The organism is Microbacterium testaceum StLB037 (assembly GCF_900104345.1).
GTDB classification, from domain to species: Bacteria; Actinomycetota; Actinomycetes; order Actinomycetales; family Microbacteriaceae; genus Microbacterium; species Microbacterium testaceum_A.
This window is the reverse complement of the sequence record NZ_FNJN01000004.1, coordinates 802-58,472: the sequence shown is the minus strand read 5'-3', so window position 1 is coordinate 58,472 and position 57,671 is coordinate 802. Positions and strand designations below refer to the sequence as shown.

Here is a 57,671-nt window from a genome sequence, read left to right as displayed (position 1 = left end):
GACCGGGTGTCGTTCCACAGCAGAGCGTCGCGGATGACGGCACCCTCGGCGTCGAGCACGACCATGCCGTGCTGCTGACCCGCGATCGACACCGCAGCGACATCGTCGAGACCGCCGGCCTGGGCAATGGCATCCTGCAGCGCCTTCCACCAGGCCTCGGGGGCGACCGACGTACCGGCGGGGTGCGACGCTCGCCCCCCTCGCACGACCTTCCCGGTCTCGGCGTCGACGACGACGACCTTGCACGACTGCGTCGACGAGTCGACTCCCATGACGAGCGCCATGCTCACTCCTCTTGTCCTCGCCGCAACAGTGCGGCATCCCGTTCAGTGTCCACGACACGCCGTCTCGCACGAGCGCGATGCGGCACGTCCTGGACACTCGACGGAAAGAGGGCCCGGATGCCGTGGCATCCGGACCCCATCCGACTCAGCGCGCGCCGAGCAGGTGCTCGGTGGCGAGCTGCTGCAGGCGGACGAAGCCGAAGCCCTTGCCGCCGAGGTACGCGTCGGTGTCGAAGTCCTCGTAGGCCGAGCGGTCGGCGAGGAAGTCGTCGTAGGTCTCGCCCTCGTTCAGCGTCGGCTGGGCGAGCTCGGCGACCTTGGCGGCCTCGAGAGCTGCCTGCACCTCGGGGTCGGCGCGGAAGGCCGCGGCGCGCTCCTTGAGCAGCAGGTAGGTGTTCATGTTGGCCGACACGGAGTCCCAGACACCGGTCTCGTCCTCGGTGCGCGAGGGCTTGTAGTCGAAGTGACGGGGGCCGCCGTACGCGGGCACGCCGCCGGGGCCGCCGTTCTCGAGCAGGTCCACGAGGGCGAACGCGTTGTGCAGGTCGCCGTGGCCGAACACGAGGTCCTGGTCGTACTTGATGCCGCGCTGACCGTTGAGGTCGATGTGGAAGAGCTTGCCGTGGTACAGCGCCTGGGCGATGCCGGCGGCGAAGTTCAGTCCCGCCATCTGCTCGTGGCCGACCTCGGGGTTCAGGCCCACGAGTTCGGGGCGCTCGAGCGAGTCGATGAACGCGATCGCGTGTCCGAGGGTCGGCAGCAGGATGTCACCGCGGGGCTCGTTGGGCTTGGGCTCGATGGCGAAACGGATGTCGTAGCCCTTGTCGGTGACGTAGTCGCCGAGCAGGTTGACGGCCTCGCGGTAGCGCTCGAGCGCCTGGCGGATGTCCTTCGCGGAATCGTACTCGGCGCCCTCGCGGCCGCCCCACATGACGAAGGTCTTCGCGCCGAGCTCGGCGGCGAGGTCGAGGTTGCGCAGCACCTTGCGCAGCGCGAAACGACGCACCTGGCGGTCGTTCGAGGTGAATCCGCCGTCCTTGAAGACGGGGGCCGAGAAGAGGTTGGTGGTCACCATCGGCGTGACGATGCCGGTGTCGCTCATCGCGCCCTTGAGGCGGTCGATCTGCTTCTGACGCTCGGCGTCGGTGGAGCCGAACGCGAAGAGGTCGTCGTCGTGGAAGGTCAGGCCGTAGGCGCCGAGCTCGGCGAGCTTCTCGACGACGTGCACGACGTCGAGGGGCTCACGCGTGGGGCCGCCGAAGGGGTCGGTGCCGTTGTAGCCGACGGTCCAGAGACCGAACGAGAACTTGTCGTCGCGGGTGGGGGTGGGCATTCCTGCTCCTTCGCATGGACGCACGAGCGCGCGGTGGCGCGCAGCGGGTTTGTTGGTGCTCACAACATATATCCCGGATGCCGCGACGTCCAGCGTTCGCGTCAGATTCCCCGGGCGGCGTCGACCACCTCGAAGACCCGTGGGTCCCACGTCAGAGCGCGCTCCCACGGCAGGCCGAACGCGTCGGCGAAGAAGATGCTGTGGACGTGGTCGGGGAACGAGTGCCGATCGATGCGGGGAACGACCGCCGCCGGCACGTCGTCGGCGCGACCGCTGCGCAGCGACACGAGCCCGTCGTGCGGCCAGAGCTGTACCGGCTCGGTGGAGGCTGCGAAGAATCCCGCCCCGATCGCCGTGACCACGACGTCGTCGAGCACGCCCGCCTGCGCGTCGTTCCAGGTGCGGAGGAACCGCCGCGACACCTGCTCGGCCGCTCCCTGGGAGTTCGCCGCGGCGTAGGCCCGCGCCTGGTCGAGGATCGTCGTGGTGGCCGGGTCGCCGTGCGCGTCGGCATCCGTGATGTCGCCCGCGACGGCGTCGCCGAGCACCGCGCCGTCCCACGGTGTTCCGAGGGTGACGAGGCGATCCACCCGCGGGCCCGCTCCGGCCAGCTCGCGGATCGCCGCGCGAGAGAACAGGCCGCCCATGGAGTGCGCGACGAGATCGACATTCGAAACGGCGTACTCGGCGGCGAGCCACCGCAGGAAGGCGGCGAGCGCGACGCCGGCGTCGTCGACCGCGCCGACGGCGTTGATCGTCAGCTCGGCAGGCAGCACGACCGGGACCTCGCCGAAGCCCTGCCACCCGGCATCCGCCTCGACCGTCCCCGCGCCGATGCGGGCGGGAGCGGTGAAGACCTGCCGCCCGGCCGCACGGTAGTGCTCGCGGAGGGCGGTGAGGGTGTTGCCCGCCGCGAGCCCCGACCCGGCACCCCGGTCGGTGTCGGTGAACGGGGTGACGGCGGCGCCGCCGGAGACGAGAACGACGGCGTCGGCCACGGCAACTCCTCAGGGTCGGATGCGCTCAGATTAGGGCACGCCTCCGATACGCGGGGGACGCCCGCGCGCATGGCTCAGGAGGGATCAGGCCGGGAGCGCGTCCTCGATCGCGGCGACGACCTCGGGGGCGTCGGGCAGCGTCCGGGGGCTGAAGCGGGTCACCCGGCCGTCGGGGGCGACGACGAACTTCTCGAAGTTCCACGAGATGCGGCCGGTCTTGCCCTCGGCATCCGGAGTCGTCGTGAGCTCCTTGTACAGGGGGTGCGCGCTGCGCCCGTTGATCTTGACCTTCTCGGACATCGGGAAGGTCACGCCCCACGTCGCGGAGCAGTACTCGGCGATCTTGTCCTCGTCGCTGAGCTCCTGCAGGAACTGGTTGCTGGGGAAGCCGATCACCGTGAAGCCGCGGTCGGCGTACTTCTTGTGCAGCGCCTCGAGTGCCTCGTACTGCGGCGCGAGCCCGCACCGCGACGCGACGTTCACCACGAGGGCCGCCTTGCCGTCGGTCAGCTCGCCGAAGGTCGTCTGCTCGCCGCGGATGGTCGTGATGGGGATGCCGGAAAGGTCCATGTTCCGATCCTGGCACCGCGTTGTTGTGGTCGGGGTGGGAATCGGCCCCGCCCGTGGCACAGTGGTCGGATGGTCACCGCGGGAAGCCGGGGCGACGGCATGCGCCGCGCCAATCTGGCCCTCGTGCTGCGCACCGTGCACCGTGAAGGACCGCGCTCGCGCGCCGCGCTGACCGAGGCGACGGGCCTGAACCGCTCGACCATCGCCGACCTCGTGGGAGAACTGCAGCGCGCGGGACTCGTGGTCGAGCGGGCGTCGGACGCACAGGGGCGCGTCGGCCGCCCCTCCCCCATCGTCGAGCCCGACCCGCGGGTCGTCGCCGTCGCCGTGAACCCCGAGGTCGACGCCCTCGACATCGCAGCGGTCGCCCTCGACGGGTCGATCGTCGCGCGCGAGCGCCTCGAGCAGTCGGCGCTGCTCACCCCCGAGCGCACCGCAGAGCTCGTCGGCATCCGTCTCGATGTCTGGCGCCGCGGGCCGCTCGCCGACTCCCGCCTCACCGGCGTGGGCGTCGCCGTCCCCGGTCCGGTGCGCGCGTCCGACGGTCTCGTGCGCGAGGCTCCGCACCTCGGTTGGACCGACGCCGCCCTCGCCGGTCTGATGACGGATGCCACGGGGCTCACGACCCATGTCGCCAACGACGCGGCGCTGGGAGCCGTGGCCGAGCACCTGTTCGGTGCCGCGCGCGGCGTGCACGACGTCGTCTACCTCAACGGCGGCGCGAGCGGTATCGGCGGGGCGGTCATCGTCGGCGGGATACCGCTGGGCGGGGCAGGCGGCTACGCCGGGGAGTTCGGGCAGAACAGACCCGGCATCGCCGACCCCGACGATCGGCGCGCACCCGAGGGCGTGCTCGAAGACGAGGTCAGCCGATCGCTTCTGCTGCGCGCGCTCGACATCGACGCCGCCGACGACGCGGCCCTCGCGGCGGCGCTCACCCGCAGCACCGACCCGACGGTGCGGGCGGAGACCGATCGGCAACGCCGCATTCTCGCCACGGCCCTCGCCAACGCCGCGAACGTGATGAATCCCGCGGTGATCGTGCTCGGCGGGTTCCTCGCGATCCTCGGCGAGCTCGACCTGGCCGGTCTCGACGCCGCGGTGCGCGCGCAGACGATCCCCGCGTGCGCGGAGGGGCTGCGCCTGGCCGCCGCCGAGCTCGGCGAGAACCGCCTGCTCGTCGGCGCGGCCGAGGCCGTGTTCGAGGCCGCGCTCTTCCCCGCGCGCTGAGCGCGAAACTCTCCTCGAAACCTCGCGCCCGACCCCGATGTCGGCGGTCCGGGGCAGGATGGGTGAGCGACGACGCGAGGAGAACCATGATCGAGACACGTTCCGCCGGAGCCACCTGGTCGGGCAACCACCGGTACCGCGCCACCGAGGTGCTGCTGCCCACCGGGCCCGACGAACTGGCCGAGGTCGTGGCATCCGCGGATCATCTGCGCGTGCAGGCGACCCGCCACACCTTCAACGACGTCGCCGACAGCGAGGGCGCACTCGTCTCGCTCGAGAAGATGCCTACGCGCATCGACATCGCAGGCAGCAGGGTGCGCGTCGAAGGGCTCGTGACCTTCGCCCAGCTGGCGCCCGTGCTCGAGGCCGAGGGCCGAGCGCTGCACAACCTCGGTTCGCTCCCCCACATCTCGGTGGCGGGTGCGACGGCGACCGGCACGCACGGCTCGGGCGTGCGCAACGGCAATCTCTCGAGTGCCGTGACGGGCGTCGAGCTGATGGATGCCGACGGCCGCACGCACCGCATCGACGAGGACCACCCGTGGTTCGGCGCGGCGGCCCTCAGCATCGGCGCCCTGGGTGTGGTCACCGCGGTCGAGCTGCGCACCGAACCGACCTACGCCGTCACGCAGCAGGCGTACACCGGAGTCGCGTGGGACGACATCGTGGCGGATCCGATCGCGGTACTCGGTGGCTCGCGCAGCGTCAGCATCTTCACGACCTGGGGAGACCCCGCGCACGACCTGGTCTGGGCCAAGAGCGACACGGGCTCGCCGTCGTGGGTCGAAGAACTCGGCGGGATCGCCGTCGGCGACGACATCCATCTCGGCCGCATCCGCACCGTCGACAACACGACGCCGCGGGGCACCTCAGGGCCGTGGCACACGCGCCTTCCGCACTTCCGCGCCGACGCGCTGCCCAGCGACGGCGACGAGATCCAGTCGGAGTACTTCGTGCCCCTGGCCTCGGCGGCCGAGGCCCTTGCGGCCGTGCGCGAGATCGCCCCGGCCTTCGCGGAGCACCTGCTGGTGACCGAGTTGCGCACGGTCGCCGCCGATCGGCTGTGGCTGAGCCCCGCGTACGTGCGCGACGTGCTCGCCATCCACTTCACCTGGCGCAACGACACCGAGGGAGTGCTCTCAGCGCTGCCGCACATCGAGGCCGCTCTCGCGCCGTTCGATGCGCGACCGCACTGGGGCAAGGCGTTCACCGTGCCCGGTGAGCGGATCCTGGCGACCCTGCCGCGTGCCCACGACTTCGATGCGGTCGCGCGCGAGGCGGACCCGCGCGGTGTCTTCCGCAACGCGTTCCTGCACCGCGTTTTCGGGGGCTGATCAGCCCGATCCAGGTCCCTGAGCCTGTCGAAGGACCGGTACCAACGCACGCGTCACCACGAGACGGCGCCGCCCACCGCGACGCCGCCTCACGGCATCCGGGATCAGCGGCTGGAGTAGCCGCCGTCGATGGGGAGCGAGACGCCCGAGATCATGCCGGCGCCGTCGCCGAGGAGGAACACGATCGGCGCCGCGATGTCGTCTTCGGTGGCCCACTTGTGCAGCGGCATGGCCTCGAGGAAGGGACCCTCGATGTCGGGACGACCCCAGTACCAGGCCGACATCGGGGTCATGACGACCGTGGGGTTCACGCTGTTGACGCGGATGCCGTAGCCACCGAGCTCGAGGGCCGAGACCCGCGTGATGTTGTCGAGGGCAGCCTTCGACGATCCGTACGAGATGTGACCGGTGAGGGCGACGAGGCTCGCCTGGCTGGAGACGTTCACGATCGCGCCGCCCTTGCCGACGCGGATCATCTCGCGCGAGGCGTACTTGGTGACCAGCAGCGAGCCGCGCGCGTTGATGCGCATGACCTTGTCGAAGACGTCGATGTCGGTGTCCATCGGGGTCGCGATCTCGCCACCCCAGCCGCCGCAGTTGACGACGCCGTAGATGTCGCGGCCCTCGATGGCCGCGCGGATCTCGTCTTCGGATTCGAGGTCGAACACCACGGGCTCGGCGCCGGTCTCGGCGCTGATCGCGGCGACGCTGTCGGCGTCGCGACCCGCGGCGAGGACCGTCGCGCCGGCGGCCACGAGGTGGCGCACGGTCGCGCCTCCGATGCCGCCACCGGCTCCGGTGACGAGGATGGTGCGGTCGGTGAGTTCGGTCATGGGTGGGCTCTTTCGCGGGTCCGGGAGTCGAGGACGACGGCAGTGTCGTCACGGCCCATGATAACCACAGAATCACGCGGATGACTTCGGTGTCATGACGAATTGATCACGGGTGTTGACACCGGTGTCACGGTGGGCTTACCGTAACCGGAGTTCGACCGGTGGACACCCCCCGCCGGACCCGCTTCATCGACGCAGCACTCCGCCGTGGTGCGTCGCCCGGAAGGACCACACCGCTGTGACCCACACCTCGGAGAACGACGCGACGACCGCCACCGCGACCGTGCACCTCGACGACCTCGTCGCCCGTGCCCGGCAGCTCGCGGCGTCGGGCGAGCGGCGCATCCTGGGCGTGGCCGGCACCCCCGGCGCGGGCAAGTCGACCGTCAGCGACGCCCTGCTCGCCGCCCTCGGCGACGACGCGGTGCTCGTCGGCATGGACGGCTTCCACCTCGCCAATGAAGAGCTCGTGCGCCTCGGCCGGCGCGACCGCAAGGGCGCCCCCGACACCTTCGACGTCGAGGGCTACATCGCCCTGCTCGATCGCATCCGCGCCGGGCACGAGGTCTACGCCCCGCGCTTCGACCGCGGCCTCGAGGAGTCGATCGGCTCGGCGGTGCTCGTGCCCGCCCGTGTTCCACTCGTCATCACCGAGGGCAACTACCTGCTGCACGACGAGTTCGGGTGGGATGCCGTCGCCTCGCGCCTCGACGAGGTGTGGTTCCTCGACATCGACTCCCCCGCGCGCCGCGAGCGTCTCGTCGCGCGGCGCCTCTCCCACGACCACCCCTACGACGAAGCCGTCGCCTGGGTCCGCGAGGTCGACGAGCGCAATGCCCTCGTCGTCGAGCGCGGGCGCGACCGCGCCGACCTCGTCGTCACCGTCTCCGATGCCCCCGTCGGTCTCCACGAAGGAGCTTCCTCATGAGCACCACCACGGCTACGCCCGTGCTGCAGGCGCGCGGCCTGTCGCGCCAGTTCGGATCCGTCCGCGCCCTCAACAACGTGGACTTCGAGGTCTACCCGGGTGAGGTCACCGCCCTGATCGGCGACAACGGCGCCGGCAAGTCGACGCTCGTCAAAGCCCTGTCGGGCAACCTCGCGGTCGACGAGGGCGAGATCCTCTTCGACGGAAAGCCCATCGACATGTCGAACCCGCAGATCGCCTCCGGCCTCGGCATCGAGACCGTCTACCAGGACCTCGCTCTCGCCCCCCACCTCGACCCGGTGCAGAACATGTACCTGGGCCGCGAGATCCGCCGCCCCGGCCTCGCGGGAGCGCTCGGCTTCATGAAGACCAAGGACATGGCGAAGGCCTCCCGCGACGCATTCGACGAACTCGGCGCCACCGTCCGCTCGCTCACCTCGCCCGTCGGCGAGATGTCGGGCGGTCAGCGTCAGGCCATCGCGATCGCCCGCGCCGTGCACTGGGCCTCGCGAGTCGTGTTCCTGGACGAGCCGACCGCCGCCCTCGGTGTGCGTCAGACCAAGAACGTGCTCGAGACCATCCGGCGCGTGCGTGACAAGGGCATCGCCGTGGTCTTCATCTCGCACTCGATGCCGCACGTCATCGACGTCAGCGACCGCATCCAGGTCCTGCGCCTCGGAACCCGCGTCGCCAACATCACCGCCAAGGACACCTCCATGGAAGAGCTCGTCGGACTCATGACCGGCGCCGTCACGAAGGACGACCAGAAGTGAGCCTCAAGACTCCCCCGACCGAGACCGTCGCGATCGGCACGTTCGACGACAACAAGAAGACCAACCCGGTCGCCGCGGTCCTGCGCACGCAGGCGTTCCAGATCCTCCTGGTTCTGCTGGCGATCATCATCGTCTTCAGCATCATCGCGCCCGACTCGTTCGCCCAGTGGTCGAACTTCCGCCTCATCATCCAGAACGCCTCGATCCTCGCGGTGCTCGCCGTCGGCATGACCTACGTCATCATCACCGCCGGCATCGACCTGTCGGTCGGGTCCGTCCTCGTCTTCTCGGGGGTCGTGTCGGCCCTCGTCATGCGAGCGATGGGCGGCGAGGGGTGGGGCGTCGCCACGGTCGGCATCATCGTCGCGGTCCTGAGCGGCGTGTGCTGGGGGCTGTTCAACGGCTTCCTCATCGCAAAGGCGAAGATTCCGCCGCTCATCGTCACCCTCGGCTCGCTGGGCATGGCCCTCGGTCTCGCGCAGATCCTCACCGGCGGCGTCGACATCCGCGACGTCCCCACCGTGCTCACCGTCTCGATCGGGTACGGCAACGTGTTCGGATCCGTTCCGATCATCAGCGTCATCGCGCTCGTCGTGGTGCTGATCGGCGCTGTCGTCCTGCACTTCACGCGCTTCGGCCTCTACACGTTGGCCGTGGGCTCGAGCGAGATCGCCGCCCGCCGCGTCGGCGTCAAGGTCGACGCGCAGCTGATCAAGATCTACACGATCTCCGGCGCCCTGGCCGGGCTCGGCGGCATCCTGTCTCTCTCCCAGTTCTCCACGACCGCCATCGCCGGCCAGTCCCAGACCAACCTGAACGTCATCGCCGCTGTCGTGATCGGCGGCACCTCGCTCTTCGGCGGGGTCGGCACGATCATGGGCACCGTCGTGGGCCTGTTCATCCCCGCGGTGCTGCAGAACGGCTTCGTCATCACCGGCGTGCAGCCTTTCTGGCAGCAGGTCGCCGTGGGCGCGGTGCTGATCGCGGCGGTCTACGTCGACCAGGTGCGCCGCACCGCCGCGACGCGCGGCACCTCGCAGGGCCTCTGGCGCAAGTTCCTCAGCGGAGGTCGGCGCGGCTGATCCGCGGCGGCATCCCCTCCCTCTCCACCCCTTACCAACCCGATAGCAGTACTCCAGAAAAGAACGGTGATCACAATGAAGTGGAACAAGAAGGCGACCGCCCTGACGGTCTTCGGCATGGCGGCGACGCTGACCCTCGCGGGGTGCTCGGGAGGTGCCTCCTCGGGCGGCGCGTCCGGCGGCGCCGACGGCGGGTACAAGATCGCGTTCGTGCAGGGCGTCGCGGGAGATGAGTTCTACATCTCCATGCAGTGCGGCATCCAGGCCGAGGCCGCCAAGGAAGGCGCCACGGTCACCACCCAGGGCCCCGAGAAGTTCGACCCGACGCTGCAGAAGCCGATCGTCGACGCCGTCGTGGCCTCCAAGCCCGACGCGCTGCTGATCGCACCGACCGACGTCTCGGCCATGCAGGCGCCGATCGCGGCCGCCGAGGCGGCCGGCATCAAGGTGGTGCTGGTCGACACGACGCTGGAAGACCCCTCCGGCGCGGTCTCGCAGATCTCCTCCGACAACAACGGCGGTGGCGCCGCGGCCTTCGAGGCGATCCAGAAGGCCAACCCCAACGGCGGCAAGGTGCTCGTCGTCTCGACCGACCCGGGTGTGTCGACGACCGACGCGCGTGCCCAGGGCTTCGAAGACGCCGTCGCCAAGGACAGCAAGTTCAGCTCCGTGGGCGTGCAGTACTCGCACAACGAGCCCTCCACCGCCGCTGAAATCGTCACCGCGGCCCTGCAGAAGGACCCCGACATCGTCGGCATCTTCGCCGCCAACCTGTTCGCCGCCGAGGGCTCCGCCACCGGCGTCCAGCAGGCGGGCAAGCAGGGCCAGGTCACCATCGTCGGCTTCGACGCCGGTCCCGCCCAGGTGAAGGCCCTCGAGGCCGGCACCGTGCAGGCCCTCGTCGCGCAGGAGCCCGCCACCATCGGCGAAGACGGCGTCAAGCAGGCCATCGCCGCGCTGAAGGGCGAGAGCACCGAAGCGAAGATCCAGACCGGCTTCACCATCCTGACGAAGGACAACATCACCACCGACGGCAAGGACGCGGTCTACAAGTCGTCCTGCTGACACACCCCCTCTCGCGTGAGGGGTCACAAAAGGTCGCCTGGGCCGCTCCGAAGCGACACCGAGTGACCCCTCACGCGAGATGAATCCCGGATGCCGGGACCCGGAGCGACTGCCCGGGTCCCGGCATCCGCCCCTCTGATCCCGCCCCACCCGCCCCTCCTCCACGAACCACGGAGCCCCGCATGACCGACCTCACCGCCGCCGCCCTCCCCTCCCTCGCGGCGAACGTCTCCGTTCCGACGTACGACAGGTCGGCCGTGCGCGCGCGCATCGTGCACTTCGGTGTGGGCGGCTTCCACCGGGCGCACGAGGCCATGTACCTCGACCGCCTGCTCGAAGCCGGCCACACCGAGTGGGGCCTGTGCGGAGTCGGGGTCCTGTCGTTCGACGCGGCCATGCGCGACGCCCTCGCCGCTCAAGACGACCTCTACACGCTCGTCACGACCGCGCCCGACGGGACCTCCACCGCCCGCGTCGTCGGCTCCATCGTCGAGTACCTCTTCGTGCCCGATGACCCCGAGGCCGTGGTCGCGAAGCTCGCCGCCCCCGACACCGCGATCGTCTCGCTCACCATCACCGAGGGCGGGTACGGCATCGACGACGCCACCGGCGCCTACGCCCCGCGCGACGAGGCGACGCTCGCCGACCTCGACGGTGCGACCCCGCCGCACAGCGTCATGGGTCTGCTCACCGAAGCTCTTCGCCGACGCCGGGATGCCGGCATCCCGGCCTTCACCGTCATGTCGTGCGACAACATCCAGGGCAACGGACACGTCGCCCGTGCCGCCCTGCTCGGGTTCGCCGAGCGGCGCGACGCCGAGCTGTCGAGCTGGATCGCCGAGAACGTGTCGTTCCCGAACTCGATGGTCGACCGCATCACGCCCGTGACCACCGACGAGACGCGCGACGCGATCGCCTCGGAGTTCGGCATCCGCGACCGCTGGCCGGTGCGCAGCGAGTCGTTCGAGCAGTGGGTGCTCGAAGACGCCTTCCCGGCCGGGCGCCCGCCGTTCGACGAGGTCGGCGTTCAGCTGGTCGACGATGTCGAGCCCTACGAGCTGATGAAGCTGCGCCTGCTCAACGCCTCGCATCAGGCCATGAGCTACCTCGGCATCCTCTCGGGCGCGCACTACGTGCACGAGGTGTGCACCGACCCGCTGTTCGTCGACTTCCTGCAGGGATACATGCACGAGGAGGCGATCCCGACGCTCCGCGCGGTCCCGGGGATCGACCTCGACGCCTACTGCGACCAGCTCATCGCCCGTTTCGGCAGTGAGGCGATCCGCGACACCCTTGCGCGCCAGGTCGTCGACGGCTCGGACCGCCTGCCGAAGTTCCTGCTGCCGGTCGTGCGTGAGCAGCTCGCCTCGGGCGGCCGCATCGACCACGCCGCGCTCGTGCTCGCGGGGTGGAGCGTCTTCCTCGAGGGGCGCACCGAGTCGGGCGAAGAGACGCCCGCGGTCGACAGCCGTCTCGACGAACTGCGGGCGATCGTCGCCGACGACCCTGCGTCGCTCCTCGACTACGCACCCGTCTTCGGCGACCTCGGGCAGAACCCGCGCCTGCGCGAGGCCTATCTCGCGGCGCGGGCGTCGCTGGCCGAGCGCGGGGCGCGCGGAGCGATCGCCGCCCTCGCCGACTGACGGCCCGGGCGGATCAGGTGCGCGGTCGGTTCCGCAGGAACCCCGCGATGGCGTCGTGGAACCGCGCCGGGTCCTGGTTCGCCTCGTTGCAGTGACCGGTCGCGTCGAACGCGACGAGCTCGGCCTCGGGATGCCGTTTCACGTACGCGAGCGACCCGCTCACCGGCACCACGGGGTCGCGCAGGCTGTGCACGATCAGGGTGGGGACGCGAGGCGCGGGCCGGGGACCGTCGACCCAGTTGAGCGCCGGGGCGTCCACGCCCTCGATGAGTCCGAGTGCTAGCGCGCCGAGGGCGCTGCCCAGGATGCGCATCGATGCCCCCGCCACCGAGCGCGGAAGGTGGGCGCCCGCGACGGCGTTCTCGACCACGCGCGTCCAGTCGAGGGCCGGCGCGACGAGCACGAGGGCCGTGACGCGGTCGCGGTGCGCCGATTGCTCGAGGGCGAGCATCGCGATCGTTCCCCCCATCGACCAGGCCACGAGCACGATCTCGCGCGCCCCCTGGTCGACGGCGTACGAGATCGCGTCGTCGACGTCTCTCCACTCGCGGGTCCCGAGCGTCGAGGGGAGGGAATCGGCGGGGGCGCACTCCTCGTCGCCCGCGTACGAGACGACGAGCGACATCCACCCCGCGTCGGCGGCGGCCGGGGTGGAGCGCAGGGCGCCGTTGCGGCTGGAGCGCAGGCCGTGGACGTGGATCGTCCAGCGTCCGTCCGCGGTGTCGCGATCGCCGATCTCCCAGGCCTCCGCGACTCCGCCGCGTCGAAGCGGCACCGAGACGTGTCGAGTGGGCCCGACCTCCTCGGGGGCGCCGATGCTCTGCGAGGTCCAGGTGGCCACGGCATCCCCGTCTTCGAGGCCCTCCGGTCGCGCCGCCAGCGCGCGCACGACCCGGTCCTTCCCGATGCGCAGCGGCTCGCCGACGACCAGGTGCCGACCGTCGTCGAGCCACAGGCCGTACGTACCCGGCTCGCGGCTCTCCAGCGTGGCCGGCACCGAGACGGTGTCGCCCGCGACAGTGATCGGGGCGTACACCTTCGGAGCGCGCGGCGCGATGAGACGGCGGGCGACGTAGCCGGCGACGGCCGTGTGAGCGAGGGCGAGAGTCGCGGCGGCGACTCCGGTGCCGACGGCGAGGGATCGGATCATGGGTGGACTCCGGTGGTTCGTCGGGTCAGGTGGGCGTCGATGTCGTCGAGCAGAGCGCGCTGAGGAGGGCTGAGCGGCGTCGAGGTGGCGATCGCGTCGTCTTCGACCGCGACCCGCAGGGCGTGAAGGCGCGTGTCGGCGACGGCATCGGCCGGGAGCCCGGGGAACGAGTCCACTCCGCGCTCCCGGGCGACCGGCTCGAGCCGCGCCAGTAGCTCATCGCCGCGGCGGCGGATGCGCGTCGTCGTGCGGGATGCCACGAAGATCCCGATCACGAAGGAGACGACCCCGAGGTAGAAGAGCGGATCGAACAGCGCACTGACCAGCGCGTCCGGCTCGAAGAACCGCGACAGCGTCAGGTCGAGGATCTCACTGAGGCACCCGAGAACGATCCCCACTGCCCCGACGCGGAAGAAGACGCGCGTTTTCGGCAGCGATCCGCGGGCCGAGCGGAACAGCAGCAGGCCGACGAGCGCGATACCCGCCATGTGCAGCACGCCGTACGCCCATGCGCCGGTCGAGGTCATCGCCGCATCCTCGAGGAACCGGAACGACGACGTCCCCCGCTCGGGGAGGGCGACGAAGAAGACCACCGCGAACAGCGCGCCGAGCAGGCCGGGGAACCACCACCGCAGGGTGCGGATACGCGCGCTCACCGGAGCGGTACCCGCCTGGATGCCGAGCCACAGCGCCACCATGGTGAGCACGTTCTGCACGAGCTTGAGGACGTTCGTTCCGCCGAGGAACCCGTCGAGGATCTCGAGGGGGATGACGGTGCCCTGCGTGAGCAGGGCGATGCAGCCGATGAGAGCGGCGAGCCACGCGATGCGCGCCCGCGGCTGGCGCCAGGCGACGCGGGCCCGGAGCACGACGACGAGAAGCAGCCCCGCCAGTGCCGCGTCGATCAGAAGGACGGTCACCACGACGACTCGGCCACCCTCGGCGAGGTGTACAGCAGGCGCGCGATCCGGTGCGCGATGTGCTCGGCGACGAGTTCCGCCTCGTACTCCGGCGTGGTCAACAGGGGGTTGTCATGGGGTGAGACCGAGGAACGCTCGTGCAGAGCGCCGGAGCAGTGGGCGTCGTCGAGGAGGTGCCCCAGTTCGTGGGAGGCGGCGAACTGGCTGTAGATCGCGGCATCCGAGGCTCGGACGTGGATGCTGCCCTCGCGTCGATCGGCGAAATAGGTGAGGAAACCGGTCAACGTGCCCCACCCCGCCGTGTCGGTCTCGGGGACGATGCGCAAGCGGATCTCGAGCGCCTGCTCGACCGCGTGGACGACCTGGTCGAAGGTCATGCCGGCGGCGAGGCCGGCGCGCTGGATCGCGCGGTCGGCGCGCGCCTGCACACGGGCGAGCATCTCGTCCGCTTCCGTCACCACCGTCCCCCCTCACGGCTGATCATGTCGCGGGCGGCCTGCTTCGCAGGGAGTGCGCGATGGCGCGGAGGGCGTCGGGCGACATCTCGCCGAGGGCGCGGAATTGGATGCTGCTCGCTCCCGCCTCGCGCATCGCGTCGCGCAGTTCGAGCTCGGCGTCGGTCCGGTCGGTCACCGCGTCGTCGGTGTAGTCGGTGAGGTACTCGGTCGGCACGTCGGCCCAGTGCGTGATCAGGCGCAGGACCTCTTCGTCGAGCACGACGGTGTTGGTCGCGGCGGCGAGGAGGGCACGCGCGCTCTCGGCGGCGGCGGGGTCGATCTCATCGAGGTGATCGACGAGGTCGTTCTCCGTCGCCCCCTGGCTGTGGACGAGTCGACGGACGCGAGCGGCGAGGGGGGCCGCGGGGACGCGCATCTCGACCCGGGGCGCGGAGTCGGGGTTCGCGACTTCTTCGGGGGCCACTCCGAGGGCGGCGGCGAGCGCCTCGATGTCGTTCGTGTTGTACGGCAGAGAGAAGCCCGCGCGCGACTGGTAATAGCTCTTCGTCATTCCGGCGCGGCTGAGCAGCTCGCCCACCGTCAGGCCTTTCGACCGACGCAGGCGGTCCACATTCGCCACCACTCGGCGGGAGTACCGCGAGGGCGGTCCGACAGCGCCGCGACCCACATTCCGATCGTAGACGCCCACGACGACGCAGGGATGATCGTATTTACGATCCAAGCGTGGGTGCTATTTACGAGACGCTGTGCTTGTATGGATGACGACCGCGTGCGGGCGTCCGTGGGGGAAACCCCGCGCGCGAGCGACCGGGAGAGGCTTCCCGGTCCGTCGGGGACGGGCACGGCACCATTGGGGGGTGCCGTGCCCGTCGCTTCGGCGGATCGATCACGCGGGCCTCCCGGACCCCGAAGCGCCGATCAGAGGCCGCAGGACTCCCGCTCGACGAGCGACACGTCGATGACCGTCAGCTCGTCGAGGCCGAGACCGGCGTCGGGCTGCAGGCGCGCGAAGACGCGCTCAGCCGCGAGCGTTCCGATGCGGCGCGGATCCTGGTCGACGACCGTGACCGAGGGGGTCAGGGTGTCGGCCATCGGGAAGTCGCCGAATCCGACGAACGGCAGCGACTGCCCGCGCAGCACGTGGGCGAGAGCCATCGACGAGCGTGCGTTGGCCGAGAAGACGGCGGTGGGCGGGTCGGCGAGCGCGCGCAGGCGTTCGACGGCGGATGCCGCGGACTCGCGGTCCGACACCTGCGAGGCGATCAGCTGTTCGTCGACGTCGACCCCGGCTTCGCGGAGCGCTCGTCGCCAGCCCTCGACGCGCTTCGTCTCGGTCGACAGGTGCACCATGTCGCCCACGTAGGCGATGCGACGGTGACCGTGCGAGAGAAGATGGGCGGTCGCGAGATGGGCGCCCGCTTCGTCGTTCTCGGTGAACGTGTCGGTGAGCAGACCCACCGGGGCGCGGTCCACGAAGACGACCGGGGTGTGGCCGCGCCAGCGCTCGAGCCACGAGTGGTCGGTCCCGACGGGGGCGATCACCAGGCCGGTGAGTTGACGCCCCAGGAGAGACTCCAGAGCGGGACGTTCGTCGGCCGGATCCTCGCCGAGGCTGGTGACGAGGGTGGAGAGCCCGCGCCGTCGGGCGGCGTCTTCGACCGACCGTGCGATCGCGGCGAAGAACGGGTCGACGACGTCGGGAACGGCGACCCCGATGACCGAGGCGCGACCGGCGCGGAAGGTCGTCGCCAGGGCGTTGGGCACGTAGTTGAGTTCGCGCATCGCGGCCTCGACGAGGGCGCGGGTGTCGGGCAGCACGTGCGGGTCGTCGTTGAAGACGCGCGACACGGTCTTGGTGCTCACCCCGGCGCGCAGGGCGACATCGCGCATGGTGGTCACGAGGCACCTCCGAGGTAGGGGATCGGGCGGGGGGCTGCTCCGACAGGCCACCCTATCCGGCGACGGGTCGGACCCGCCCGCCCGGGGCCGCAGCGACGCTCCCCCACGAGCACCCGCGGTGAGCGCGCCCCGACCCGGGCGGGCGTGGTCATCTCAGTGACCGTCGACGGCGTCGGCGAGCTCGCGCAGGCGCGGCAGGGCGCGGCCCGAGAGCAGCTCCTCGCGGCGGTCGGCGTCGATCGAGAGGCTGTCCTTCCACAGCGACCGGCCAGCCATCGCACCGGACGCACCGTTCGCGACGGCGGTGCGCACCTGCTCGATGAAGGTCTCGTGGTCGACACCGGCCGACAGCACGGCCCACGGCACGCCCTGGGCGGCCTCGGTCACCCGGGCGCTCGCCTCGGCGGAGCCGGGGTACTGCAGCTTCAGGATCTTGGCGCCGCAGGCGACGGCGAGGGCGGCTCCGTCGACGACGAGGTCGGCGAAGGTCGCCGTGTACTCCTCGTCGCTCTCGTCGTCGAGCTGGTAGGTCAGCAGCTCGACGATCAGCAGCAGCCCCTCGGCCTCGCACGCCTGCACGAGGTCGCGGATCTCGTGGGCGACGCGGGAGTCGGCATCCTGCTTGTCGGGGCGGGTGTACCAGAGCATCTTGGCGACGTCGGCACCCTGCTCGCGGATCGAGTGCGGGGTGGCTCCGGGAACGAAACGCGTGTACTTGAGGCCGTCGACGGTCTCGGCACCCGAGGCATCGAGGCCGACGACGAGGGCGGTGTCACGAGCGAGCACACCGTCGTCGACGATCTGCGGCAGCGCGACCTCCGGGTCGAGCAGGATCGCCGGCGCGTGGTTGGCGAGGTGGCGCACGAGGTCGGCCTTCACCTGGGCGAGCTCGTCGCGCGAGATCGCGTCGGAGCCGTTCGGGGCGTCCTTGATGGCGGCCTTCATGCCGTTGCGCTGGTCGGCGGCGACGATGAGCATGTGGCCGTCGGGGGTGCTGATCGACTGGAGCGCGCGGCGCTCGATCGTGGTGAGTGCGTTCATGATCTCTCTTCTCTGGGGTCTTCTCGCGCCGGTCGGCGCGGGTGATCTGTTGGCACGCGGTCGGCGCGGGGATCTTCAGGACGGGACGGATGCCGAGACGAGGCGCCGCGCCATGTCGGCGGCTCCCCACGCGACGTCCTGCTCGCGGGTGGACAGGGACGGCTCGGGGAGCACTTCGGCGCGGGCGCGGCGGACGCTCGCCATTCCCGCCCAGCCGCCGGTGAGGGTGGAGCGGGTGGCCGGGGGGACCTCGCGGTCCATCGCCGCGATGAGGGCGGCGACCTCGTCGTTGCTGTGCCGCAGCACGGCGCCGAAGATCTCGGCGGGCGACGCCTCGGTGTGCAGGGTGAGGCGCAGCACGCCGTCGTCGTTGCGTGCGCCGGTGACCTCGATGGCCCCGGCGGGCAACTCACCCTCGACGGGGAGGGCCATGACCGCTTCGTCGAGGGCGTCCCGCCCGGCGCGATCGCTGATGCCGGCGGCGTGAAGAGCGCGACGCAGCAGCAGCCCGGTCTTCACCCCGGCGACCAGCACGTGCTTGCCGGGCACGACGTGGCGCACCTCGTTGATGAGCGCGTCAGCCAACCGCTGTCGAGCCGCGAAGCCGAGCGGCTCATCGAGCACGCGCAGCAGCACCTCGGCGGTGCCGAGCGACACGTGGTATCCGTCCGCGTCCAGGGTCCCGTTCGCTTGGGCGGCGACGAGGTGGTCGTGACCGGCGACGGTGAGTGCGGCGCCCGCGACGCGAGAGCCGAAGGCCCCGGATGCCGTCCCCCAGGGCAGTCCCCCTCCCCGCAGCGGCGGAAGCAGGTCGGCGTCGACGCCGAGAGCGTCGAGCATCGCGGGCCAGGCGGCACCGGAGTCCTGGTCGATGAGGCCGGTGCGCGACGCGAGCGAGAGCTCGAGGGCGATGTCGCCACCGAGCGAGGCGACCACGAACTCGGGCAGGTCGAGCCAGCGCAGGCCCGCGAGCGAGGTGCCCTGGTCGCGCAACCACGCGAGCTTCGCGACGCTCACCTGCGCGCCGAGCGGGAGACCCGTGCGGCCGGCGAACTCCTCGCGCACCACGCTCGGGAAGGCGGCGATCTGCTCGAGCCCGCGCGGGTCGAACCACGCGAAGCCGGGCGCGGCAGCGGTCCCCTCGGCATCGACGAGGATTCCGGTCTCTCCCATGCCGGCCACGGCGAGAGAGGTCAGCGAAGCGGCGGTGATCGGCATCAGCTGCTCGTCGATGAGTTCGATGAGCGAGCGGATGGCGCGCAGCAGATCGTCGGCGTCGATGTCGGTCGTTCCGCCCTCGCCGACGCGCCAGGGCGTCGGCACCTGCGCACCGGCGATCTCGGCGCCCTCGTCGTCGATGACGAGCATTTTGATCGCGGTGCTGCCGAGGTCGAGCCCGCCGTGCAGGCGCACGGGTCTGGAAACCATGTCACCGGTGTCTCGCATGAGCGGCCGTCCTTTCCAAAACTTCGTCGAGTCCCGGAATTTCAAGCATGACACCGGTGACTTGCTACGTCTATGGTGGGGGTATGCCGTCGTCGTGTCAAATACCCGATCCGCTCGCCGTCGTCGTCGCCGGAACGGCCGGGAGCGGCAAGAGCACGCTCGGCCGCGCGATCGCCGAGACCCTTCGCGCGCCCCTCGTCGACCTCGACAGCGTCACGACTCCCCTGCTCGACGCCCTGCCCGCGGACGCTTTCGGCGGCGGCCACTGGCTCACCTCCCCCCACGCCCCGGCGATCCGCGCCGGGCGTTACGCGGCCCTGCTCGCGACCGCCGCAGATGCCCTCGCGACAGCGGGCCGGGCGGTGATCGTCGCCCCCTTCACCTCCGAGCTCTCCGGCGGCGAGGAGTGGCAGGCGCTGGTCGCCGCGCTCGCCCCCGCCGAGCCGCACGTCGTGCACGTCGACGGAGACCCCGCCGTCCTGGCATCCCGCCGCGCGGCGAGGGGAGCATCCCGCGACGCGCACCGCCCCGACGTCGCTCCCGCGGCGCCGGCGATCCCGGTGATCGCCGTCGACGCCGAACTCTCGACCGCGCAACAACTCGCCCGGGTTCTTCCCGCGCTGGGGATTCGCCGGGCGATCGACGCGGACGCCGACATCTTCCGACGCGAGTTCGACGCGGTGCTCTTCGACCTCGACGGGACGCTCGTGGACTCCACCGCGTCCGTCGTCCGGTCGTGGCGGCGCTTCGCGGAGCACTTCGACGTGTCGATGGAGGCACTGCACGCCAACCACGGGCAACCCGCGCGCACCCTCGTCAGCCTGCTCCTGCCCGCCGAGCGCGGGGCCGAGGCCATCGCGCACGTCACCGCTCTCGAGGTGGCGGATGCCGTGGGCCTGTCCCCCATCCGCGGAGCCGCGGACTTCTTCGCATCCGTCCCGGTGGAGCATCGGGCCATCGTCACGTCGGGGTCCGTTCCGATCGCGACCGCGCGTCTGGCGGCCGCCGGTTACGAGCGACCCGCGGTGTTCGTCACCGTCGACGACGTCGTCAACGGAAAGCCGGACCCCGAGCCGTTCCTGCTGGCGGCCGAACGTCTCGGCGTCGATCCGTCACGCTGCCTCGTCGTCGAAGACGCCCCCGCCGGCATCGCCGCCGCCCGCGCCGCCGGCTGCGCCGTGATCGCCCTCACCGGCACGACCGCCGAAGAGGAGTTGACCGCCGACCTCGTCGTCGACGGGCTGGATGCCGTGCGGCTCGAGGTCACGGCATCCGGGACGCTCCGGCTGTTCCCGGCCTGATCACGCGACCGCCACGACGAGGCCCGATCCGGGCTCGAAGGGACGCCAGCCGCACAGTTTAGGACCATCGACGCATCGGCTGGGTGTTCACTCCCGCCCGTGGCGCGCCAACCGGTCGCTGCTTACTCTGGGCTCAATCGCGCATCTTCAGGCTCTTGATCGGACAGAGTGAGCGGCCGCCGCCTCGTGTCGCACCCGAACTCGACGAAGGTGCTCTCCCCCTCGAGAACGAAAAGAGCACCCATGAGCTCGGATGACAAGACCGATACCTGCAGCTACCACATGGCCGGTGATCTCCCGGCCGGCGGCGACCACCTCGGCGGCACCTTCGGCCAGGCGCCGAGCCTCGACGGGTGGTACCCACAGCGGTTGAAGGTCGAGCTGCTGCATCGCAACGGCGTCGCCGCCGACCCGCTCGGTGCCGACTTCGACTACGCGGCGGCGTTCGCGACGATCGATCTCGACGCGCTCAAGGCCGACATCAAAGAACTGCTCACCACCTCGGTCGACTGGTGGCCGGCGGATTACGGCAACTACGGCCCGCAGATGATCCGCATGGCGTGGCACGCCGCCGGCACGTACCGCATCGCCGACGGACGCGGCGGAGCGGGAACCGCGATGCAGCGATTCGCGCCGATCGGCAGCTGGTGGGACAACGGCAACACCGACAAGTCCCGACGCCTGCTGCAGCCGATCAAGCACAAGTACGGCAACGCGCTGTCGTGGGCCGACCTGATGGTGCTGACCGGCAACTGCTCGCTGGAGCTGATGGGACTGCCGACGTACGGCTTCGCCGGGGGACGACTCGACGCGTGGGAGCCCGACGACGGCACCTGGTGGGGCCCCGAGGTTTGGAACCCGCACAACGTCCAGAGCCCCGACGAGATGGTCAGTCGTGACGAACGCTGGCACGGCGAGAACGGCGACGCGGACTACGACCTGCAGAGCCCCCTGGCTGCATCACACCAGGCCCTGATCTACGTCAATCCCGAGGGACCGTACGCCAACGGCGACCCGATGGGCTCGGCGCGCGACATCCGCATCACCTTCACCCGCATGGCGATGAACGATGAGGAGACCGTCGCCCTGATCGCCGGTGGCCACGCCTTCGGCAAGAGCCACGGCCAGGTACCCGCCTCGAAGATCGGCCCCTCGCCCGAGTTGGCACCGATCGAGTCGATGGGGCTCGGATGGCACAACCCCGTCGGCAGCGGCAACGCCGAGAACACCTCGACCAACGGTATCGAGGGCAGCTGGACCCCGAACCCGATCCAGTGGGACAACACGTATCTCGAGAACCTGTTCGCGTTCGACTGGGAGCAGACGAAGAGCCCGGCCGGCGCCCTGCAGTGGACTCCCACCGACCCGGACGCGCCGAAGACCCCCGACGCGCACGTGCCCGGGCAGATGAACCCGCTGATGATGATGACCTCGGACATCGCCCTGAAGGTCGACCCGGAGTACCGGGCCGTGTGCGAGCGCTTCCTGGCCGACTTCGACCTCTTCACGCTGGCGTTCTCGAAGGCCTGGTACAAGCTCACGCATCGCGACATGGGTCCGAAGCACCGCTACCTCGGACCCGAGGTCACCATCGCCGACGACCTGCTCTGGCAGGACCCCCTGCCCGATGCGGAGGGAACCGCCCTCGACGAGGCGGATGTGGCCACCCTCAAAGAGGCCGTCATCGCGACGGGGCTGTCCGTGTCCGACCTCGTCTACACGGCTTACTCCGCCGCGTCCACCTATCGCGACAGCGACAAGCGCGGCGGCGCGAACGGTGGCCGTCTCGCGTTGTCGCCCCAGAAGGACTGGGCGATCAACCGCCGCACCATCCCGGTGGTCGACGCGCTGCGCTCCGTGCAAGCGGAGTTCGCCGCGTCGTCGGGCGGGCGGCAGGTGTCGCTCGCCGACCTGATCGTGCTCGCCGGCACGGCCGCCGTGGAGCGGGCGGCGCGGGCGGCGGGCTCCGACGTCGACGTCCCGTTCACCCCGGGTCGCGTCGACACGACGCAGGAGCTCACCGACATCGAGATGTTCGAGTGGCTCCGGCCCGTCGCGGATGGCTTCCGCAACTACGTGTCGGAGCGATTCGACCAGTTCGCGCCCGGAGTCGCCCCCGAGGCGGCGTTCCTCGACAAGGCGAACCTCTTCACGCTCACCGCGCCCGAGTGGACCGTCCTCACCGCGGGCCTGCGCGTCCTCGGCGCGAACTGGGACGGGTCCGATACAGGTGTCTTCACGGAACGCGTCGGCGTCCTGACGACGGACTTCTTCGTCAACCTGACCGACACCGATCTGGTCTGGACGAAAGACGACGACACCGCGTCGACCTTCACCGGCCGCGTCCAGGCGACCGGCGAGGCGCGCTGGCGGGCATCGAGGAACGACCTCGTGTTCGGCTCGAACGCGCAGCTCCGCTCGATCGCCGATGCCTACGCCGGCACCGACGGACAGGAGAGGTTCGTCCGCGACTTCGCCCAGGTGTGGTCGAAGGTCATGATGCTGGACCGCTACGACGTGAAGGGCCACAAGCGCTACGGCGTGATGGCCGCCTGACCGGCGCAACACCCCTTCAGGTGGTCACCCCCTCTCACACGGAGAGGGGGTGACCATTCTTCTCACCCGCTGCACCGCTACCGCGTCGCGCGCTCCAGCAGCTCCAGCACGTGCACGTAGGTCTCTCCCGTCGCCTTCGTCATGCCCAGCTCGCACGTGCGGTTGCACGACGCGAAGGCGTCGGCGCCGAGCCCGGCGACCTCGGCCGCTTCGGGAGCGGTCGCGGCCTCGGTGAGTTCGGGGTGCAGCATGCCCCGGTCCCCCGCGTAGGCGCAGCAGCCCCACGCGTCGGGCACGCGCACCTCCGCGGCGACGGCCTCGCCCACCGCCCGCAGCGCCGGGTCGATGCCCAACTGCGTCGACGAGCACGTGGGGTGCAGGGCCAGCAGCTCGGCCACCGGTGTGGGCGAGAGGAGCGGAAGCAGAGCGGATGCCACGAAGGCCACGGCATCCACCACTCTCACTCCCTCGTCGCGCAAGGTCGCCGAGAAGCCCTCGGTGCAGCTGGACGCATCGCAGACGACCGGGAGCTCTCCCCCGCGCGACGCCGCGGACACCGCCGCGCGGACGCGAGCCGACATCGTCGCGTGCCCCTTCGCGTACCCCTTCGACGACCAGGGCGTGCCGCAGCAGAGAGCATCGATCCCCTCGGGGACGATCGCCGAGACCCCCGCTCGCTCGAGCAGCCGCACGAACGCTCCGGTCGCGCCGATGCCGTCGGAGGAAGCCGGTCCGAACATGCTGCCCACGCACGCGGGCAGGAACACCGCGCTCGGCTCGACGCCCGCGGCCCCGACGACCCGGCCCAGGGCCTTGCGCGACGCTCCGCCGCCCGGCAGCTCGGCCGCGTAGCGGGGCACCGTGTCGGTCCCGAGCACCGCGCGCGCGGCATCCGTCACCGCCCGCACCGCCGGCGTCGGCAGTACCGACGCGACCGAGAGGGCCGCGGATCCGGCGCGCGTCACCGCGCCCCACCCCGTCGCCGCGGCCGACCAGCCGGCGGCGAGCGCGGGGTTCGCGTCCTCACGGCGGAAGCGCTTCATGAGCGAGCCCGTGTTGATGAGCACGGGGCACGCCGTCTGGCACATGCCGTCGACCGCGCAGGTCTGCACGCCGTCGTAGTCGTAGTCCTTCTCGAGCTCCGCGACGAGCGCCCCGTCGCCGCGCTCGCGGGCGGCGGTCGAGGCGCGCCGCACGACGATGCGCTGGCGCGGGGTGAGCGTGAGCGAGCGACTCGGGCACACCGGCTCGCAGTATCCGCATTCCACGCACCGGTCGGCCTCGGACTCGATCGACACGGGCGTCTTGAGGTTCCGCATGTGCGCGGTCGGGTCGTCGTCGATGATGACACCCGGGTTCAGGATGCCGCTGGGGTCGAGCAGGCGCTTGAGCCGAACCATCACGTCGTACAGCTCGTCGCCGTACTGGCGGCACACGTAAGGCGCCATCGCGCGACCCGTGCCGTGCTCGGCCTTGAGGTTGCCGCCCGCGTCGAGCACGAGGTCGACCATCGCGTCGGTGAAGCCCTCGAAGCGCCCGAGGGCCTTCGCGCCCTCGAACCGATCGGTGAGCATGAAGTGGATGTTGCCGTCCTTGGCGTGACCGAAGATCACGCTGTCGGCGTAGCCGTAGCGCGCGAACAGCTCCTGGAGCCCCCCGCAGGTGTTGGCGAGGCGGTCGACGGGCACGACGACGTCCTCGAGCAGGGCCGTGGTGCCGCTCGGTCGGGCGCCGGCCACCGAGGCGTAGAGGCCCTTGCGGAATTTCCACGCGGCCGCGCGGTCGGCGGCGTCGCTCGAGAACAGCGCGGGGTCGCGCAGGTCCTGCTCCCCCAGCACGCGCGAGCCGGCCTCGGCGAGCGCGCGCAGGGCCTCGGGGTCGTCCGCGTGATACTCCACGAGAAGAGCCGCCTGGGTCGTCGCCTCGAAGCCATGGATCGCGGCGGGAGTGCCCTCCAGGCGCTGTCCGACGCGGAGCGAGGTGGCATCCATCAGCTCCAGCGTCGCCGCGCCCGTCGCCACCAGCGCCGGCAGCGACCGGGTGGCGGCGTCGAGCGTCGGGAACACCGCGAGCGTCGTCGCGATCGCGGGACGGATCGGCACGGTGCGGAAGGTCGCCTCGGCGACGAAGGCGAGAGTTCCCTCCGACCCGACGACGAGGTGAGCGAGCAGCGCCGCCGGGGTGTCGAAGTCGAGGAACGCGTTGAGGGCGTAGCCCATGGTGTTCTTCATCGCGAACTGCCGCTCGATGAGCGCGACGCTCGCGGCGTCGCCCACCACGCGGTCGCGCAACCGCATCAGCCCCTCGACGAGCGCCGGCTCGCGATCACGAAGCAGCGCGTCGGCGTCGGGAGCCGCCGTGTCGACGACGGTCCCGGATGCCAGGACGAGCACGAGCCCCTCGAGCGTCCGGTACGAGTTCTCCACCGTCCCGCACGCCATGCCGCTGGAGTTGTTCGCGACGACGCCGCCGATCGTGCAGGCGGCCTCGCTCGCGGGGTCGGGTCCGAGCCGGTGCCCGTGCCGGAGCAGCCGGGCGTTGACCTGCCGCACCGTCGCACCGGGCTGCGAGCGCACGCGCCGGCCGCCGTCGAGCACGTCGATGCGTCCGAATCCCTGCCGCACGTCGACGAGCAGCCCGGCGCCCGACGACTGCCCCGACAGGCTCGTGCCGCCCGAGCGGAACGTCACCGGGGTTCGGGATGCCGTGGCTCCGCGCAGGATCGCTCCGACCTCGATCGCATCGGCGGCGACGACCACGGCCTCCGGGGTCAGGAGGTAGTGCGAGGCGTCGTTGGCGTACGCGACGCGATCGATCGCGCGGGTGCGCAGGCGCGAGACGTCGCCGACGGCCGCCGTGATCTCGGGGGCGACGGTGCTCATGCGGTCTCCTCCACAAGGGGGGTTATCGGGGGAGCCTCGCCCTCCGGGGTGAGCACCCGCGCGAGGTCCGGCGCGGTGTCGACGCGGGTCCGAATGCCGAGCGGTGGCCTCGACACGACGGTCGAGGCGTGCGCGACGGCGTGCGCTCCCCATTCCGCGGCGCTCGCGGCGGCGACCGTGAGCGGGTCGGCTCCCGCGACGGATGCGCCCGGCGCCCGGGTGAGACCCAGCAGGAAGCCCGCGAGAGCCGCATCGCCGGCGCCGGCGGTGTTGGCGACAAAGGGGGCGTCGGCGCGCGCGAACACCGCGCGATCCGCGCTCACGGCGAGCAGCCCGTCGGCGCCCATGCTCGCGAGCACCGTCGTCACCCCGCGGGCGACGATCTCGCGCGCCGCGACGACGACATCGCCGAGGGTCTCCAGCGAACGACCGACGGCCGCGGCGAGCTCGTCGACGTTGGGGGTGAGCAGGTCGATGCCGGCCGGATCGGCCAGAAGCGCGTCGAGGGCTGCACCGCTCGTGTCGACGGCGATCCGGGCACCGAGCTCGCGGGCGAGCGTCCGCACGGGCCCGAGGTCGACGAGCGCACCCGCCCCGGCGAGTTCGGGCAGGCTCCCCGAGATGACGAGCCACGTGTCGCCGCGGGTCGACAGCTCCTCGCGCAGCGCCGAGACCGTGGCATCCCACGCGTCGGCAGACAGCGGCGGAGTAGGGGCGTTGACCTTCGTCGTCGACCCGGCCGCGTCGATGATCGACGTGTTGACCCGCGTCGCCCCGGGCACCTCGACGATGCGCAGCAGCGGCGCGGTCAACCCGCAGCGGGCGAACCGCACGTCGTCGGCGCCCAGCACCACGACTGCGGCGGTGTCGGCCCCGCCGGCGGCGAGGGCCGCGGAGACGTTGACGCCCTTGCCGCTGACCTCGCGCGTGTAGCTCTCGGCGCGGGCAAAGGCTCCCGGGCGCACGGCGTCGACGCGGTAGGTCGCGTCGATCGCCCCGGCGGCGGTGAGGGTGACGATGCGGGTCACGCGCGGACCTCCGCGACGACCCGTCCGGTGATGACGTCGAGCAGGCGGTGCACTTCGCTCGCGACCGCCGCGCGGCCCGGGGCGAGCCAGCGGCGGGGGTCGATGGCATCCGGATCCCGTTCCAGCTCGCTACGGACGGCCGCGGTCAGCACGGTGTTCAGGTGCGTGCCGATGTTGATCTTGCGCATGCCGGCGCGGACGGCGCCGTCGATCCCGACGTCGGCGACGCCGCTCGAGCCGTGCAGCACGAGGGGGACCGGGAGTTCTGCGGCGAGCCGAGCGATGAGGTCCTCGTCGAGGGTCGCGCTGCGCTCGCGCATCGCGTGCTCACTGCCGACGGCCACGGCCAGGGCGTCGACCCCGGTGTCCGCGACGAAGTGCACAGCCTCGGCGACGTCGGTGCGCACGCCCGGGGCGTGGGCTCCCTTGCCGCCGATCTCGCCGAGCTCGGCTTCGATCCACGCTCCGGCCGCGTGCACCCGGGCGGCGACGGCCGCGGTGCGCTCGAGGTTCTCGGCATCCGTCAGATGGGCGGCGTCGAACATGACGGAGCGGATGCCGACGGCCAGGGCCTCGTCGACCAGCGGCTCATCGGTGGCGTGGTCGAGGTGGACGACGACGTCGATCCGCGCCGCCTCGGCGAGGCGCAGGGCGGCGGTGGCGGCGGGCGCGACCCCGCCGTGGAACGCGATCGCGTTCTGCGAGAGCTGGAGGATCACGCCGGCCTCGGCGGCCTCGGCCCCGGCGACGATCGCCTCGGCGACCTCAAGGGTGATGAAGTTGAAGGCCCCGACCGCGCGGTGCGCGGCGAGGAGCGTGGGCATATCGGCCAGCGGCACGGCGGTGTCTCTCTCGATCGGGTACGGCCCCGTGACGTGCACGCCACGCGGGCGCATCCCCGGGGTGGGGCCGTGTCTGTCGTTCCGGGGCGCGGCGCGCGTCCGGGTTTGGGGCGTGTTTCGTCGTTCGGGGCGTGTATTTCGCGCCCCGAGGTGCGAAATCCGCCCCAACCGGGAGGGGGGTGTCTGCCCAGAAGCGCGACGGCTGGTTTCCCGGTGCGGGTGTGCCCCGGGGTTTGGGGCGTGTTTCGTCATTCGGGGCGAGAATCTCGCGCCCCAAGGCGAGGAATCCGCCCCAAACCCGTGCGGGAGGTGGAAGCGAGGCCTGGCCTGGCGCCTGAGCCCCAGCCGCCGGTCCCGGCCCGGGGTCCCGGCCCCGGGGTCCCGGGGCGGTGGGCGTCACGGCATCCCGGGGTTTGGGGCGTGTTTCGTCGTTTGGGGCGTGAGTCTGCGCCCCGAGGTGAGGAATCCGCCCCAAACCGGGAAGGGGCGGGGGTGGATGCCGGGACCTTGGCGTGTGCGGGGGTCCCGGCATCCGGGGTGGGGGTTAGCAGGAGGACTTGTAGACCGCGTCCTTGCCGTCGGTGGTGATGTTGTCCTTGGTGAGGATGGTGAAGCCGGTCTGGATCTTGGCTTCGGTGCTCTCGCCCTTCAGCGCGGCGATGGCCTGCTTGACGCCGTCTTCGCCGATGGTGGCGGGCTCCTGGGCGACGAGCGCCTGAACCGTTCCCGCCTGTAGGGCCTTGACCTGCGCGGGACCGGCGTCGAAGCCGACGATGGTGACCTGGCCCTGCTTGCCGGCCTGCTGGACGCCGGTGGCGGAGCCTTCGGCGGCGAACAGGTTGGCGGCGAAGATGCCGACGATGTCGGGGTCCTTCTGCAGGGCCGCGGTGACGATCTCGGCGGCGGTGGAGGGCTCGTTGTGGGAGTACTGCACGCCCACGGAGCTGAACTTGCTGTCCTTGGCGACGGCGTCTTCGAAGCCCTTCGCGCGGGCGTCGGTGGTGGAGACACCCGGGTCGGTGGAGACGACGAGGACCTTGCCGCCGTTGGGGTTGGCCTTCTGGATCGCCTCGAACGCCGCGGCCCCGCCGCCTTCGTTGTCGGACGAGATCTGCGAGACCGCACCCGACGGGTCTTCCAGCGTCGTGTCGACCAGCACCACCTTGATGCCGGCGGCCTCAGCAGCCGCGATCGGCGCCTGCATGGCCGAGACGTCGGTGGGGGCGATCAGCAGCGCGTCGGGCTTGGATGCGACGACGGCGTCGACGATGGGCTTCTGGAGGGTCGGGTCGAACTTCTCGGGGCCCTGGGTGGTGACGGTCGCCCCCTCCTTCTCGGCCTCGGCCTGGATGCCGCACTGCATGGAGATGTAGAACTCATCTCCCGCGACACCCTGCACGAACGCGATCTTGTACCCGCCGTCCGACCCGCCCGACGCGCCGCCGGACGAGGAGCCGCCGGAGCACCCGGCGAGGACGAGGGTGGCTGCGGCGCCGAGGGTGGCGAACGCGAGAACCTTCTTGTTCCACTGCATTGTGATTGCCTGTTCTCTCTTGGTGGGTGTCGGATGCCGGGCCTCAGCCGCGGCGTCCTCCGCTGACGAACTTCCGCCAGAGGCTCTGGGTGGTGCCGCGGGTCGCGGCGGTGCGGCGCACCTGGTCGACGTAGACGGCGGTGATCAGCACCGCGCCCACCGCGACCTGCTGCCAGAAGGGCTGCACGCCGGTGATGACGAAGCCGTTCTGCAGGACGGCCGGGATGAAGAGGCCGACCACGGTTCCGAAGATCGTGCCGACCCCGCCGAAGAGCGAGGTGCCACCGATGACGACGGCCGCGATCACGTTCAGGTTGGTCTGCGACTGTCCCGCGATCGCCGTGGTCGAGAACTGCGAGAGGGCCAGGATGCCGGCGAGGCCGGCGAGCGCTCCCGACAGCGTGTAGACCGAGATGAGGTGGCGGTCGACCTTGACGCCGACGCGGCGGGCGGCGAGCTCGCTCGAGCCGACGGCGTAGGTGTACAGGCCGAACTTGGTGAAGTGCAGCACGATCGCGCCGATGACGACCACGACGAGCGCGATCACGCTGATGATCGGCAGCGACCCGAACACGTTGCCGTAGCCGATCGAGACGGTCAGCACGGTGGGCACGTCGCGGATGTCGACGCCACCGGTGAGGATCTGCGCGAGACCCAGGGCCATGCCCAGCGAGCCGAGGGTGACGATGAGCGGCGGGATCTTCGCCTTCGCGATGAGGAAGCCGTTGAAAAGGCCCCAGCACACGCCGCTGAGGATCGAGACCAGGATGCCGATGGTCGCCACTCCCCAGCCTTCGCCGCCGAGGGCCCTCATCGTCAGCGCCGACACGACGCCCGAGAACACCAGCACCGATCCGATGGAGAGGTCGATGCCCGAGGTGATGATGATGTACGTCATGCCGACGCCGAGGACGGCGAGGATCGAGGCGTTCTGGATGATCAGGCGGAAGTTCGACCACTGCGCGAACGAGTCGGGAGCCAACGCGCTGAAGATCAGCACGATGACGATGAGGATGATGAGGATCTGGAAGGCCTGCGCCTTCAGCAGTCCCTTGAAGAAGTTGGGCCGCGAGTCGTCGAAGGTGCCGATGGCGACGGTCTCGGTGGGAGGGGTCGTGGTGCTCACTTCTGGTCGTCCTTCGTGACGGCGCCGGTCATGAGTCCGACGAGCTCTTCCATGGAGGTGTTCTTCGCGTCGACGTTGGCGACGCGGGTGCCCAGGCGCAGCACCTGGATGCGGTCGCAGACCTCCATCACGTGCGGCATGGAGTGCGAGATCAGCACGACGGCGATGCCCTTGTCACGCACGCGGCGGATCGTCTCGAGCACGTTCTTCGTCTGGCGCACACCGAGGGCGGCGGTCGGCTCGTCGAGGAAGACGAGGCGACCGGCCCAGTGCACGGCCCGGGCGATCGCGATGGCCTGGCGCTGACCGCCCGACATCTCGCCCACCGGCGACGACAGCGATCGCACCGTCGCACCGAGTTCGTCGAACGCGGCCCGCGAGGCGACGGCCATGTCCTTGGTCTTCATGAAACCCAGCGCGCCGGCGAGGCCGGGGCGCCGGATCTCGCGGCCCAGGTACATGTTCTGCACCGGGTCGAGGTGGGGCGCCAGGGCGAGGTCCTGGTAGACCGTCTCGATCCCGAGCGACGACGCCACCTGCGGGTTCGACATCTCGATGGGCGTGCCGTCGAAGAGGATCTCGCCCTCGTCGACCGCGAGGTTGCCCGAGAGGGCTTTGACGAGCGTCGACTTGCCGGCGCCGTTGTCGCCGATCAGGGCCGTCACTTCTCCGGGGTAGACCTCGAAGTCGACGTTGTTGAGGGCGCGGACGGATCCGAACTGACGTGACAGGCCGCGGGCCTGCAGCACCGGGACGGTCGTGCTGACTGACGACATCGTCAGCTCCTTTCAGGGGTGGGGGTGAGAGGGGCGAGCACGGCGGAACGGCGCTCCGCCGGGTCGAGCGATGACGAGAGGAAGGTGTCCGCGACGTCCGCGAAGGTTCCGGATGCCGTGCCCTCGACCGACCGCGCGGCGAAGGCGGCGAAGAGCGCGGCGCCGTAGGCCGTGCCCTCGTCGTGGGTCGAGACGGTGACCTCGGGTAGCAGCGCGGAGCGCGAACGCACGACGGACGCCATGGTCGACCAGCCACCGGTGAGCACCGTCGAGGTGGGAGGGGTCACTTCGCGGTCCATCGCAGACATGCACTCGGCGAGCATGTCGTTGCCGTGGCGCAGGCTCGCCGCGAACAGCTCGGCGGGGCTGAGCCCGTCGCTCTGCGCGACGATGTTCAGCACGCCGTCGTCGTTGCGCGCGCCCGAGACCTCCAGGCCTCCGTCGGCAAGAGTCCCGTCGACGGGAAGAGCGAGAGCCTCGTCGTCGATGCGGGCCCGCCCCACGGCATCCGTGATGCCGAGCAGCTGCAGCACGCGCCGCATGAGCAGGCCCGACTTCGTGCCCGCCAGCAGGACGTACTTGCCGGGGATGACGTGGCGCACGCAGTTGATGCCGGCGTGGGCCAGACGCTCGCGCGCATCGAAGGGAAGGGTGTCGTCGAGCACCCGCACGAGCGCCTCTGCGGTGCCCATCGAGTCGTAGAGCTGACCGGTGTGCGTGGCGCCGACGGCGACCGCCGAGACGAGGTGGTCGTGGCCGGCGACGGTGAGGGCCGCGCCGCGGAAACCCGCGGGCATGTCGGGGTCGGTGAGGGTGCCGACCGGCTCCCCCGCGCTGACGAGGGTGCCGAGGATCGACTCGTCGACGCCGAGCACGTCGAGGGCGGCCTGCCAGGGGGTGCTGTCGTCCTGGTCGATGAGGCCGGTGCGCGACACGAGCGAGTACTCCGCGACACGAGGGCCGCCGAGCGCGTGCACGACGAATTCGGGGACGTTGAGGAACGTGGTTCCCGCGAGCGCGATGCCCTCGTCGCGCAGGTGCAGCAGCTTGGCGATGGATGCCAGGGGTCCGACCGGCAGTCCGGTGCGGCCGGGGAACTCGGCGCGGAAGGAATCGGGCGTCGCCATGATCTGCGCCGCCCCGCGGGGGTCGAACCACGCCATGATCGGCGCGAGGGCCGCGCCTCGCTCGTCGAGCAGGACGCCCGCTTCGGCCATGCCCGAGACCCCGAGCGCGACGATGCGGTAGCCCTCGTCGAGGCGCGCATCGGCCTCGGCGGCGAGGTCGCGCACGACGGCGACGGCCTCCGAAGCGGTCATCTCGGCCTGACCGTGGTCGAGGTTGGTCCACGGCGACCGGCGGCTCACGACGAGCACCTGGCGTCCCTCGGGGGTGGCGACGAGCAGCTTGGTGCTCGTCGAGCCCATGTCGACGCCGACGACGTAATCGCTCATCGCACGTCACCGCCGCGGAGGGTTCCGGGCCAGCCGGCGCCGGGGGCGGCGACGAGGATCTCGGCTCCGCCCGTGAGGCGCCAAGCACCGAAGGCGTGCGGCACGGCGTAGACCTGTCCGCGCTCGACGTCGACCCGGCCGGCATCCGACACCAGGGCGCCCGCACCCTCGCGCACCAGGACGACCGAGAAGCCGGCCGCGTGCGCCACCGTGTCTCCCGCGGCGTCGAAGAGGCGGAAGTAGGGGTCCGCGGCATCCGGCAACAGGGAGCGGAAAGCGGGTCCGGCCGGGATCGTGCCGGAGGTACTGACCAGGGCGTCGAGGGCCGCGGCGTCGAGCTTCTCGGTCGACACCGCGGGCATGACGGCATCGAAGCCCAGGTCGAGGTGCGACTCCTCGCGCGTCGAGGTCGTGACCGACCACTCCAGCAGGATCGAGAAGTCGGTGGGTTCCTGCACCTCGGCGACGAAGATGCCGCCGTCGATCGCGTGCACGGTGCCGGCGGGCACGAGCACCCCCATGCCCGGGCGCACGACGACGCGGTTCATGTGGGCGAGCATCCACTCGCTGTCCTGCGCGTCGCGGCGGCGGTCGAGTTCGTCGCGGTCGACGCTCTCGTTCCAGCCGACGTGGACGGCGCAGTCGTCCTCGGTCTCGAGCACGTACCAGGCCTCGGTCTTGCCGTACGGGCAGTCGAGGTGGGCGTTCGCGAACCCGCGGTCCGGGTGCACGTGGACGGGGAGGCGCTGCCGGGCGTCGAGGAGCTTGACCAGGATGCCGAGGTCGGCGGCATCCCGTCCGCTGCGCGCTCCCACCCACGCGGCGCGATCCGCGGTCACGAGGTCGCGCAGGAACACCCCGCTGTCGGTGACGGCGAGACCGATCTCGTCGGAGCCGAAGCGCGAGACGGTCGAGCCGAGCCACTCCTCGGGCTGACGGTCGGTCTCGGGCACGATGCCGCGGAGGGCGGCGATGCGGTCGCCTCCGCGGTAGAAGTGCTGCACGGGATTGGGGGGCAGCAGGACGGGCTTCATCGCGTCGCTCCGATCGGGTCGAGGGGAAGGGCGGGGGCGATCTCGCCCGAGCCGCGGGGCACGAGACGCGTGGGCACGACCGTTCGGCTCGGAGCGTCGTCCGGGTGCTGGGCCAGGTGCCGGAGGCGGTGGAAGGCCGCCGCGCCGAGCAGACGGGGATCGTGATCGACATAGGAGATCCCGGGTTCGAGCACCTCGGCGAGGGTGAAGTCCCCGAACGAGATGAGCGCGGGCATCCGGAGCCCCCGCGCGCGGATCGCGCGCACGGTCGCGATGGCCGCGAGGCTCGTCGCGCACAGCAGGGCGGTGGGGGCGTCCACGCGTTCGAGCAGGGGCGAGGCTTCGGCCGCCTCCCCCGCGCGGAAGCGCTCGTGCGAGATCACGAGTGAGGGGTCGAAGGCCACGCCGGCCGCTTCGAGCGCCGCGCGGTATCCGGCCAGGCGATCGCTGACGGTGGGGTAGGGAACGTCCTCGCCCATGAAGGCGATCCGGCGGTGGCCGTGCGATAGGAGGGCGGCCGTCGCTTCGGCCGCCGCCCCGAAATCGTCGATGACGACCGCGTCGATCCCCGAGCGCACGCGGTCGACTGTCACCACGGGGCACCTGTTGCGGAGCCCCGCGAGGACCGCGGCGGGTACGGCGACGGGGGCGACAACGAGACCGGCGAGGCGGCGTCCGGTCAGGCGGTCGAGCTGGGCCGTCTCGCGCGCGGCGTCGTAGCCGGTGCTGGCGAAGATCACACTCAGGCCCTCGGCGATCGCGAGCTCCTCGACCACGCTGACGAAGGCGGCGAAGAAGGGGTCGCTGATCGCGTCGATCAGGATGCCGATCGTGTCGGCCTCGCGACGCTTGAGCTCCCGGGCGCTGCGGTCGGGCACGAAGCCGAGGTCGCGCACGGTCTGCATGACCTTGTCGCGGGTGACGGGGAGCACCCCCGTCTCGTCGTTGATGACCCGGGACACGGTCTTGGGGCTCACGCCCGCAGCCATCGCGACGTCGATGAGGCGAGCGCGCGGGCGGGCCGGCGCGGCCTCGGCGACCGCGGCGGCGGCCACCCATTCATCGTGCGTCATCGCATCCTCGACATCGTTGTCATTTCGGATCGGATCCCTCGGGCGGGCTCCGATGGAGTCATCCTGCGGTCAGCCGGACAACGTTGTCAAGTCTCAGATCGATTACGGATGACATCGATGTCGAGACCGAGCTCCCACGACGCACCGGGGGCGAGCGCGCGCAGCAGCCCCGCTTCCCGCGCGGCGGCACGGCCGCGGATCGTCGGCGCCGTCGCCGGCTCGACGCCCAGCACGAGACCGTCGTCCTGTGCCACGCGCCACTGGAACATCGCCGGCAGCACCGTGGTGTCGAACGAGATCCGGATGCCGAGCCCCGACGCCGCGATCACCTCGGCACTCACCCGTCGATCGCTCGGCAGCTCGTGGCGGAACACCTGTTCGGGGTAGTCCGCGACCTGTTCGGGGAACTCCGCCCACCCGTCGAGCCCCGCCTCGGCCGCCGCGTCGCGGGGTTCGACGCGGTCCGCGGGCGAGCGCAGCACGGTGCCCGCGTCGACCAGCGGCCAGCCGAGGTTGACGTGGTAGAGCACCATCGGCTCCACCACCCGCGACCCGCGATTGACGATCTCGTCGCGCAGCTCGATCCGCCCCGCGCCCAGCGGCACGCGCAGGCGCCGTCGCAGCTCCACGTGGGCGCCGAGCACCGTCGCCTCGACGACGGTGGCCTCGACCACCACGGCATCCGCCCGCGCCTCCGCCCGGGTGACGGATGCCGACAGCCCGCTGAACCGCCCGTGCTGGGGATGCTCCCCCTCGGCGTCGACCGACGGCGGGCCGAACGACAGCAGGCCGCAGGTGGTCACGAGTCCCCCGCCGAACGACGCCCCGAACCCCGCGGCGCCGGGGCGCGGCCATCCCGTCGGCGACACCCAGGCCAGGGGCACGCCGCGGTGCCGCACCTGCCCGAGGTCGAGTCCGCGGTCGGGCAGCAACTCGATGTCGAGGTCGCCCGCGATCACGCGGAGTCGCCGGGTTCCGGCATCCGGTCCATCGCTGCGCATCGATGCCTCGACCGCGGCGACCTGCGCCGCGGAGCCCGAGCGCCGCAGCGCCTCGTCGATCGATCGTCCGTACAGCTCGCCCATGAGCCCCGCCTTCCTCGCCGTTGCGACGCTCACGCTACCAATGTTTGACAACGTTGTCTTGCGAACCGCATACTGACCGTCGAGCGCAGAGCCGCGCCCCGATACGACGCTTCGGAGACCCACACCCCATGTCGAAACCCCGCCTCAATCGCCTCTTCAACGCCCGATCCGGTCGCGCGTTCGACGTCGCCGTCGACCACGGCGCGTTCCACGAGTACACCTTCCTCACCGGCATCGAAGACATGGCGAAGACCGTCGCGACGCTCGTCGACGCCGGCCCCGACGCCGTGCAGCTCACCCTCGGCCAGGCCCCGCTGCTGCAGGCGTTCCCCGGCAAGCAGAAGCCCGGACTCGTGCTGCGCACCGACATCGCCAACGTCTACGGCGATCCCCTCGAAACCCCGCTGCACAGCATCCACGTTCCGGATGCCATCGAGGTCGCCGTGCGTCTCGACGCCGTGGCCGTGTGCGTCAACCTCCTCGACCTCCCCGGCGAGCCGCAGGTGCGCGAGCAGTGCATCCGCTCGATCCTGGCCCTCCGCACAGACGCCGAGAAGTACGGGATGCCGCTCATGATCGAGCCCCTCGTCATGCAGACCAAGCCCGGCTCGGGCGGATACGGGGTCGACGGCGACACCGCCAAGGTGATCACGCTCGTCCGCCAGGCGCGCGAGCTCGGCGCCGACCTCATCAAGGCCGATCCCACCGACGACATCACCGAGTACCACCGGGTCATCCAGGCCGCCGGCGACACCCCGCTGCTGGTCCGCGGCGGCGGGCGCGTCGACGACCGCACGCTGCTCGAGCGTACCCAGGCCGTCCTCGAGCAGGGCGCGCGCGGCATCGTCTACGGACGCAACGTCATCCAGCACCACGACCCCGCCGGCATCACGGCCGCCCTCATGGCCGTCGTGCACGACGACGCCTCGGTCGACGAGGCTCTCGCCCTCATCGGCGCCCCCGCGGAAGGAGACCGCGCATGACCGGCAAGAAGATCGGCGTCGGCATCATCGGCGGCGGCCTCATGGGCCGCGAGATCGCGGCGGCGCTGCGACGCTGGCCCGCCCTCATCGACCACCCGGCCGAGCCCGAGCTCGTCGCCGTCTGCGACATCAACCCCGCGGCGCTGGAGTTCTTCGAGCGCATTGACACGGTGCAGCTGACCACGACCGACCACCACGAGCTGCTCGCCGACCCCCGCGTCGACGTCGTCTACATCGCGGTCCGCCACGACCTGCACGAGCGTCTCTACGTCGACACCGTGCGCGCGGGCAAGGCACTGCTGGCCGAGAAGCCGTTCGGCATCGACCGCGCCGCCGCCGACGCTGTCGTGGCCGCGATCGAGGAGAACCCTCAGTCGTTCGTGCGCGTCTCGAGCGAGATGCCGTTCTTCCCCGGTGCTCAGTGGGCGGTCGACTACGTACGCGCGGGCGGTCTCGGCCGCATCGTCGAGGCGAAATGCACCTTCCTGCACTCCAGCGACATCGACGTGAACAAGCCCCTCAACTGGAAGCGGCAGAAGCAGTTCTGCGGCGATGCGGGAGTGCTCAACGACCTCGGCATGCACACGTGGCACGTGCCGCTGCGGCTGGGGTGGGCGCCCGAGAAGGTCGTCGGCATCCTGCAGGACATCGTCACCGAGCGCCCCGGTCCCGACGGGTCGCCGCAGCCGTGCGACACGTGGGACAACGCCGTGATCCACTCGTGGTCGCGCCACGACGGCGCCCCCTTCCCCCTCACGACCGAGACCAAGCGCATCGCGCCGGGGCAGAAGAACACGTGGGAGTTCGAGGCCATCGGCATGTCGGGCGGCGTGCGCTTCAGCACCAAGAACCCCAAGCAGGTCGAGGTGTTCGCCTTCGTCGACGTGCCCGGTGTCGGCCGCGAGCAGAGCTGGCAGAGCGTGGATGCCGGGAGCCAGTCCGTCTGGCCGACGGTGACCGGCCCCAACTTCGAGTCGGGCTTCTCCGACGCCATCCTGCAGATGTGGGCGGCCTTCCTCGCCGAATACCTGGGCGAGCTGGCAGACGGATTCGGCTGCGTGCGCCCCGAAGAGGCGGCGCTCACCCACCGTTTGTTCGCGGCCGCGATCGCCTCCCACGAGACGGGCGCGCTGGTCGCCCCCGAGGCCTGATCGCGCGATGCGGGGCCCGGACGCGCCACCGGGCCCCGCGTCGCCGGTTCGAGGCGGGCGCACTCCCTATGCTCGGAGGATGCCGTCGCTTCACGGCAGCACGAGGAGACGCATGCGCAAGACCGGTCGGCCCACGATGATCGACGTCGCCGCCGACGCCGGAGTCAGCCTGAAGACCGTCTCCCGGGTCGTGAACGGGGAGTCGGGCGTCGACCCGGCCATGATCGAGCGAGTGCGCGCCGCGGTCGCGCGGCTCGGGTACCACCGCAACTCCCTCGCCGCGAGCCTGCGCTCGGGCAACCGCGACACGATCGGCTTCGTCGCCGCCGACCTCTCGAACACCTTCTACATGGCCGTCGCCGCCGCCGTCTCGACGATCGCCACGCGAGAGCGCATGCACCTGGTCATCGCATCCAGCGAAGAGGATGCCGACCTGGAACGCACCCTCGCCCTCGATCTCTGCCAGCGCCAGATCGGCGGCCTCATCGTCGTCCCCACCGCCACCGATCACTCCTACCTGTCCCGCGAGGTCGAGCTCGGGACGCCCGTCGTCTTCCTCGACCGCCCCGGCAGCGGGGTACCGGCCGACGCCATCCTTCTCGACAACCGGGGAGGCGCTCGCGACGCCGTCGCTGAGCTCCTCGCGGCCGGACACCGTCGTATCGCCGTGCTGCTCGACTCCCCCGCGATCTTCACCATGGTCGAGCGCCTCGCCGGAGCACGTGAGGCCTTCGCCGCGGCCGGAACGTCCCTCGATCCCGCGCTGGTCGTGGACGGCCTCCACACCCCCGCCGTCGCGCGCGACGCCGTGCATCGGCTGCTCGACTCCGCCGACCCGCCGACGGCGGTCTTCTGCGCCAACAACCGCGTCACGATCGGTGCCCTCGAGGCGATCCTGCCCCGCGGAGCGGAGATCGCGATCGCGGGCTTCGACGACTTCGAGCTCTCGCGGCTCCTGCCTCGTCGCATCCGCATCGTCGACTACGACGTCACCGAGCTCGGCACGCGCGCGGCAGAGACGCTGCTGGCGAGGGGCGCCGACCCCGCGACGGGCTCCCACACGCACCTCGTTCCGACGCGCCTCGTCGACCGGGGCGGAGTGTCCTGACCATCGGACGCTCCCGTCTCCGCGCCGGCTCGCGCGGTCCGAGCGTGGCTGCCCCGCTCCCGTCAAGGCCGCGCCCCGCGCGGCGGCCCCTGCTTACCGTCGAGGCATGACCTCCGATCGCGATCAGTTCACCTTCGACAATCCCGTCACCCGTTATGCCCGCGTCGAGCCGCCCCTGCAGCACCAGCCCGAGCCCGGCGTTCAAGCCGATATGACTCCGGTGCCCGATCTGGGTGAGAAGACCTACCGCGGGCTCGGCCGCCTGGTCGGCCGCAAGGCGCTCATCACCGGGGGCGACTCCGGGATCGGCGGGGCCGTGGCGATCGCCTTCGCGCGCGAGGGTGCCGACGTCGCCATCGTGCACCTGCCCGACGAGCAGCGCGATGCCGACCACATCCTCGAGCAGATCCGGGATGCCGGCCGTACCGGCGTCTCGATCGCGACCGACATCACCGATCCCGGCGCGTGCCGCGAGCTCGTCGCCCGCGCCGCCGAGGCGCTCGACGGCCTCGACATCGTCGTGAACAACGCCGGCAAGCAGGTGATGGTCGAGAAGGTCGACGACCTCTCGGACGAACAGTTCGAGCAGACGTTCCGCACCAACGTGTTCGCGCCGTTCTGGATCACCAAGGCGGCCCTCGCCCATCTGCCGGAAGGTGGCACGATCATCAACACCGCGTCCCTCGAGGCGTACGTGCCGGCGCCCGACCGCCTCGATTACGCCGCGACCAAGGCCGCGATCAACAACCTCTCGAAGGGCCTGGCGCAGCAGCTCGCGTCACGCGGCATCCGGGTCAACGTCGTCGCACCGGGACCCACCTGGTCGGCGCTGCAGGTGAGTCAGGGCGTCTCCGACGACCAGATGGAGCACTTCGACGACGAGAGCACCTACCAGCGGGCGGGCCAGCCGGCCGAGATCGCGCCGGCCTTCGTCTTCCTCGCCTCCGCGGAGTCGAGCTACGTCTCGGGAGAGACCCTCAACGTCAACGGCGGCATGGTCACTCCGTAAGCCGACCACGCGCATCGCCCCGGTCCGTCGCGCACGGCCGGGGCGATCGTCGTCCCAGGGACGGGCCACAGCGCACGCTTGCGCAAAACGTCCCGTTCCGCAACCGACCCGTTCCGGGGCCTTCCGTACGCGAGCGTGAGTACATGCCCACCGACAACGCCTCCGCGGCCAGCGGGGCGCCCCTCACCCTGTACCTCCTCCACGCGCTGGGAGCGAGCTCCGGCTCCTTCGACCGCCTCGCTGAGAAGCTCGATGACGACGTGCGGGTGCAGGGCATCGACCTCCCCGGGTTCGGCTCCGCCGCGAGCGCCCCCGACGCCACCCTCGACGAGACCGTCGAGCACGTCCTCCGCCACCTCGCCGGCCACGCGAACGGTCCGTGGATGCTCGGCGGCCACAGCATGGGCGGCAAGATCGCCGCGCTCGTGGCCGCGCGCGTCCTGCGCGGAGACGCTCCGCTGTTCGGACTCCGCGGCATGGTGCTCATGGCTCCCTCGCCGCCGCGTCCCGAACCCATGGACGAGGAGCGCCGTGAGCGGATGCTCTCGTGGGTCGACGGCGGGGCGATCTCGGAGCAGGATGCCGAGACCTTCATCGATCAGAACACCGCGGAGCCCCTCGATGCCGGGGCGCATTCCCTCGCCCTCGCGGACCTTCGTCGCACGTCGCCTACCGCGTGGCGCGCCTGGCTCGAGACGGGAAGTCGCGTCGACGCCACCGCCGAGGTGCAGACCCTCGATATCCCCGTGCTCGTGCTCGCCGGGACCGACGACGCGGACCTCGGGGCCGCCGCCCAGCCGGAGCTGCTCACCTCGGTCTACCCCCGCGCGCGTTTCACGACCTTCCCCGACACCGGGCACATGATCCCCCTCGAACGTCCCGCCGAGGCCGCTGCGGCGATCTCCCGCTTCATCGCCGACGAGGTGCGGGTCGGTCCGGTGGTGCCGGACGACTGGGCCCGGCTGATCGCCGGCGATCGTGTCGATTCCCGGGTGCGCGGCATCCTGGCTCGACGATCCCTGCCCGACGACCGCGGCTACGCCCCCGCGGTGCTGGACCTGGCGCAGCTGACGCTGCTCCGCGAGATCGCCGACCTCGTGGTCCCCCAGGACGGACCGGCGATCGACATCGCCGGACGCGTCGACGCTCAGCTCGCGCGCGGCGAGGGTGACGGTTGGCGTCACGCCGACCTGCCCATCGACGCCGAGGCGTATCGCACCGGTCTCGATCAGATGGCCGCCACGTGGCCCACCGACCCGGTGGAGCGTGCCGAGACCTTCCGCGCCGCCGTCGAGGGAGAGGCGGATGCCGAGGGCCCCTTCGACGCCGCCCAGCTGAAGGCGTGGCTCGAGGACGTGCGCAACGACCTCGTCCGTCAGTGGCTCGCCCACCCCGCGAGCATGGCGCGCGTCGGCTACGACGGGTTCGCCACCGGCGGCCGCCCCATCCGCGGATTCGTTGAGTTGCGCCTGGGGCGCCGCGAAGACTGGGAGCCGGCGAACGTCGGCGGCACGATCGCGACGGGAGACGCGGCATGAACCTCGAAGCGATGCGCACCTTCACCGACGACGAGATCGTCGACGTGGTGGTGATCGGAACCGGCGCCGGCGGCGCACCCCTGACCGCCGAACTCGCGCGGAAGGGTCTCACGGTGGTCGCTCTCGAGGCCGGGCGGCACTTCTCGCTCGACGACCTCACGCCCGATGAGACCGAGGCCGTCGAAATCAACTGGATGTCGGAGCGCCTCAGCGGCGGTGACGACCCGACCGCGTTCGGCCCGAACAACAGCGGGCGCGGCGTCGGCGGCTCGATGCTGCACTGGGGGGCGTTCACCCCGCGCCCCGATCGACGCGACCTCGCGCTGAAGACCGAATCGGGCGTCGGCCGCGACTGGCCGATCGATCCTGACGAGTTGCTGTCGTACGTCGAGCGCGTCGAGGGCGACATCGGCGTCTCGGGTCCGTCCCCCTATCCGTGGGATCCCAGCCGTACCTACGCCTACGCGCCGGCGAAGCGCAATGCTCCCGCGAACCTCGTGGCCAAGGGCTGCGACGCACTCGGCGTGCGCTGGGCCGACGCACCGGCCGCCGTTCTCACCCGCGCCCGCCTGCAGGACCACCACGGCGAGCGCGGGGCGTGCGTCAACTGCGGCGAGTGCCATCAGGGATGCCGGGTGGATGCCAAGGCGTCCACCGCCAACACGTACCTGCCCGCGGCCGTGGCAGCCGGTGCCGAGATCCGCAGCGAGGCGATGGTGCACGGCATCGAGCTCGACGCCCGCGGCCACGTCGAGGCCGTCGTCTACCGCACGGACGGCGTCGACCGTCGTCAGCGCTGCCGCGCCCTCGTGCTCGCCGGCGGCGGTGTCGAAACGCCGCGCCTGCTGCTGCACACGGGCTTGGCCAACGACAACGGCCAGGTGGGCCGCAACTTCCTCGCGCACGGCGCGACGCAGGTGTGGGGCCGGTTCGACGAGCCGGTGCGCGGGCACCGCGGGTACCCCTCGTCGCTCATCAGCGAAGACATGATGCGCCCGGCCGACGCCGACTTCGCCGGCGGATACCTCGTGCAGAGCCTCGGGGTCATGCCGTTGACGTTCTCGACCACCCTCGTGCGCGGCGGCGGCCTGTGGGGCCCCGAGCTCCTGCAGCGACTCGATCAGGCGCGGTTCATGGCCGGCATCGGCATCAACGCCGACTGCCTCCCGTCCGACGACAACCGCCTCGAGCTGGTCGACGAGCTCGACGAGTTCGGCATCCCGCGCGCTCGGGTGACGTTCACCGCCGGCGACAACGAGAAGGCGATCGACAAGCACGCGACCGCGTTCATGCTGCGCGTCATGGAAGCCGCCGGGGCACGCGAGACCATGGTCCTCGCCCGCACCGCGCACACGATCGGCACGTGCCGCATGTCGACCGATCCCTCCGACGGCGTGGTCGATGCCGACGGCCGTTCGCACGAGATCCCGAACCTCTGGATCTGCGACAACTCGGTCTTCCCCTCGGCGATCGCCGCCAACCCCGCGCTGACGATCATGGCCCTCTCGCTACGCACCGCGGACCGCTTCCTCGCCTCCACCGCCGCCTGACCCTCGTCGTCCGTCCCGCCGCGCGCAGGTGCGGCGGGACGGTGACGTGCGTCCAGGTCCCCCGGTCCGCGCTCCAGACGACTCAGGAGCGGCACCCGTGTCCGCATGCTGAGCGGCCCGGTCCGCTCCGCGCGTCGAACACGGGAGAATGGATGCCATGAAGCTCGAGCACCTCGTCCGGTTCGCCGCCCTCGCTGAGGAGCTGCACTTCCCGCGCGCGGCCGAGAAGCTGCGCATCCCCCTCGCCTCGCTGTACACGACCGTCGACAAGCTCGAGGATCAGGTGGGGCAGCCGCTCATCTCGCGCACCCCGCCGACGCAGCTCACCCCGGCCGGCCGCCTGCTGCTCGAAGAAGCCCACCTCCGCATCGCGGATGCGCCTCCCGCCGCGCCGCGGCAGAAGGCCCCCGGCGGCGGCAAGGCGAAAGCCAACAAGGGCAAGGGCCGCGCCCCGATCGTGAAGGGCGAGCCGAAGCCCTACAAGAAGCGCCAGGGCCGCTGACCCCACCGTTCCCCGCCGCCCCCACACGCGATAAACGCTGATAGTGGCGAGACTCTCTGCGACACAGCGTGTCTCGACAGAATCCGCGTTTATCGAGCGACGGGTGCGCCCCGCGCCGCTCGCCTAGAGCTCGGTCACGACCCCGGCTTCCACGCGCCAGCGGCGGTCCGTATGCACCGCGGCGAGCATCCGCCGGTCGTGCGTGACGAGCAGCAGCGTGCCGGTGTACGACTCGAGCGCTTGCTCGAGCTGCTCGATCGCCGGCAGGTCGAGGTGGTTCGTCGGCTCGTCGAGCACGAGGACGTTGACGCCCCGCGCCTGCAGCAGGGCGAGTCCCGCGCGCGTGCGCTCGCCCGGCGAGAGCTCATCGACCGGGCGGGTGACGTGATCGGCCTTGAGTCCGAACTTCGCCAGCAGCGTCCGCACCTCACCGGCGTTCATCTCCGGCACGAAGCCCTCGAACGTCTCGGCCAGCGGGCGCTCGCCGACCAGCAGGGACCGCGCCTGGTCGATCTCGCCGATCGCGACGCTCGAGCCCAGCGATGCCGATCCCTCGTCAGGGCTCTGACGGCCGAGGATGCCGCGCAGCAGGGTCGACTTGCCGGCGCCGTTCGGCCCGGTGATGCCGACGCGCTCGCCCGCGTTGACCTGCAGCGACACCGGCCCGAGGGTGAAGTCGCCCTGGCGGAAGACCGCCCCCGACAGCGTCGACACGACCGAGCTCGAGCGCGGCGCCGATCCGATCGTGAATTCGAGTTGCCACTCCTTGCGCGGCTCCTCGACCTCGTCGAGGCGGGCGATGCGGCTCTCCATCTGACGCACCTTCTGCGCCTGCTTCTCGCTCGATTCCGTCGCGGCCTTGCGGCGGATCTTGTCGTTGTCGGGCGACTTCTTCATGGCGTTGCGCACGCCCTGGCTCGACCACTCGCGCTGCGTCCGAGCACGCGAGACCAGGTCGGCCTTCGTGTCGGCGTATTCCTCGTACTTCTCACGCGCCTGGCGGCGCAGGGTCGCGCGCTCCTCGAGGTAGGCGTCGTACCCACCGCCGTAGACACGGTGGGAGTTCTGCGCGAGGTCGAGCTCGAGCACGCGGGTCACCGAGCGGGCGAGGAACTCCCGGTCGTGGCTGACCAGCACGACACCGCCGCGGAGCCCTTTCACGAAGGTCTCGAGTCGCTCGAGCCCGTCGAGGTCGAGGTCGTTGGTCGGCTCGTCGAGAAGCGCGATGTCGAAGCGCGACAGCAGCAGGGCCGCCAACCCCACGCGCGCCGCCTGGCCTCCGGAGAGACCCGTCATCTCGGCATCCGGTCCCACCTCCAGACCCAGGTCGGCGAGCACGATCGGCATCCGCTCGTCGAGGTCGGCGGCGCCGCTGGCGAGCCACCGCTCGAGGGCCGTGGCGTAGGCGTCGTCCGCCCCCATGACCGACGCATCGCCGAGCGCCGCCGCCGTGGCATCCATCTCCCGCGTCGCCTCCGCGCACCCGGTGCGGCGGGCGATGTACTGCGCGACGGTCTCTCCCGCGACGCGCTCGTGCTCCTGCGGGAGCCAGCCGACGAAGGCGTCGCTGGGCGCGAGGCTGATCGATCCACCCTGCGGCTCGTCGACGCCGGCGAGCAGACGCAGCAGCGTGGACTTGCCCGCTCCGTTCGCCCCGACCACGCCGATCACGTCTCCCGGCGCGACGGTGAGGTCGACGCCGTCGAAGAGCGTGCGGTGTCCGTGGCCCCCGGCGAGGCCCTGCGCGACGAGGGTGGCGGTCATCCCTCTAGTGTCTCAGGGCCGCCGCGCTGTTCACGCCTCCGCCTTCGACGCCTCGAAGACCCCGGATGCCACTCCCTCAGGCGCCCGCCCATGCAGGTCCCCGAGCCCGTCGACGAGACCGGACGCCGGCCCGCGCCGCCCGGGTCCCTGAGCCCGCCGAAGGCACCGGATGCCGTCGCGTCACCGCGCCCGCGGGTGCGAGGTCGCGTACACGTCGCGCAGCGCGTCGACCGACACGTGGGTGTAGATCTGCGTCGTCGACACCGAGGCGTGTCCGAGCAGTTCCTGGACGACGCGCACGTCCGCTCCGCCCTGCAGCAGGTGGGTCGCGAACGAGTGCCGCAGCGTGTGCGGTGAGACGTGGGCGGTGAGCCCCGCCTTGACGGCGGCGGCCTGGATGATCAACCAGGCGCTCTGGCGCGACAGCGGCGCCCCGCGCACGCCGAGGAAGAGCCGCGGTGTCGCCCGCCCCTTCGCGGCGAGCGCGGGTCGCACGCGCGTGAGGTAGGCCTCGACGGCCGCGCGGGCGTAGGAACCGACGGGCACGATCCGCTCCTTGTCGCCTTTGCCGCGCACGCGCAGCAGGTCGCCGTGGGCGGTGTCGTCGACGTCGAGCTGCACGATCTCCGACACGCGGGCACCCGTGGCGTACAGCAGCTCGAGCAGAGCGCGGTCGCGCACGGCCGCCGGCTCCGCGGCGGAGGCGTCGGCCAAACCGGGCGCGGGACCCGCGGCATCCAGCAGCTGATCGACCTGAGCGATCGTGAGGGCCTTCGGCAGGCGGCGCGGAGCCTTGGGCGGGCGCAGTCGGCCGCTGGGGTCGGCATCCACGCGTCCCTCCCGCACGAGGAAGCGGTGCAGCCCCCGCACCGACGACTGCAGCCGCGCCAGCGACGACGAGGCGGGCGGTGGCTCGGCCGAGGCCCGCTCGGCCGCGAAGTCCGCGATCAGAGCGGGTGTCACCGCTTCGACCTCGCCGATGCCACGCTCGCCCAACCAGTCCGTGTAGACGGACAGGTCGCGGCGATACGCGGCGACGGTGTGGTCCGAGAGCCCGCGCTCGAGCGCAACGTGCCGGAGGTAGGTCTCGACCGCGCGCTCGAGCTCCACGTCAGCGGGAGGAGGCCTCGCGGCGCAGCACCTCGGCCGCCGCCAGGGCGCCGGTGGCGAGGATGCCGTTGCGCAGGCGTCCCGCGAGCACGCCGTCGATGACCTCGGCCAGCGGCACGCGCTCGAGGCGCATGTCGGACTCCTCGTGCTCGCGCTCGAAGTCGGTCTCGACCGCGCGCAGACCGCGCGCGAGGAAGAGGTGCACGACCTCGTCGTTGCCGCCGGGGGTCGTGTGCATCGACACCAGGTGCTGCCAGCGGTCGGCGGCGAGATCGGCTTCTTCGGTCAGCTCGCGCTTGGCGGTCTCGATCGGCGGCTCCCCCGCGACGTCGAGCAGCCCGGCGGGGATCTCCCAGTCGCGCTCCTTGATGGGGTGGCGGTACTGCTGGATGAGCACGACGCGCTCGTCGTCGTCGATCGCGACGACCGCCGCGGCTCCCGGGTGCTCGACGTACTGGCGGGTCATCTCGCCGTCGCCGTAGCGCACGGTGTCGGAGCGCACGTCCCAGACCGCGCCCTCGTAGACCAGGTCGGTCGAGACGATCTCGAGGTCGACCTTCTCGTCGCGCAGCTCCTCCACGTCAGTCCTCCTCGACGTCGAAGAGCTCGCTCGAGCGGTGACGCTCGAGGGCCGCGCCGACAAGACCGCGGAACAGCGGGTGCGGCTCGGTCGGGCGCGAGCGCAGCTCGGGGTGCGCCTGCGTGGCGATGTAGTACGGGTGCACGTCGCGCGGCAACTCGACGAACTCGACGAGGTCGAGGTCGGGGTTCAGCCCCGAGAACACCAGGCCCGCGTCGCTCAGCTGCTGACGGTAGGCGTTGTTGACCTCGTAGCGGTGACGGTGGCGCTCCGAGATGCTGTTCGAGCCGTACAGGTCGGCCGCGAGCGAGCCCTCCGCGAGCGCGGCGGGGTACAGGCCCAGGCGCATCGTGCCGCCGAGGTCGCCGCTTTCGAGGATGTCGACCTGCTCGGCCATCGTCGCCACGACCGGGTGCGCGGTGTCGGGGTCGAACTCGCTCGACGACGCGCCCTCGAGGCCGGCGACGGTGCGCGCGTACTCGATGACCATGCACTGCAGGCCGAGGCAGATGCCGAGCGTGGGGATGCCCTGCTCGCGTGCGAACCGCAGCGCACCGAGCTTGCCCTCGATGCCGCGGATGCCGAAACCACCGGGGACGATGATGCCATCGACCGCGCCGAGGGCCTTCGCCGCGCCTTCGGGCGTCTCGCACAGGTCGGAGGGGATCCACGTGATCTTGACGTGCGTCTCTTGGCCGAAGCCGCCGGCCTTGATGGCCTCGGTGACCGAGAGGTACGCGTCGGGCAGGTCGATGTACTTGCCGACGAGTCCGATCGTGACCTCGTGCTTGGGGTTGTGCACGGCCTGGAGCACGCGCTGCCACCGCGACCAGTCGACGTCGCTCGCCTTGTCGAGGTCGAGGGCGTCGACGATGTAGCCGTCGAGACCCTGGTCGTTCAGCATCGAGGGGATGTCGTAGATGCTCGGCACGTCGATCGCGTTGACGACCGCGTCTTCGTCGACATCGCACATCAGCGCGATCTTGCGCTTGTTCGACTCGGTGACGGGGCGGTCGCTGCGCAGAACGAGGGCGTCGGGCTGGATGCCGATCGAGCGCAGCGTGGCAACGGAGTGCTGCGTGGGCTTGGTCTTCTGCTCGCCCGAAGCGCCCATGAAGGGCACGAGCGAGACGTGCACGAAGAAGACGTTCTTGCGGCCGAGCTCGTGGCGGATCTGACGCGCCGACTCGATGAAGGGCTGCGACTCGATGTCGCCGACGGTTCCGCCGATCTCGGTGATGATGACGTCGGGCTGCGGCTGCTCGCTGGCCTGCAGGCGCATGCGGCGCTTGATCTCGTCGGTGATGTGCGGGATGACCTGCACCGTGTCGCCGAGGTATTCGCCGCGGCGCTCGCGCGCGATGACCTGCGAGTAGATCTGGCCCGTGGTGACGTTGGCCGCCTGGCTGAGCTCGATGTCGAGGAATCGCTCGTAGTGGCCGATGTCGAGATCGGTCTCGGCTCCGTCGTCGGTCACGAAGACCTCGCCGTGCTGGAACGGGTTCATCGTCCCGGGGTCGACGTTCAGGTACGGGTCGAGCTTCTGCATGACGACGCGAAGTCCGCGAGCCGTGAGGAGGTTGCCGAGGCTAGCCGCCGTCAGGCCCTTCCCCAGTGAGGAGACCACGCCTCCGGTGACGAAGATGTGCTTCGTCGTGAAAGTCGTGCCGTCTGAATGTCCCGCGTCCGAAGTCTGCATCACGGGCTTCGATCCTATCAGTCGCGTGTGGGGGTTCGCCTCCGAGTCTGGCACCCCCCTCCGACATCCGCGTCACGTTCGCGTGACGATGGCGAGTCTTCGGGTGCGGACGAAGGCGACCACCGCGACGACCACCGAGAGCACCACGGGGATCAGCACGACGGGAAGGATCGCGTCCTCGATCGCCGCGTCGCCGGCCGCCCAGCCGACGAGCACGACCTGGGCGATGACCAGGCTCGGCGGCAACCACCGCGCGAGGTCGCGCCGCACACCGACCCGGTCGCGCGCGCTCATGCCCACCAGGCCCAGGACGACGGCCCCCGCTCCGAGGATCGGCCCGATGACCCAGGGAAGCGCCGCCCACAGGGTGTGCCCGATGCTCGGAGGCGTCGCCGATGAGAACGTCCCCGAGGCGAATCGCAGGTCGAGCCCCGCGTACTTCGACGAGGACGGCCACCGGCTGTCCGGCGAATACTCGTCGCTCGCCCTGGCGTCGAACGCGATGACGGTCTCGGACCCGCTCTGCACGGCGTCGTCGCCCAGTGGCTCGGGCGCCGCGTCCGGGCGGGAGGGGGTGGCATCCATCCATCCGGACCCCTCTTCGAGGTCTTCTCCCCGTCCGTCCGCGAGGGTCAACGCGATCCGCACGTGCTCCGTCTCCGCGTCGACGGTCCGCCACGACCACGACCACCCCGGCATGAGGGCGGTCCAGGCCATCCGCTCCCCCGATGCGTCCCGGGCGATCGGGTGCGCCATCTCGTACCGGATCTCGACGACGTGTGCCCCGGTCCAGTCATCGGTCAGGCGCGTCTGGACGACGGCGTGATCGAGACGCCGGGTCTGCACGAACGGAGCCGTCTTGCCGTCGACGGTGATCGACTCGACGGTCAGCCCCTGATCGTGCCCGTCGACGACGTCCCGCCACACGCGCGTGACCTGGGGGATCACCCGGCGATTCGCCTCGACCTCGGTCTTCAAGGTCTCGACGACCTCCACCCGGCCCGCTCCGTCGCCATCGCGACGGAGGGTGGCGGCGATGTCGGCGTCCGTCACGGCGAGACCGCTGCTGCCCTCGATCCCGTCGAGAACCGCGGCCTGGTCGGGAGCGGCGGTGGTGGACGCCGTCGTGAGGAACGCAAGGGCGATGGCGCCGGCGACGAGACCCAGCGCGCACGCACGGACGGCGAGTCGTCCGCCCCCCAGGAACGTCGGATCGGCACCCACCCGTCGATCGATCCCTTCGCGCTCGGTCAGGCCTCGGAGCAGACGACCTGCCGCGCGCGGGTGCGAGAAGATCACGACGTAGGGCAGATCCGCCGATCGCAGCGGCGTGCGCTCGGCGGCGCTCGTCAGCTCGAGATACTGCCGCTGACCGAGCAGGTGCTCACGCGCGAGGGCTCCCTCGCGCGTCAGTGGGCGTGCGCTCAGCGCCACCGCGAGGATCACGCCGGCGAGGGCGACGGAGGCCGCCGCGGCAGCCACGGGCCACCACTCGATCGTCAGCGCGCGCTGATGCGAGAGTTGTCGCGTCAGGCCGAGCTGGAGGACGGCGAGCGCGAACGCTCCGCCGAGGAAGGCGTCCCGGACGAACCCGCGCGGCACCGTGCGGAGACCACGTTCGAACTGCGCCCTCCACGCGGGCGAGAATCGAAACGACCGCAGAGCCGGGAGCAGATCCCCCCACCGCCCCGCTCGATGGGCGGCGCGCGCGAGACGACGAGTCAGCCGGGGGTCCTTCGGATCTCGACGCCACGCGTCGAGGGCCTCGGCGAGTACCGCCGTGCGGCGCGCTCCCCACAGGCGTGCGTCCAGCGCCACCGAGCTGCCGCGACGCGGCTGCGACTCCGGCACGAACCACGCGCGCCCCCGCGCGTCGGCCCAGGCCACCGCCCGCGCGGCGAAGGCGAAGAGCACGCCGGCCGCCAAGAGCAACAGCGGCACGAAGGGCCCGTACGCCTGGATGAAGAACAACGGAGACGGCCCCGGCATCGCGAACGTACCCGGATCGAACCGGAACGCGAACCAGAACGATCCGTGGGGAGGGATGTTCTGGTCGTTCGTGATCTCATACACGAGCGGATCGGATGCCGCGTCCTCGGGCTCCATCGTGGTGGAACCGCCCACGAGAAGCCACGACAGTCCCGCCGAGGGCTGGCGCGCGAAAGCCCCCTCGAGGTCGCGGGGCACGACGACGCGCAACGAACTCGACGAGACCCCGTGCGGCCACTCGGGCCCGAAGACGTCCCACTGCAGCACCTGGGGCACCTGGTCCGACGAGGTGTCGCGGTCGTCGTAAGCGAGGTCGCGCAGGTCGTAGCGCACTTCGACGAGATGCGACCCGGTGAGTCTGTCCACTCCCCCGATGACGTAGGTCGTGCGGGTCGGCGTCGTCTCCACCCGTGCGTCGACGGGGCGATCGTCGAGCCGCGCCTCGCGCAGCGCGGGAGCGAGATCGTGTCCCTCGTACTGCGACGCGAGGACGCGTTCGATCGAGTTCTCGTCGACGTCGTCCGGAAAGACCGCGATGAACCTCTCCGTCACCGCGACGACGAGTCGCCCGTCGTCGTGACGCTGCAGGTCGTACTCCGCCGAGAAGTCCTTCGCGATCCAGGTGCTCGTGGCCTCCTTCGCCGATGAGGTGATGTCGTCGAAGGTGAGGGGCGCGTTGATCACCGGGCCGACGAGGAGCACCACGCCGACGGCGGCGACCGCCGCCCAGAACACGCGGATGCCGGCACGCAGACGTGTCCCCCCGTGCGACCGCAGCCACGCCTCGAGACGCAGCAGCAGCCGGGAGAGGAACGCCCACAGCGGCGTGTGCCGCGGGGGGTCGATCAGCGTCGCTTCCGGCGGCGCTGAGAGCTCGTCGTCGGAGTCGTCGGTCATCGGGATCGGCCGGTCTCCAGCAGTTCACGGGCGTGCGTCAACGCCGCTTCCGAGTCGGTGAGTCCCGACAGCAAGCGGGCCATCTCGGCTTCGCGCTCGGCCCCGTCGAGACGGCGGACACTGGATGCCGTGACCGCACCGTCGTTGCCCTTGACGACCGTCAGGTGGTTTCCCGCGAAGGCCGCCACCTGCGCGAGGTGCGTGACGGCGATCACCTGGGACGATTCCGCGAGACGAGCGAGCCGACGACCGACCTCGATCGCCGCGGCTCCCCCGATTCCGGCGTCGACTTCGTCGAACACGAAGGTGGGCACCGGGTCGACGCCGGCGATGACGACCTCGATGGCGAGCATGACGCGACTCAGCTCGCCCCCGGACGCCCCGCGCGACACGGGGCGGGGATCGGCGCCCGGGTGCGGGGCGAGCAGGATCGAGACCTCATCGCGTCCGTGACCGGCGGGCGAGGCGGGGGCCACGTCGACGCTCAACCGGGCGTCGGGAAGGGCGAGCGCATGGAGCTCCTCGGTGACCGCGGCGCCCAGTCTCTCGGCGGCCTCGCGTCGCGCAGCGGTGAGCGCTTCCGCGGCCGCATCCAGCTCGGAGGCCGCGGCGTCGCGCTGCGCCTCGAGTCGCTCGAGGCGGTCGCCGTCGTCATCCAATTCGACGAGACGAGCCGAGCCCGTCTCGAGCAACGAGATCGCCGCCTCGACCGTTCCGTGCGTGCGGGCGAGTCCGGCGAGCACTCCGCGGCGTTCATCGACCGCGGCCAGCTCGTGCGGGCCGGATTCGTCGAGGTCTGCGAGGTAGCCCGACAGCGCGACGGAGGCGTCGGTCGCGCGATACCCGAGGTCGGCGATCACCTCGCCGATGGCGGCGAGTGCCTCGTCGCTGCCCGAGATCCGCTCGAGGGCCCGGCGGGCTTCGGCCAGCAGCGTCACGACATCGGGTGAGCCGTCTTCGTTCGACAGGGCGGCGTGGGCCGTCACGGCGGCGACTCGCAGATCCTCGGCGTTGGCGAGACGCTCGGCGCGGCGCGCCAGCTCCTCTTCCTCGCCGACGATCGGCGCTGCGGCCTCGATCTCGGCGATAGCGGCGCGCAGCTGCTCGGCCTCGCGGGCGCGGTCGTCACGATCAGCGGTCAGGGTGGTCAGTTCGGCATCCAGAGCACGCCAGGCGTCCCACGCCGCGCGATAGGCGGTGCGGGCAGCGACGACCGGCTCCCCGCCGAAGCGATCGAGGGCATCGCGCTGCGCTCCCGACGACTTGAGGCGGAGTTGGTCGGACTGTCCGTGCACGACGACGAGGTCGTCGGCGAGATCAGCCAGGACACCCGCCGGAGCGGTGCGTCCGCCCACGGTGGCGCGCCCGCGTCCTTCGCTCGAGACGGTGCGTCCGAGATAGAGCTCGGCCGAACCGTCCCCGACGGGCTCGACATCGCCTCCGGCCTCCCGCACTCGCGCGGAGACGACCCCCTCTTCGGGGACGAGCCACACGCCCTCGACGGCAGCCTGGGTCGCGCCCTTGCGCACCGCGCCGGAGTCGGCGCGCTGACCGAGCAGCAGCCCGAGCCCGGTCACGACCATGGTCTTGCCCGCCCCGGTCTCGCCGGTGATGGCCGTGAAACCGCGCCCGATCGGCAGGGTCGCGTCCGCGATCACGCCGAGGTCGCGCAGCCGCATCTCTTCGATCACGCCGCACCTCCCGGCATCCCACGCCATCCCGTGACCGGGAGGCGGAACTTCCGAACGAGCCGGTCGGTGAACGCGGCAGGGTGCAGGCGGGCGAGGCGGACGGGCCGCGACGAACGACGCACCATCACGCGAGCGCCCGGGGGCAGCTCGTGCGAGCGTCGGCCGTCGCACCACAGGATGCCGCTGCCGCTCGTGCGCTCGAGTACCTCGACGGCGACCATCGCCTCGGGACTCACCACCAGCGGACGTGCGAAAAGGGCGTGCGCCGAGAGGGGGACGACGGCGATGGCCTCGACCGTCGGCCAGATCACCGGCCCTCCGGCGGAGAAGTTGTAGGCCGTCGAACCGGTCGGAGACGCCACGACGATCCCGTCGCAGCCGAACGATGACAGCGGACGGCCGTCGACCTCCATCACCACTTCGAGCATCCGCTCGCGGCTCGCCTTCTCGACGGTGGCCTCGTTCAGTGCCCAGGTCTCGAAGATGACCTCATCGTCGGCGTTCAACACGCGCACCGCGAGGGCGAGTCGCTCCTCGACGACGTAGTCGCGGTCGATGACCCGACGCACGGCGTCGTCCATGTCGTCGCGTTCGATCTCGGCGAGGAATCCGACGTGGCCCATGTTGATCCCGAGGATCGGGACGGTCCCACCCCGCACGACTTCGGCCGCGCGCAGGATGGTGCCGTCGCCGCCGAGCACGATGGCGAGCTCGATGTCGTCGATGCCGACGTCGACCCCGAGGGTCTGGACGCCCTCGAGCGACAGACGCTCCGCGAGCTCGGGCCGGTCCTCCGCGGACACCACCGGGGTGGCACCGGCCGACCGCACGGCGGTCAGGATGCGCTCGGCGGCGTGGACGGTGTCATCTCGGCGCGCGTGCACGACGAGGAGGATTCGGCGATCGCTGGGGGTCATCGGCTTCCGGTCAGTCGGGTCACGGTGCTCTCCCATTCTGAGGGGTCGCTGCCCCGAGTGGCCGAGAACCACGCGACGTACTCCTGGTTCCCGTGCGTTCCGACGATGGGCGACGCGATGAGCCCGGAGGTCCTGAGACCCGCGTCCCACGCTGCCCAGAGCACGCCGTGCACGGCGTCGGATCGCAGGGCGGGGTCGGTGACCAGCCCGCCCTTCACCGCTGTGCGGCCGACCTCGAACTGCGGCTTGATGAGGAGGATGACATCCGCCTCGGGGGCCGCCGTGGCCACGACGGCGGGCAACACGTGCTCCAGCGAGATGAACGACAGGTCTCCGGTCACCACGGTGGGACGCTCGGCGATACCCGTGGCGCCCGCGAGGGAGTCGGCGGTCATGAACCGCACGTTATACCCCTCGACCGACACCACGTCGGGGTCCGCCCCCACGACGGTGGATAACTGACCGTGCCCCACGTCGACGGCCATGACTGGGCGCGCGCCGCGCTCGCGAAGGACCTGTGTGAAGCCGCCGGTGGACGCTCCGAGATCGAGGGCGACCCGATCGCTCACGTCGACCCCGAAGGCATCGAGCGCGGCCAGCAGCTTGTGCGCGCCGCGGCTGACGTAGTGGTCGGCCCCCGCGACGTCGAGCACGTTGTCCGTCTCCACGGGCGTCGACGCTTTGACGACGGGGCGGCCGTCGACCGTCACGAGCCCGCCGGAGATCAGTTGAGCCGCGTGCGAGCGGGAACGCGCCAGCCCGCGGGCGGCGAGCTCGGCATCGAGGCGCGGGCTCACGACGCTGCGGTCGGATCGATCGGCGCCGACTCGAGTCGTCGAGCCAACTCCTCGTGCACGGCGGCGTAAGCGTCCGCGCGGGTGTCGAGGGGCTGCTCCTCGATGAGACGCAGCCGATCGATGAGCCCGGCGTCCGGGGCGGAGCTGTCGGACATGGATGCCATGCTACCGACGTCAGCGCACGCGGAACGGGTCCGCGTAGAGCTGCTCCGGAACCCGGAAGCCGAAGATGGCACGACCACTGTTCCAGATGGCCGCCGAGCCGGCACGCAGAAGGTCGATCTGCCGCCCTCCGTCGTTGACGATCCGGAGATCGACGCCGTCGATCTCGACGATCGCATCACCCACACGGGTGCGGTCGCCCTTGACGACCGTCGTGGGGTACGGCTCGAAGAGCTGACGGAGGTCTTCGACGATGTAGTCGGGGCGCTGCGAGGGCGGTGCCGCGAGCACTTGCTTCGGTCGGTCGATGCCGGTGAGCACCAGCAGGGAGCGCATCTCGGCCGTGCGCGCACCCTGGATGTCGGTGTCGAGGCGATCACCGATGAACAGCGGCGACTGCGCGCCGGTGCGGGCGACGGCGACATCGAAGATGGGCCGTTCGGGCTTGCCTGCGATGGTGGCCAACCGCCCCACGGCCGTGTGCACGGCCGACACGAGCGTGCCGTTACCCGGAGCGATGCCGCGGGCCTGCGGGATCGTCCAGTCGGAGTTGGTGGCGACCCAGGGGATCCCCCCCTCCTCCACAGGCGTCGCGAGTGCGTACGCGGCCTCGGCGAGGTGGACCCACCCGACCTCGGGAGCGAAGCCCTGGACGACGGCCGCCGGGTTGTCATCGGCGCTGCGCGTGACGACGAAGCCGGCCTTCTCGACCTCGACGACGAGACCCTCGCCGCCGATGACCAGCAGGGTGGAACCCGCGGGCACCAGGTCGCGCATCAGACGCATCGCCGCTTGCGGACTGGTGGTGACGTCGTCCGCCGCCACACGCAGCCCGAGGGAGGTGAGGTGCTCGGCGACCGACGCGTCGGTCCGCGACGCGTTGTTCGTGATGTACCCGAGACGACGCCCCTCCTGCTGGGCGCGGTTCAGGCTGTCGACCGCGTGCGGCAGAGCACCGGGGCCGGCATAGACCACCCCGTCGAGGTCCGCCAGGACGACGTCGACGCCGTCGAGCGGTGTCGGCGGCGGAGTGCTCCGGCCGAAAATCATCGCCCGTCTTCCTCGACGTCCGCTTCGACAACCGTCTCGGCGGGCTCGATGCCGTCGGCACGATCGTCCACGTCACCCTCGGTCACGTCTTCGTCGTGCGGTTCGCTCGCAGCGTCGTCAGCCGACTCGACCGCCACGTCGTTTCCTTCGAGGGGGATGACTCCGGATGCCACGTCCACACCACCCTCGTCATCGATGAGTTCGATCTCTTCGACGACGATGACCTCGCGATCGGCGACGCCTGCGGCGGCGTCCAGGGCGTCGGCCGCGATCTCGGCTCGACGCTCCCACTCGGCGGCTTCATCGGACCGTCCGAGTTCTTCGAGAACCGCTGCGCGCGCGGAGAAGAGGGCCGGGCTCCATTCGAACGCGCGGTCCGGGTCGGCCTCGGGGATCTCGAGCTCCTGCAGAGCACGGTCCGTCTGCCCCAGGTCGAGGCGCGCTCCCGACATGGCGATCGCCAGCTGTACACGTACCGGAACGGACAGGCTCGAGCGGTCGACCGCGCGCCCCTCCTCGAGGGCGCGATCGGGACGTCCGACCCCGCGCTCACTGTCGACGATGAGCGGAAGCTGCTCGTCGGACCCGGTGATCCGGCGGTGCGTCCGGAGTTCGCGGAGGGCCAGGGCGAAGTCGCCGACGGCGTATGCCGTGATGGCGACGGTCTCGCGGACGACCCCGACACGGCCGGCGCTCCGGGACGCCGCCAGCGCGTGTTCGTGCGCCAGCTGGGGGTCTTCGTCGATCATGCGAGCAGCCATCGCAAGGTGACGGGCGACGTTGTCGGCGTTGTCCTTGCTGAGCGTCTTCAACTCGTTGCGGGCTGCGCCAGGAAGGTCGAAGGCAGTGACGTCCTCGGGGATCTCCGGGCCACGCTCGCGACGATCCTGCGGCGGGCGCGTGGCACGAGAGTCCTCGCGATCGAATCGACGCGGCGCTCCCGCGCCCGGCCGGCGGTCGCCACTCGGACGTCGGTCACCGCCCCCGAAGCCGCGGGAATCACCGTCTCGGCGCACGGGGCGGTCCCCGTCCCGACGGAACGGACGGTCACCGTCACGGCGAACCGGACGATCGCCGTCGCGACGAACGGGACGGTCCCCGTCACGACGAACGGGACGGTCCCCGTCACGACGAACGGGACGGTCCCCGTCACGACGGAACGGACGCTCCCCCTCGCGCTGAACGGGACGATCACCGTCACGGCGGAACGGACGATCCCCCTCGCGACGAACAGGACGATCCCCGTCGCGACGGAACGGACGATCACCATCACGCTGAACAGGACGATCAGCATCCCGGCGGAAGGGACGGTCACCGTCACGACGAACAGGACGGTCACCATCACGACGAGCAGGACGATCCCCCTCACGACGGAACGGACGATCACCATCGCGCTGGGCGGGGCGTTCGCCGTCACGACGGAACGGACGGTCGCCGTCCTGACGGAACGGACGCTCACCATCACGACGAACCGGACGCTCACCATCACGACGAAC

The 57,671-nt window shown here is 71.1% G+C and carries 50 protein-coding genes (1 of these 50 running past the window's edge); 17 read left to right on the top strand and 33 right to left on the bottom strand.

Annotation, left to right across the window (positions count from 1 at the left end):
* From xylB to BLS25_RS09320, 4 genes are all read right to left on the bottom strand, one after another.
* Positions 1 to 284, bottom strand: partial view of a xylulokinase gene (gene xylB, locus BLS25_RS09335; RefSeq protein WP_074695266.1) — the start only. It extends 1,111 nt beyond the left edge of the window; only the first 284 of its 1,395 coding nucleotides appear in the window; its start codon is at positions 282 to 284; its stop codon lies off the left edge, out of view.
* A gap of 145 nt (positions 285 to 429) precedes the next feature.
* The gene (gene xylA / locus BLS25_RS09330) at positions 430 to 1,617 is read right to left on the bottom strand and encodes a xylose isomerase (protein ID WP_074695264.1); all 1,188 of its coding nucleotides are present in this window, start codon (positions 1,615 to 1,617) and stop codon (positions 430 to 432) included.
* Between the two features lie 101 nt (positions 1,618 to 1,718).
* Positions 1,719 to 2,615 carry a lipase family alpha/beta hydrolase gene (locus tag BLS25_RS09325; protein ID WP_074695262.1) on the bottom strand — a complete coding sequence of 299 codons (897 nt, stop codon included), beginning with the start codon at positions 2,613 to 2,615 and terminating at the stop codon, positions 1,719 to 1,721.
* A gap of 84 nt (positions 2,616 to 2,699) precedes the next feature.
* Positions 2,700 to 3,185 carry a glutathione peroxidase gene (locus tag BLS25_RS09320; RefSeq protein ID WP_056224130.1) on the bottom strand — a complete coding sequence of 162 codons (486 nt, stop codon included), beginning with the start codon at positions 3,183 to 3,185 and terminating at the stop codon, positions 2,700 to 2,702.
* Between the two features lie 69 nt (positions 3,186 to 3,254).
* Between BLS25_RS09320 and BLS25_RS09315 the strand changes: the two genes are divergently transcribed.
* Together BLS25_RS09315 and BLS25_RS09310 are read left to right on the top strand one after the other, a co-directional pair.
* Positions 3,255 to 4,415, top strand: coding sequence for an ROK family transcriptional regulator (locus tag BLS25_RS09315; protein WP_074695260.1), 1,161 nt, complete (start codon positions 3,255 to 3,257; stop codon positions 4,413 to 4,415).
* 86 nt (positions 4,416 to 4,501) lie between these two features.
* On the top strand, positions 4,502 to 5,749 hold the full coding sequence (locus BLS25_RS09310; protein WP_074695258.1) for a D-arabinono-1,4-lactone oxidase: 1,248 nt from the start codon (positions 4,502 to 4,504) through the stop codon (positions 5,747 to 5,749).
* A gap of 104 nt (positions 5,750 to 5,853) precedes the next feature.
* Here the strand turns inward: BLS25_RS09310 and BLS25_RS09305 are convergent, their stop codons facing one another.
* Complete coding sequence (locus BLS25_RS09305) at positions 5,854 to 6,582, bottom strand: SDR family oxidoreductase (protein WP_074695256.1); 729 nt, start codon at positions 6,580 to 6,582, stop codon at positions 5,854 to 5,856.
* A gap of 238 nt (positions 6,583 to 6,820) precedes the next feature.
* Here BLS25_RS09305 and BLS25_RS09300 point away from each other — a divergent pair, with 238 nt between their 5' ends.
* From BLS25_RS09300 to BLS25_RS09280, 5 genes are all read left to right on the top strand, one after another.
* The gene (locus tag BLS25_RS09300; RefSeq protein WP_074695255.1) at positions 6,821 to 7,510 is read left to right on the top strand and encodes a nucleoside/nucleotide kinase family protein; all 690 of its coding nucleotides are present in this window, start codon (positions 6,821 to 6,823) and stop codon (positions 7,508 to 7,510) included.
* Positions 7,507 to 8,283 (top strand): ATP-binding cassette domain-containing protein, encoded by a 777-nt coding sequence (locus tag BLS25_RS09295; protein ID WP_074695253.1) that lies wholly within the window; start codon positions 7,507 to 7,509, stop codon positions 8,281 to 8,283. Before BLS25_RS09300 ends, BLS25_RS09295 begins: the two co-directional genes overlap by 4 nt.
* A complete protein-coding gene (locus BLS25_RS09290) occupies positions 8,280 to 9,365 on the top strand; it encodes an ABC transporter permease (RefSeq protein ID WP_074695251.1) in 1,086 nt (361 codons plus the stop codon). Before BLS25_RS09295 ends, BLS25_RS09290 begins: the two co-directional genes overlap by 4 nt.
* A gap of 75 nt (positions 9,366 to 9,440) precedes the next feature.
* Entirely contained in the window at positions 9,441 to 10,430 is a 990-nt protein-coding gene (locus BLS25_RS09285; RefSeq protein WP_074695249.1) for an ABC transporter substrate-binding protein, read from the top strand.
* A 182-nt stretch (positions 10,431 to 10,612) separates the two neighbouring features.
* Positions 10,613 to 12,073: a mannitol dehydrogenase family protein gene (locus BLS25_RS09280; RefSeq protein WP_074695247.1), complete on the top strand. Its 1,461-nt coding sequence runs from the start codon at positions 10,613 to 10,615 to the stop codon at positions 12,071 to 12,073.
* Between the two features lie 13 nt (positions 12,074 to 12,086).
* Here the strand turns inward: BLS25_RS09280 and BLS25_RS09275 are convergent, their stop codons facing one another.
* From BLS25_RS09275 to BLS25_RS09245, 7 genes are all read right to left on the bottom strand, one after another.
* A complete protein-coding gene (locus BLS25_RS09275) occupies positions 12,087 to 13,223 on the bottom strand; it encodes an alpha/beta hydrolase family protein (protein ID WP_074695245.1) in 1,137 nt (378 codons plus the stop codon).
* Entirely contained in the window at positions 13,220 to 14,143 is a 924-nt protein-coding gene (locus tag BLS25_RS09270) for a hypothetical protein (RefSeq protein WP_143017896.1), read from the bottom strand. The genes BLS25_RS09275 and BLS25_RS09270 overlap by 4 nt, the downstream gene beginning before the upstream one ends.
* Positions 14,140 to 14,604 (bottom strand): hypothetical protein, encoded by a 465-nt coding sequence (locus BLS25_RS09265; RefSeq protein ID WP_056224146.1) that lies wholly within the window; start codon positions 14,602 to 14,604, stop codon positions 14,140 to 14,142. The genes BLS25_RS09270 and BLS25_RS09265 overlap by 4 nt, the downstream gene beginning before the upstream one ends.
* Before the next feature lie 19 nt (positions 14,605 to 14,623).
* On the bottom strand, positions 14,624 to 15,268 hold the full coding sequence (locus BLS25_RS09260; RefSeq protein ID WP_143017895.1) for a helix-turn-helix domain-containing protein: 645 nt from the start codon (positions 15,266 to 15,268) through the stop codon (positions 14,624 to 14,626).
* A 251-nt stretch (positions 15,269 to 15,519) separates the two neighbouring features.
* Positions 15,520 to 16,491, bottom strand: a complete 972-nt coding sequence (locus BLS25_RS09255) for a LacI family DNA-binding transcriptional regulator (protein ID WP_081349793.1) — start codon at positions 16,489 to 16,491, stop codon at positions 15,520 to 15,522.
* Positions 16,492 to 16,653: 162 nt separating this feature from the next.
* On the bottom strand, positions 16,654 to 17,541 hold the full coding sequence (locus BLS25_RS09250; protein ID WP_074695237.1) for a tagatose-bisphosphate aldolase: 888 nt from the start codon (positions 17,539 to 17,541) through the stop codon (positions 16,654 to 16,656).
* Between the two features lie 75 nt (positions 17,542 to 17,616).
* Positions 17,617 to 18,969 (bottom strand): FGGY family carbohydrate kinase, encoded by a 1,353-nt coding sequence (locus BLS25_RS09245; protein ID WP_074695778.1) that lies wholly within the window; start codon positions 18,967 to 18,969, stop codon positions 17,617 to 17,619.
* Between the two features lie 74 nt (positions 18,970 to 19,043).
* On the opposite strand from BLS25_RS09245, the gene BLS25_RS16465 reads away from it, so the two are divergent.
* Both BLS25_RS16465 and katG read left to right on the top strand, forming a co-directional pair.
* On the top strand, positions 19,044 to 20,288 hold the full coding sequence (locus tag BLS25_RS16465) for an HAD-IA family hydrolase (RefSeq protein ID WP_162234472.1): 1,245 nt from the start codon (positions 19,044 to 19,046) through the stop codon (positions 20,286 to 20,288).
* A gap of 243 nt (positions 20,289 to 20,531) precedes the next feature.
* Positions 20,532 to 22,844: a catalase/peroxidase HPI gene (gene katG, locus BLS25_RS09230; RefSeq protein ID WP_074695234.1), complete on the top strand. Its 2,313-nt coding sequence runs from the start codon at positions 20,532 to 20,534 to the stop codon at positions 22,842 to 22,844.
* A gap of 77 nt (positions 22,845 to 22,921) precedes the next feature.
* On the opposite strand, the gene BLS25_RS09225 is transcribed toward katG, so the two are convergent.
* The 10 genes from BLS25_RS09225 to BLS25_RS09180 form a co-directional block, all read right to left on the bottom strand.
* Entirely contained in the window at positions 22,922 to 25,726 is a 2,805-nt protein-coding gene (locus tag BLS25_RS09225; protein WP_074695232.1) for an FAD-binding and (Fe-S)-binding domain-containing protein, read from the bottom strand.
* On the bottom strand, positions 25,723 to 26,754 hold the full coding sequence (locus BLS25_RS09220; protein ID WP_176786345.1) for a 1-phosphofructokinase family hexose kinase: 1,032 nt from the start codon (positions 26,752 to 26,754) through the stop codon (positions 25,723 to 25,725). Before BLS25_RS09220 ends, BLS25_RS09225 begins: the two co-directional genes overlap by 4 nt.
* A complete protein-coding gene (locus tag BLS25_RS09215) occupies positions 26,751 to 27,593 on the bottom strand; it encodes a class II fructose-bisphosphate aldolase (RefSeq protein ID WP_256335563.1) in 843 nt (280 codons plus the stop codon). The genes BLS25_RS09220 and BLS25_RS09215 overlap by 4 nt, the downstream gene beginning before the upstream one ends.
* A gap of 547 nt (positions 27,594 to 28,140) precedes the next feature.
* The gene (locus BLS25_RS09210) at positions 28,141 to 29,130 is read right to left on the bottom strand and encodes an ABC transporter substrate-binding protein (RefSeq protein ID WP_074695230.1); all 990 of its coding nucleotides are present in this window, start codon (positions 29,128 to 29,130) and stop codon (positions 28,141 to 28,143) included.
* 43 nt (positions 29,131 to 29,173) lie between these two features.
* The gene (locus tag BLS25_RS09205) at positions 29,174 to 30,256 is read right to left on the bottom strand and encodes an ABC transporter permease (protein WP_056224162.1); all 1,083 of its coding nucleotides are present in this window, start codon (positions 30,254 to 30,256) and stop codon (positions 29,174 to 29,176) included.
* Positions 30,253 to 31,032 carry an ATP-binding cassette domain-containing protein gene (locus BLS25_RS09200; protein ID WP_074695228.1) on the bottom strand — a complete coding sequence of 260 codons (780 nt, stop codon included), beginning with the start codon at positions 31,030 to 31,032 and terminating at the stop codon, positions 30,253 to 30,255. The genes BLS25_RS09205 and BLS25_RS09200 overlap by 4 nt, the downstream gene beginning before the upstream one ends.
* A gap of 2 nt (positions 31,033 to 31,034) precedes the next feature.
* Positions 31,035 to 32,486 (bottom strand): FGGY-family carbohydrate kinase, encoded by a 1,452-nt coding sequence (locus BLS25_RS09195; protein ID WP_074695226.1) that lies wholly within the window; start codon positions 32,484 to 32,486, stop codon positions 31,035 to 31,037.
* A complete protein-coding gene (locus BLS25_RS09190; RefSeq protein WP_074695224.1) occupies positions 32,483 to 33,520 on the bottom strand; it encodes a class I mannose-6-phosphate isomerase in 1,038 nt (345 codons plus the stop codon). The genes BLS25_RS09195 and BLS25_RS09190 overlap by 4 nt, the downstream gene beginning before the upstream one ends.
* Positions 33,517 to 34,593 (bottom strand): LacI family DNA-binding transcriptional regulator, encoded by a 1,077-nt coding sequence (locus tag BLS25_RS09185; RefSeq protein ID WP_081349759.1) that lies wholly within the window; start codon positions 34,591 to 34,593, stop codon positions 33,517 to 33,519. The genes BLS25_RS09190 and BLS25_RS09185 overlap by 4 nt, the downstream gene beginning before the upstream one ends.
* Before the next feature lie 86 nt (positions 34,594 to 34,679).
* Positions 34,680 to 35,711 carry a DUF4432 family protein gene (locus tag BLS25_RS09180; protein WP_143017894.1) on the bottom strand — a complete coding sequence of 344 codons (1,032 nt, stop codon included), beginning with the start codon at positions 35,709 to 35,711 and terminating at the stop codon, positions 34,680 to 34,682.
* Positions 35,712 to 35,806: 95 nt separating this feature from the next.
* On the opposite strand from BLS25_RS09180, the gene BLS25_RS09175 reads away from it, so the two are divergent.
* The 7 genes from BLS25_RS09175 to BLS25_RS09145 all read left to right on the top strand — a co-directional run bounded on the left by BLS25_RS09175 (position 35,807) and on the right by BLS25_RS09145 (position 43,519).
* Positions 35,807 to 36,661: a class I fructose-bisphosphate aldolase gene (locus BLS25_RS09175; RefSeq protein WP_056224173.1), complete on the top strand. Its 855-nt coding sequence runs from the start codon at positions 35,807 to 35,809 to the stop codon at positions 36,659 to 36,661.
* Positions 36,658 to 37,812 (top strand): Gfo/Idh/MocA family protein, encoded by a 1,155-nt coding sequence (locus tag BLS25_RS09170; RefSeq protein ID WP_074695220.1) that lies wholly within the window; start codon positions 36,658 to 36,660, stop codon positions 37,810 to 37,812. The genes BLS25_RS09175 and BLS25_RS09170 overlap by 4 nt, the downstream gene beginning before the upstream one ends.
* Positions 37,813 to 37,924: 112 nt before the next feature.
* The gene (locus tag BLS25_RS09165) at positions 37,925 to 38,920 is read left to right on the top strand and encodes a LacI family DNA-binding transcriptional regulator (RefSeq protein WP_074695218.1); all 996 of its coding nucleotides are present in this window, start codon (positions 37,925 to 37,927) and stop codon (positions 38,918 to 38,920) included.
* A gap of 106 nt (positions 38,921 to 39,026) precedes the next feature.
* The gene (locus tag BLS25_RS09160; protein WP_074695216.1) at positions 39,027 to 39,929 is read left to right on the top strand and encodes an SDR family oxidoreductase; all 903 of its coding nucleotides are present in this window, start codon (positions 39,027 to 39,029) and stop codon (positions 39,927 to 39,929) included.
* A 143-nt stretch (positions 39,930 to 40,072) separates the two neighbouring features.
* The gene (locus BLS25_RS09155; protein ID WP_074695214.1) at positions 40,073 to 41,467 is read left to right on the top strand and encodes an alpha/beta fold hydrolase; all 1,395 of its coding nucleotides are present in this window, start codon (positions 40,073 to 40,075) and stop codon (positions 41,465 to 41,467) included.
* Entirely contained in the window at positions 41,464 to 43,017 is a 1,554-nt protein-coding gene (locus tag BLS25_RS09150) for a GMC family oxidoreductase (RefSeq protein WP_143017893.1), read from the top strand. The genes BLS25_RS09155 and BLS25_RS09150 overlap by 4 nt, the downstream gene beginning before the upstream one ends.
* A gap of 157 nt (positions 43,018 to 43,174) precedes the next feature.
* On the top strand, positions 43,175 to 43,519 hold the full coding sequence (locus tag BLS25_RS09145) for a LysR family transcriptional regulator (RefSeq protein ID WP_056224181.1): 345 nt from the start codon (positions 43,175 to 43,177) through the stop codon (positions 43,517 to 43,519).
* Positions 43,520 to 43,642: 123 nt separating this feature from the next.
* On the opposite strand, the gene abc-f is transcribed toward BLS25_RS09145, so the two are convergent.
* From abc-f to BLS25_RS09095, 11 genes are all read right to left on the bottom strand, one after another.
* The gene (gene abc-f / locus BLS25_RS09140) at positions 43,643 to 45,283 is read right to left on the bottom strand and encodes a ribosomal protection-like ABC-F family protein (protein ID WP_074695212.1); all 1,641 of its coding nucleotides are present in this window, start codon (positions 45,281 to 45,283) and stop codon (positions 43,643 to 43,645) included.
* Between the two features lie 180 nt (positions 45,284 to 45,463).
* A complete protein-coding gene (gene xerD, locus BLS25_RS09135; protein WP_074695210.1) occupies positions 45,464 to 46,393 on the bottom strand; it encodes a site-specific tyrosine recombinase XerD in 930 nt (309 codons plus the stop codon).
* Position 46,394: 1 nt separating this feature from the next.
* Positions 46,395 to 46,973: an NUDIX domain-containing protein gene (locus BLS25_RS09130; protein ID WP_074695208.1), complete on the bottom strand. Its 579-nt coding sequence runs from the start codon at positions 46,971 to 46,973 to the stop codon at positions 46,395 to 46,397.
* Position 46,974: 1 nt separating this feature from the next.
* The gene (locus tag BLS25_RS09125; RefSeq protein WP_056224189.1) at positions 46,975 to 48,672 is read right to left on the bottom strand and encodes a CTP synthase; all 1,698 of its coding nucleotides are present in this window, start codon (positions 48,670 to 48,672) and stop codon (positions 46,975 to 46,977) included.
* Between the two features lie 72 nt (positions 48,673 to 48,744).
* A complete protein-coding gene (locus tag BLS25_RS09120) occupies positions 48,745 to 51,558 on the bottom strand; it encodes a hypothetical protein (RefSeq protein WP_074695206.1) in 2,814 nt (937 codons plus the stop codon).
* On the bottom strand, positions 51,555 to 53,249 hold the full coding sequence (gene recN, locus BLS25_RS09115; RefSeq protein WP_056224193.1) for a DNA repair protein RecN: 1,695 nt from the start codon (positions 53,247 to 53,249) through the stop codon (positions 51,555 to 51,557). Before recN ends, BLS25_RS09120 begins: the two co-directional genes overlap by 4 nt.
* Positions 53,246 to 54,166 (bottom strand): NAD kinase, encoded by a 921-nt coding sequence (locus tag BLS25_RS09110; RefSeq protein WP_056224195.1) that lies wholly within the window; start codon positions 54,164 to 54,166, stop codon positions 53,246 to 53,248. Before BLS25_RS09110 ends, recN begins: the two co-directional genes overlap by 4 nt.
* On the bottom strand, positions 54,163 to 54,963 hold the full coding sequence (locus BLS25_RS09105) for a TlyA family RNA methyltransferase (RefSeq protein WP_074695204.1): 801 nt from the start codon (positions 54,961 to 54,963) through the stop codon (positions 54,163 to 54,165). Before BLS25_RS09105 ends, BLS25_RS09110 begins: the two co-directional genes overlap by 4 nt.
* Positions 54,960 to 55,118: a hypothetical protein gene (locus BLS25_RS16910; protein WP_164481584.1), complete on the bottom strand. Its 159-nt coding sequence runs from the start codon at positions 55,116 to 55,118 to the stop codon at positions 54,960 to 54,962. The genes BLS25_RS09105 and BLS25_RS16910 overlap by 4 nt, the downstream gene beginning before the upstream one ends.
* Positions 55,119 to 55,137: 19 nt before the next feature.
* On the bottom strand, positions 55,138 to 56,175 hold the full coding sequence (locus tag BLS25_RS09100) for an HAD-IIA family hydrolase (protein ID WP_074695202.1): 1,038 nt from the start codon (positions 56,173 to 56,175) through the stop codon (positions 55,138 to 55,140).
* Positions 56,172 to 56,924 carry a hypothetical protein gene (locus tag BLS25_RS09095; RefSeq protein ID WP_235556886.1) on the bottom strand — a complete coding sequence of 251 codons (753 nt, stop codon included), beginning with the start codon at positions 56,922 to 56,924 and terminating at the stop codon, positions 56,172 to 56,174. Before BLS25_RS09095 ends, BLS25_RS09100 begins: the two co-directional genes overlap by 4 nt.
* Here BLS25_RS09095 and BLS25_RS16905 point away from each other — a divergent pair.
* Positions 56,895 to 57,671: hypothetical protein (locus BLS25_RS16905; RefSeq protein ID WP_218128172.1), on the top strand; the 777-nt coding region annotated here is incomplete at its 3' end. The genes BLS25_RS09095 and BLS25_RS16905 overlap by 30 nt on opposite strands.

Coding starts and splice junctions, on each gene's coding strand:
- BLS25_RS09225 (WP_074695232.1), bottom strand. CDS start 25,726: ATGAGCACCGTCGCCCCCGAGATCACGGCGGCCGTCGGCGACGTCTCG.
- BLS25_RS09320 (WP_056224130.1), bottom strand. CDS start 3,185: ATGGACCTTTCCGGCATCCCCATCACGACCATCCGCGGCGAGCAGACG.
- BLS25_RS09160 (WP_074695216.1), top strand. CDS start 39,027: ATGACCTCCGATCGCGATCAGTTCACCTTCGACAATCCCGTCACCCGT.
- BLS25_RS09190 (WP_074695224.1), bottom strand. CDS start 33,520: ATGAAGCCCGTCCTGCTGCCCCCCAATCCCGTGCAGCACTTCTACCGC.
- BLS25_RS09145 (WP_056224181.1), top strand. CDS start 43,175: ATGAAGCTCGAGCACCTCGTCCGGTTCGCCGCCCTCGCTGAGGAGCTG.
- BLS25_RS09315 (WP_074695260.1), top strand. CDS start 3,255: ATGGTCACCGCGGGAAGCCGGGGCGACGGCATGCGCCGCGCCAATCTG.
- BLS25_RS09185 (WP_081349759.1), bottom strand. CDS start 34,593: ATGACGCACGATGAATGGGTGGCCGCCGCCGCGGTCGCCGAGGCCGCG.
- BLS25_RS09305 (WP_074695256.1), bottom strand. CDS start 6,582: ATGACCGAACTCACCGACCGCACCATCCTCGTCACCGGAGCCGGTGGC.
- BLS25_RS09295 (WP_074695253.1), top strand. CDS start 7,507: ATGAGCACCACCACGGCTACGCCCGTGCTGCAGGCGCGCGGCCTGTCG.
- BLS25_RS09195 (WP_074695226.1), bottom strand. CDS start 32,486: ATGAGCGATTACGTCGTCGGCGTCGACATGGGCTCGACGAGCACCAAG.
- BLS25_RS09210 (WP_074695230.1), bottom strand. CDS start 29,130: ATGCAGTGGAACAAGAAGGTTCTCGCGTTCGCCACCCTCGGCGCCGCA.
- BLS25_RS09175 (WP_056224173.1), top strand. CDS start 35,807: ATGTCGAAACCCCGCCTCAATCGCCTCTTCAACGCCCGATCCGGTCGC.
- katG (WP_074695234.1), top strand. CDS start 20,532: ATGAGCTCGGATGACAAGACCGATACCTGCAGCTACCACATGGCCGGT.
- abc-f (WP_074695212.1), bottom strand. CDS start 45,283: ATGACCGCCACCCTCGTCGCGCAGGGCCTCGCCGGGGGCCACGGACAC.
- BLS25_RS09285 (WP_074695249.1), top strand. CDS start 9,441: ATGAAGTGGAACAAGAAGGCGACCGCCCTGACGGTCTTCGGCATGGCG.
- BLS25_RS09245 (WP_074695778.1), bottom strand. CDS start 18,969: ATGGTTTCCAGACCCGTGCGCCTGCACGGCGGGCTCGACCTCGGCAGC.
- BLS25_RS09310 (WP_074695258.1), top strand. CDS start 4,502: ATGATCGAGACACGTTCCGCCGGAGCCACCTGGTCGGGCAACCACCGG.
- BLS25_RS09100 (WP_074695202.1), bottom strand. CDS start 56,175: ATGATTTTCGGCCGGAGCACTCCGCCGCCGACACCGCTCGACGGCGTC.
- BLS25_RS09170 (WP_074695220.1), top strand. CDS start 36,658: ATGACCGGCAAGAAGATCGGCGTCGGCATCATCGGCGGCGGCCTCATG.
- BLS25_RS16910 (WP_164481584.1), bottom strand. CDS start 55,118: ATGTCCGACAGCTCCGCCCCGGACGCCGGGCTCATCGATCGGCTGCGT.
- BLS25_RS09110 (WP_056224195.1), bottom strand. CDS start 54,166: ATGACCCCCAGCGATCGCCGAATCCTCCTCGTCGTGCACGCGCGCCGA.
- BLS25_RS09125 (WP_056224189.1), bottom strand. CDS start 48,672: ATGCAGACTTCGGACGCGGGACATTCAGACGGCACGACTTTCACGACG.
- BLS25_RS09150 (WP_143017893.1), top strand. CDS start 41,464: ATGAACCTCGAAGCGATGCGCACCTTCACCGACGACGAGATCGTCGAC.
- BLS25_RS09095 (WP_235556886.1), bottom strand. CDS start 56,924: ATGATCGACGAAGACCCCCAGCTGGCGCACGAACACGCGCTGGCGGCG.
- xylA (WP_074695264.1), bottom strand. CDS start 1,617: ATGCCCACCCCCACCCGCGACGACAAGTTCTCGTTCGGTCTCTGGACC.
- BLS25_RS09280 (WP_074695247.1), top strand. CDS start 10,613: ATGACCGACCTCACCGCCGCCGCCCTCCCCTCCCTCGCGGCGAACGTC.
- BLS25_RS09200 (WP_074695228.1), bottom strand. CDS start 31,032: ATGTCGTCAGTCAGCACGACCGTCCCGGTGCTGCAGGCCCGCGGCCTG.
- BLS25_RS09275 (WP_074695245.1), bottom strand. CDS start 13,223: ATGATCCGATCCCTCGCCGTCGGCACCGGAGTCGCCGCCGCGACTCTC.
- BLS25_RS09120 (WP_074695206.1), bottom strand. CDS start 51,558: ATGACCGACGACTCCGACGACGAGCTCTCAGCGCCGCCGGAAGCGACG.
- BLS25_RS09250 (WP_074695237.1), bottom strand. CDS start 17,541: ATGAACGCACTCACCACGATCGAGCGCCGCGCGCTCCAGTCGATCAGC.
- BLS25_RS09255 (WP_081349793.1), bottom strand. CDS start 16,491: ATGCGCGATGTCGCCCTGCGCGCCGGGGTGAGCACCAAGACCGTGTCG.
- BLS25_RS09165 (WP_074695218.1), top strand. CDS start 37,925: ATGCGCAAGACCGGTCGGCCCACGATGATCGACGTCGCCGCCGACGCC.
- BLS25_RS09155 (WP_074695214.1), top strand. CDS start 40,073: ATGCCCACCGACAACGCCTCCGCGGCCAGCGGGGCGCCCCTCACCCTG.